We start from the raw sequence: 56,692 nt of genomic DNA, 5'->3' as shown, positions 1-56,692 counted from the left end.
CGCGCACTTCCAGGTCGGCATGAAGGTGGGCTTCCGCCTGGAGGACGCCTGAGGCCGGCTGAAGACGCCTGGCTGGGGCGGGCTGAAGACGCCCGGGGCCGCATGAGGACGCCCCGGGTCCCGTGAACGGCCGTCCCGGGGCGGGGCCGAGCGGCTAGATTGGCTGTGACCCACGGGAGGGCAGACGATGGCCATTCCTCCCGCCGCGAGCGGCCCAGGGAGCGGTGCGGCGAGCGGCCCAGCAAGTGGCCCAGCGCGCGGTGCGGGCTCCGGGCGGGGCGAGTTCCGCATCCTGCTCGTGTGCACCGCCAACATCTGCCGCTCCGCTATGGCCGAGGTGATCGCGCAGGCGATGCTCCATTCCGCGGCCCTGCCCGTCGTCACGGGGAGCGCGGGGGTGCGGGCGCTGGTCGGTCACCCCATGGCCCCGCACGCGATCAGCGCCCTCGACCGGCTGGGCCTGAACGGCAGGGCCCACCGCGCCCGCCTCCTCGACCGCGACCTGATCGCCTCCGCCGACCTGCTGCTCACGATGGAGGACGCGCACCGCGCCGTCGCCGTCGCCCTGGACCCGCGGGCGGCGGGCCGGACGTTCACGCTGCCCGAGTTCGCCGAGCTGGCGGCGGGTGCGGGGCAGCGCCGCTACCGCTCCGACACAGTCGAACGGGCGCGGGCGATCGTCCAGTCGGCGGCGGAGCGGCGCGCGCGGCGGCGTCCGGCCGAGGTGCACGACCCGTACGGCGGCCCGCCGGAAGGCTACGAGGCGTGCGCCAAGACGCTCGGCGCCTCGCTCAGCCACGCCCTCGCCGCCCTCCTCGGCCCCCGCTGACCCCACCGAGCCCACCGCGCCCCGAGCCCGCCGCCCCCCGAGCCCGCCGCACACGAACAGGCCCCGGCCGCGCACGTCGCGCGCCCGGGGCCCGTCGGTCAAGCAGGAGACCCTGCCAGGGTCAGCTGGCCTGGCTGACCGTGGACATGTTGAAGTCCGGCACCCGCACCGGCGGCATGATCGTCCGCTGGAAGTAGTCGTTCCACTCGCGCGGCAGCGTCTGCGCGCTGGCCCCCACCTCGGTCAGCCGCCCGAGCAGGTCGACGGGGCTCTCGTTGAACCGGAAGTTGTTCACCTCGCCGACGACCTCCCCGTGCTCGACCAGGTAGACCCCGTCGCGGGTGAGCCCGGTCAGCAGCAGCGTCTGCGGGTCGACCTCGCGGATGTACCACAGGCAGGTGACGAGGAGCCCGCGCCGGGTGGAGGCGATCATCTCCTCCAGGGACGGCGAGGGCCCGCCGGCCGGCCCGGACATGATGAGGTTGTCGATGCCGGGCGTCACCGGCAGCCCGCTCAGCTCGGCCGAGTAGCGGGTCTGCAGCAGCGCCTCCAGCCGCCCGTCCTTGATCCAGTCGGTGCGCCCCAGCGGCAGCCCGTTGTCGAACACGGAGCTCTCCCGCCCGGAGGCGTGGGCCGTCACGAACGGCGCGCACGCGATGCCCGCCGCCCCCGGGTCGCTCGACAGCGACACGGGCAGGGTGGCGAGCTGCTCGCCCACGCGGGTGCCCCCGCCGGGCTTGGCGAACACCGAGCGCCCGTCGAGCGCGTCGCGCGCCCCGGACGACCAGAACATATAGATCATCAGGTCGGCCACCGCGCTCGGCGGCAGCAGCGTCTCGTAGCGGCCGGCGGGCAGGTCGACCCGCGTCTTGGCCCACTCCAGCCGCTGCGCGAGCGAGTTGCCGAGCGCCGCCACGTCGACGTCCGTGAAGTCCTGCGTGGACACGCCCGTCCACGCCGAGCGCTTCAGGTCGCCGGACTTGGCGTTCAGCTCCAGCCGCCCGGTCGGCTGGTCGTGCCGCAGCCGCACGCCGGTGGACGTGCCGAGGAACGTCGAGGTCAGCGAGTGCTCCGCGAACCCGTACAGCTTCCTGCCGCCCGCCTCCGCGGCCGAGAACGCCTCGCCGAGCGCCGGCGCGAACCCCTCGAACACGCCGATGTCGGTCGGCCGCACGTCCTCGCCCCAGTGCGGCGAGGCGGGGCCGGCCTCGACGAGCGGGCGGGCGTCCTCGGCGGGCTGCGCGTCACGCGCCGCCGCGTCGGCCGCCGCCACCACGTCGGCCAGCTGCTCGTCGCGTACGGCCGCCCGCGACACCACGCCCACGCCCTGCCCCGCGATCGAGATCACGGTCAGGCGGGCAGAGCGGGCGACGCCGTTCGTGGTCAGGGTGTTGCCCGCGAAGCGCAGGTTGGCCGTGGAGCCCTCGTCCACGAGCACCACGCAGCCGTCGTTGCGGGAGAGCTCCAGAGCCCTCTCCACCATCTCCTGAGGAGTCACTTCCCACCCTCCTGCACGGTGTTGAGGATCCGCACGCCCCTGAACAGCGCCGCCGGGCAGCCGTGGCTGACCGGCGCGACCTGGCCCGGCTGGCCCTTGCCGCAGTTGAAGGCGCCGCCCAGCACGTACGTCTGTGGCCCGCCGACCGCCTCCATCGACTGCCAGAAGTCGGTGGTGGTCGCCTGGTAGGCGAAGTCTCTGACCTGGCCGTCCAGCTTCCCGTGGGAGATCTTGTACGCCCGCTGGCCGGTGAACTGGAAGTTGTAGCGCTGCATGTCGATCGACCAGCTCTTGTCGCCGACGATGTAGATGCCGCGCTCGACGCCCGCGATCAGCTCCTCCGTGGAGGGGCCGCCGGGCGCCGCCGCCAGCGACACGTTCGCCATGCGCTGGATCGGCATGTGGCCGGGCGAGTCGGCGAACGCGCACCCGTTGGAGCGGCCGAGCCCCTTCATCAGCGCCATCCGCCGGTCGAGCTGGTAGCCCACCAGGATGCCGTCCTTGACGATGTCGAAGCTCTGGCCCTGCACGCCCTCGTCGTCGAAGCCGACCGTGGCCAGGCCGTGCTCGACGGTGCGGTCACCGGTCACGTTCATCACCGGCGAGCCGTAGACCAGCTCGCCGAGCTGGTCGAACGTGGCGAAGCTGGTGCCCGCGTAGGCCGCCTCGTAGCCCAGCGCCCGGTCGAGCTCGGTGGCGTGGCCGATCGACTCGTGGATCGTCAGCCACAGGTTGGACGGGTCGATCACCAGGTCGTAGTCGCCCGCCTCGACCGACGGCGCCGCCAGCTTCTCCGCCAGCAGCTCCGGCAGCCGGGCCAGCTCGCCCTGCCAGTCCCAGCCGGTGCCGGTCAGGTACTCGTAGCCGCGGCCCACCGGCGGCGCGATCGTCGACATGTCGTCGAAGCCGCTCTCGGTCGCCTTCATCGCGTTGAGCTTCGGATGCACCCGCACCCGCTGCTGCGTGGTCACCGTGCCGGCCGTGTCGGCGTAGAACTTCTGCTCCTTGACCTGCAGCAGCCGCGCCGACACGTGGTCGGCGCCCTTCAGCAGGCCCGCCGACCACTCCGCCAGCAGGCCGACCTTGTCGGCGGCCGGCACCTCGAACGGGTCCACGTCGTACGCCGACACCCACACGGCGTCGGCGTGCACCGGCTCGGCGGCCAGCTCGATGGGCTCCCTGTTGATGGGGGCGCTCACCTCCGCCACCCGCACCGCCTGCTCCGCCACCACGGCGGCGGCCTCGGGCGTCAGGTGGATGCCGGCGGCGAACCCCCAGGTGCCGTCCTTGACGACGCGGACGGCGTAGCCCAGATCGTCGGCGTCCATGGCGCCTTCGAGCCGGGTGTCGTAGAGGCTCAGCGTCTCGGCTCTGACGCGTTCGAGCCGGAAGTCGGCATGCTGCGCGCCGAGCTCGCGAGCGCGTTGCAGGGCGGCGTCCGCCAGCTGCCGCAGCGGCAGCTCCAGGAAATCGGGGTCGATCTGGCGCATGTCCACGATCCTAACCCCGTGATCTTGTGCCACCCGGACAAGCCGAAACTCGCCCGTACGAGATAGCGTCAGGTCTCATGGCACGCTCTGTACTCGTCACCGGGGGCAATCGCGGCATAGGCCTCGCGATCGCCCGTGAACTCGCCGCGGCCGGCGACGCCGTCGCGGTCACCTACCGATCGGGGGAGCCGCCCGAGGGCCTGTTCGGCGTGCGCTGCGACGTCACCAGCACCGCCGACGTCGAGGCCGCCTTCGACAAGGTGGAGGCCGAGCACGGCCCCGTCGAGGTTCTGGTCTCCAACGCCGGCATCACCAAAGACACGCTGCTGGCCATGATGAAGGAAGAGACCTTCACCGACGTCATCGACGCCAACCTCACCGGCGCCTACCGCGTCGCCAAGCGGGCCATCCGGCCCATGATGCGGCTCAAGCGCGGCCGCATCATCCTCATCTCCTCCGTCGTCGGCCTGTCCGGCCAGGCCGGCCAGGCCAACTACGCCGCCTCCAAGGCCGGCCTCGTCGGCTTCGCCCGCTCCCTGGCCCGCGAGTACGGCTCCCGCAACATCACCGTCAACGTCGTCTCGCCCGGCTTCGTCGCCACCGACATGACCGCCGACCTCGACCACGAGGCGATCGTGGCCAACATCCCCCTCGGACGGCAGGCCGCCCCCGAGGAGATCGCGCGCGTCGTCCGCTTCCTGTCGAGCGACGACGCCTCCTACATCACCGGAGCCGTGATCCCGGTCGACGGCGGACTCGGAATGGGGCACTGACCATGGGCATTCTCGAAGGCAAGCGGATCCTCGTCACCGGCGTGCTCACCGACGCCTCCATCGCGTTCGCGGTGGCCAAGCTGGCCCAGGAAGAGGGCGCCACGGTCGTCCTGACCGGGTTCGGCCGGCTCAGCCTCGTCGAACGCATCGCCAAGCGCCTGCCCACGCCGGCGCCGGTGCTCGAGCTCGACGTCCAGAACACCGAGCACCTCGACACCCTCGCCGCCCGCGTCGGCGAGCACGTCGACGGCCTCGACGGCGTCGTCCACTCCATCGGCTTCGCCCCGCAGACCGCGCTCGGCGGCAACTTCCTCAACACCTCCTGGGAGGACGTCGCCACGGCGCTGCAGGTCTCCACGTACTCGTACAAGTCGCTCGCGGTGGCCTGCCTGCCCCTCATGAAGGAGGGCGGCGCCGTCGTCGGCCTCGACTTCGACGCCTCCAAGGCGTGGCCCGTCTACGACTGGATGGGCGTCGCCAAGGCCGGCCTCGAGTCCTGCAACCGCTACCTGGCCCGCGACCTCGGCAAGCACAACATCCGCGTCAACCTGGTGGCGGCCGGCCCGCTGCGCACGATGGCGGCCAAGTCGATCCCCGGCTTCAAGGAGTTCGAGGACAGCTGGCCGGAAAAGGCCCCGCTGGGCTGGGACCTCGCCGACACGCTGCCGACGGCCCGGGCGTGCGTGGCCCTGATGTCCGACTGGTTCCCGGCCACCACGGGCGAGATCGTCCACGTGGACGGCGGCGTCCACGCCATCGGCGCCTGACCGCGTCTCTCAAGAGCGGACAAGCATCTGACCCGAAAATCGGGTGAGTCAGGGGCAGGCGACAGCGAAGCCCGAGGTGTGGGATCGGGCTTGGACTGTGGCCGGGGCTGACTTAGGTGGAGTAGTCGGGGCCGATAGCGGTGATCTTGCCGTCTTCGATGGTGATCTTTTGGCCGGTCAGTGCCTCGAGGTGACGGGCCAGTTGCCGGGTCTTCCGGTCGGTGTTGATGCGGCTGTCGTAGTGGTCTGGCCCCAGGTCCTGGTAGTGGGCCTCGGGGTCGGATAACAGGTGCCAGATGATGATCAGTACCGAGTGGGCGGTGGCGACCAGGGCTCTCTTGGCGCCGCGGCGGCGGGCGAGGCGACGGTAGCGGGCGCCGAGGAAGGTGGGGGTGCGCCGGGCGCTGCTGGCGATCTCGCCGAGGGCGGCGCCCAGCCAGGGATTTCCTTTGCCGGTCGCCCCGCCGCGGGGTTGCTTGCCTCCGGATTGGGTGGTCTGTGGGCAGAACCTGGCCCAGGACACCAGGTGGCTGGCGGTGGCGAAGCGGCTCATGTCCACTCCGATCTCGGCGACGATGTCCTGGGCCGCGATCGGTCCGATGCCGGTGACCTCGTCCAACTGCTCCACCTGTGGCTGGTAGGGGGCGATGGCCTGCTCGATCTGGCGGGTGAGCGCGTCGATTTGGACGGAGAGCCGGTCGATGTTGTCCAGCATCATCCGGCAGATGAAGGCGTGATGGTCGCTGAAATGACCCCGCAGCGCCTCGATCAGCACGTCCTTCTTGCCGCGCATGCTGCCTCGGGCCAGCTGAGCCAGCTCGCGCGGGTTGCGCTGGCCGGCGATCATGGCCTCCAGCATTGCCCGGCCGGAGGCGCCGTGGATGTCGCTGATCACCGAGCTGAGCTTGACCTGGGCGTCTTCGAGTACTCCCTGGACGCGCTGCTTCTCGCGGGTGCGCTCCTGCGTCAGACTGCGCCGGTAGCGGGTCAGGTCGCGAAGATGCCGGATCGGCCTGGGCGGCACGAAGCTGGGCCGGGCCATCCCGCGTTCGGCCACCTTGGCCAGCCAGATGGCATCCTCGCGGTCGGTCTTGGGCCGACCGGGCAGGTGCTTGACCTGCTTGGCGTTCAGCAGCCAGCACTCGAAGTCGTCTTCCAGGGCGTAGAAGACCGGCTTCCAGTACGTGCCGGTGGCCTCCATCACCACCAGTTGCACCTGTTCGATCCGCAGCCAGTCGCCCAGCGCGAGCAACTCAGCCGTCACCGCCGGGAAGGTACGTACTTCCTGACGCCGATAGCCGACCCTGCTGCCCGGCACCCGTACACAGACTTTGACCTCGCTCTTGGCGATGTCGATGCCCGCCACCCGCTCGAACAACCGCTCGTGCTCTTCCACCTCGTCCATCCGCGCTCGCCTCCCGCGCACTTTGGTTCGACCTCAAGATGGCCGCCCGCGGGAGTTCACGGGGAAGCGGAGAGTCTGACCCGCGTGCTCAAGGCAACAATGCAGGACCCCTGACACGAACTCCCAGCGTCTGACTTTTACACGGGCTCCTGCGGCGCCATGAAACGATCGACGTCGGCGGGCAACCACACCCCGATTTTCACCCCAGCAGGGCAAGCGCGCAGCGCTAGGAAAGACTTTTACGGCAAAGCCCACGGCACGCCACCCGCCGCACGTGGCCGGCCCCCGTCCAGGGGCACGCTCCTCCGGCTCCCGGGCCGGCCACCGCAACGCGCGCAACGTGGGCCGTCCGCGTGGCAGCTCGGGTCCCCGGGCGCGATCAGTCGTGGTCCAGCGCGAGCATGGCCTCGGCGACGGAGGTGAACAGGGGCGGCAGGTCCGGAAGGCCGGCGCGGCCCAGGGCCTCGCGGATGGAGCCGCGGCGGTCGGTCAGCGCCATCAGGCCGCCCTGCCGCCGCATGTGGTGGGCCAGGAGCACGAGGACGTCCACGCCGTGGTCGTCGAGGAAGTGCAGCTCGCTGACGTCGACGATGAGCCGGGCCCCCTCGCCGTAGAGCTGGGCGATCTCCCGCTCGACCTGGTCCACGGTGGCATCGTCAAGACTGCCACTGAGGGCGATGATCGCCCATGTGCGCTGAAAGTCCGGAACTTCCCTGGGTTCCGCCACGATCCCTGATCGTCCCACCGGTTCGGCATGGTCGGGCGGACTTCACCTGCCCTCAGTGCGGCGATCCATCCGGCGCGGTGGTGGCGGATCCGGGGCGGACGGAGGAGGTGGCCCAGGCGATCTTGGCGAGGCGGGCCTGTTCGGCGGCGCGATCGTGCCAGGCGGCGCGTTCGAGGTGGCGGGCGGCGTCCCCGTGGCCGCGTTCTGCGCGGCCGCGGAAGTGGCGGGCGGCCTGCTCGTGGACGCCGATGAGCACCTGGTAGGCGAGGGCCTGGTCGAAGGTGGCGCGCAGCGGCACGGGAACGGGCCGGGAGGCGTCGGTGGGCGGGCGGCCCCGGCGCAGGGCCTCTAATCGCAGGCGGGCCCTGCTGGCGCGTTCGGCGGCGCGGGCGGCGCGTTCGCCGGCGGCCTTGGCCAGCCGCCGGAACCCGTCGTTCAGGCGGGGATCCGCCCCGAACGGGCCCGGGACCTCCAGGGGAGAACGCTCCCGTGCGGACATGGCGACTCCTCGAACCGCGAGCGTCACCCCGCCACTGCGGCGGCCTCATCGTCCGCCCTCGGCAATGGAGGTGGGCTCATCTTTAAGATAAGCCGCTTCGTGTCCGTTGCAACACACCGTGTCACGCGAGGCGGTGCCGGCCGTTGCCGGCCCTGGCGGGCTCGAAGGGGATCGAGTCGGCGGGCTCGTTGCGCTGCCGGCGTTGCTGGACGATGCGGGTGGCCAGCACCGCCGAGCCGAGCAGCGCGATCGTCAGCACCGTGCCGAGCACGTCGGAGGCGGGCGGGGTGGGCCGCACGACGCGCTGGTCCTGCATGGGGACGGCCAGCTCGTGCGCGAACGGGTTGGGCCACAGCAGGTCGACCCGCGGCTCCTCGGCGTGGGCGGTCTTCTTCTCCTCGACGGGCGCGCCGGTGTCGACGGTCTGCGGGCGGCTTTCCGGCTGCGTGGTGCGGGGCACGGCGGGGACCGTGGCGGTGCTCTCCCAGCCCCGTCCGGTGCGGACGGCGCCCGGCGTGGCCGACGGCGGCGTGGGCCGGGGGGTGATCTTGCCGACGACGCCCTGGTCCTCGCAGGCGAGCACCGGCAGGCACACGTTCCCGAGCGTCTCCGGCACCAGGCCGGTGCCGGTGGGCCTGGGGGAGGAGGAGGTGGTGGACGGCCTGGGGGAGGAGGTGGTGGTGGCGGCGGTGGAGGGGGTGGCCTTGGTGGTGGGCACGGCCTCGCCGACGCGGCCGAGCACCTCGTCGGTGGCCTTGTCGACGCCGTCGGTCACGGGGTCGGTGACGCCGCCGGTCAGGGTGTCGACGGTGCCGGTGACGGCGTCGACGACGTCGCACAGCGTGTTGGTCACCCCTGAGAGCAGGCCCCCGTCGCGCGTGCAGTCTCGGACGGCGGCCGAGGCGGCAGGGGCCCCCACCGGGACGGCCGCCAGCGCCACCGCGAGAACTCCAGCCGAGATCGCGGTCCTGCTCCCCATCCGTCCCCTCCTGCGTCGCTTCCGGGGGAAATCTTTATGGACATCGCGCGTCAGACGCAGGCGTTTGCCGGGTAAAGTTGCGATTCGGTATCGAGTAGTGATACGCGAGAACGTCTCTCGTTCGCTCGCGTGCCGCCCGGGCGGCCGGTCAGTCGAGCGAGGAGACGTCATCGAGGGCCTCGCGGATCTCTATGGGCAGCACGACGTCCTCGGCGGGCAGCACTCCCTTGAGCTGCGCGTGCGTGCGCGCCCCGACGATGGCGGAGGCCACGCACGGCTGGTCGCGCACCCACGACAGGGCCACGGCCAGGGGCGAGACGCCGAGCCCGTCTGCCGCGGTCATGACCGACTCCACCACCCGGCGGCTGCGCTCGTCGAGGTAGGGGCGGACGAAGTCGGCGAAGTGCGGCGTGGCGGCGCGCGAGTCGGCCGGGATGCCGGTGCGGTACTTGCCGGTCAGCACCCCGCGCCCCAGCGGCGACCAGGCCAGCACGCCCACCCCCAGGTGGGCCGCGGCGGGCAGCAGCTCCCGCTCCGGCTCGCGGGCCAGCAGGGAGTATTCGGCCTGGGCGGAGGTGATCGGGATGCGGCCGGGGATCATCTTCTGGGTCACGGCGGCGGCGGCGAGCTGCCAGCCGGTGTAGTCGCAGACGCCGGCGTAGACGGCGCGGCCGGAGGAGACGATGGCGTCGAGCGCGGCCAGGGTCTCCTCCAGGGGCACCTCGGCGTCGTAGGTGTGCAGCTGCCACAGGTCGACGTAGTCGAGGCCGAGGCGGTTGAGCGAGTCGTCGACGGCGGCGATCAGGTGGCGCCTGGAGGCGTCGCGGGGGCGGCGGCCGGCCGGTGTCACCACGGCCTTGGTGGAGATGACCAGCTCGGAGCGCGGCACCGCGTCGCGCAGCATCCGCCCCAGCAGCCGCTCGGCGTCGCCGCCGGTGTAGACGTCGGCGGTGTCGACCAGGGTGCCGCCCGCGTCCATGAACGTGCGGAGCTGGGCGGCGGCCTCGTCCGCGTCGGTGTCACGACCCCAGGTCATCGTGCCGAGCCCCAGGCGGGACACCGACAGGCCGCTGTGGCCGACATAGCGCTGCTCCATGATCCCGCCAGGTTACCGTCCAGGCCGATGAAACGTTGTGATCGACGCCTGCGACACTTGCTGGATGACCACGCTGCTTCTGGTCCGGCACGGGCTGACGGACCTCACCGGGCCGGTGCTGGCCGGCCGCACCCCAGGGGTGCATCTGAGCGAGGCGGGAAGAGCGCAGGCCGCCGCGCTCGCCGGGCGCGTCGCGGGCGTCAGGCTCGACGCCATTGTCTCCAGTCCGCTGGAGCGCTGCCGGGAAACGGCACAAGCGGTCGCACAAGGACGGGGCTTGGACGTCCAGGTCGACGACCGGCTGATCGAGTGCGGCTACGGCGAGTGGACGGGCCGGCCGCTCAAGGAGCTCGCCAAGGACCCGCTGTGGCAGGTCGTGCAGGCGCACCCGAGCGCGGCGGCGTTTCCGGACGGGGAGTCGCTGGCCGACATGCAGCACCGGGCGGTCGCGGCGATCCGTGCATGGAACCGTACTCTCGGTAGTAAGGGTGTCTACCTGGCGTGCAGCCACGGCGACGTGATCAAGGCGATCGTCGCGGACGCCCTGGGCCTGCATCTCGATCAGTTTCAGCGGATAACGGCTGATCCGGCGGCTGTCACCGTCATTCGCTATGCCCCCTTGCGTCCCTTTGTTCTCAGGCTCAACGATATGGGGGAATTGCGGCTTCCTGAGGATTCGGAGGAGAAAGACGGGGGAGAAAACCTCACCGGGAGCGATGCCGCCGTCGGCGGCGGGTCCGGAACCACGTAAGGTCAGGCTATGCCGGTCTTCGACTACGACCCACCAGAGAGGTTCGTCGCCGGTGCCTTGGGGCAGCCGGGCGCACGGGTCTTTTTTCTGCAGGCCAGGGCCGAGGGCAGACTGACCACGGTGGCGCTGGAGAAATTGCAGGTCGCCGCGCTCGCGGGCAGGCTCGACGAGCTGCTCGACGAGGTGCTGCGGCTCAGCGGGGGCACCGCGCAGGTGCCCGCACTGGCCCCGGCCGACCTGGCCGACGACGCTCCGCTCGACGCGCCGGTCGCGGAGGACTTCCGCGTCGGCACCATGGCGCTGACCTGGGATGCCGAGAAGTCGCAGGTGGTGATAGAGGCGCAGGAGGTCATCGACGAGGACGATCTCGACAGGCCCGATCCGGCGGTGCTGCGCGTGCGCATCAGCGCCGGGGCCGCGCGCGCCTTCACCCAGCGAGCTCTCCAGATCGTCGCGGCGGGCCGACCGCCGTGCCCCCTGTGCGGGCAGCCCCTCGACGCCGCCGGTCACGTCTGTGTCCGTCTCAACGGCTACCGCGGGGGTGAGGCGGCTTCATGACCGCTCCCGAGAGCGAACCGGCCATCAAGCCTCCCTCCCCACCGCCGTCCATGCATGACGAGGAGGCGCTCGCGCTGCTGCGCGACGGCACGCTCGAGGTCGCCGGCCGCCTCGTCGAGGCGACCAACATGACGCTGTACTGCTCGGTCAAGCTGGGCGACAGGTCGGCCGCCTGCGTCTACAAGCCCGTACGCGGCGAGCGCCCCCTGTGGGACTTCCCCGACGGCACCCTCGCGGCCCGCGAGGTGGCGGCGTTCGAGGTCTCCCAGGCCACCGGCTGGCGCATCGTCCCGCCCACGGTCTACCGCGACGGGCCGTTCGGCCCCGGCATGTGCCAGCTGTGGATCGACACCGAGCGCGAGATCGACCTCATGCGGCTGGTCAAGAGCCGCAACCCGGTCGTGCGGCGGATGGCGGTGTTCGACGCGGTGGTCAACAACGCCGACCGCAAGGGCGGCCACCTGCTGCCGCTGCCCACGGGCCACGTGTACGGCGTCGACCACGGCGTCTGCTTCTCGGTGGAGGACAAACTCCGCACCGTCCTGTGGCAGTGGCGCGGCAAGCCCCTGGCCCGCGAGGCGGTGGCGGTGCTGGCCAAGCTCGAGCGCGACATCGAGTCGGGCTCGCTCGGGCGGCGGCTGCGCGAGCTGCTGACGGCCGCCGAGGTGGAGGCCACCTGGCAGCGGGTCAGGCGGCTGCTCGACACCGGCGTGCATCCGTACCCGTCGGAGGGCTGGCCGGCCATACCCTGGCCCCCCATCTGAAGGATCGAGGGCCCGTTTAATACCCTTTGCCCATGTGCACGCTGATCGTGAGAACCGGGCGGCGGCTGAGCCTCATGGGCGTCCGCGACGAGTACGCCGACCGGCCCTGGGAAGGGCCGGGAGAGCACTGGCCGGAGTACCCGGGCGTGATCGGCGGGCGCGACCTCAAGGCGGGCGGCACCTGGCTGGCCGTCCACCCGGCGGCCCGCCGCGCCGCGGCGCTGCTCAACGGCCCCGGCAAGCCCGCCGACGAGCGCACGAAGGTCTCGCGGGGCGACCTCGCGCTGCGGGCGGCCTTCACCGGGGAGCTGCCCGCCGAGCCGGGGCTGACCGTCTACGACCCCTTCCACCTCGTGCTGGCCGGCCTCACCCGGATCCAGGTGCTGAGCTGGGACGGCGCGCGCGCGACCGTCCAGGACCTGCCCCAGGGCACCAGCATGGTCGTCAACACCGGCCTGGACGCCGCCAGCCCCCGCGTGATCACGCACCTGCCGCGCTTCCGGGACTCCGAACGGTGGCACGAGCTGATCACCGCCGAGCCGTCCGGCGACCCCGGGGCGCTCATCGTCCGGCACGAACTGCCGGACGGCCGCGTCTTCGCCTCCCTGTCGGTGATGGAGGTCACGATCAGTCAGGACGACGTGACCTACGATTTCACCGACCTGACCGCTGAACGGGACGGATAGGCTCAAAGGCATGAGATCGTGGTCTGCCCCGAACGTTCCCGGACTCCCAGGTGAGAGCGTCCCGCTCAGTCTCTACGACACCTCGGCCAAGCAGGTGCGGCAGACCGATCCCGGTCCCACCGCCCGCATGTACGTCTGCGGCATCACCCCTTACGACGCCACCCACCTCGGCCACGCCAACACCTACCACGCCTTCGACCTCGTCGGCCGGATGTGGCGCGACGCGGGCCACGAGGTGCACTACACCCAGAACGCCACCGACGTGGACGATCCGCTGCTGGAGCGGGCCGCCCAGACCGGCGTCGACTGGCAGCGGCTCGCCGAGCGGGAGATCGAGCTGTTCCGGGGCGACATGGAGGCGCTGCGCATCCTGCCGCCCCGCGAGTACGTCGGCGTGACCGAGGTCGTCGGCGGCGTGGCCGACCTGATCGCCAGGCTGGGCGCCAAGGGCGTCACCTACGAGCTCGACGGCGACGTCTACTTCAGCGTGGCCGACGCCCCCAAGTTCGGCCAGGTGTCCGGCTACGGCGAGCAGGAGATGCTGGCGCTGTTCGCCGAGCGCGGCGGCGACCCCGAGCGGCCGGGCAAGCGCCACCCGCTCGACTGGCTGCTGTGGCGGGCCGAGCGGCCCGGCGAGCCGGCGTGGGACTCCCCGCTGGGCCGGGGCCGTCCGGGCTGGCACATCGAGTGCACCGCGATCGCCCTCGACCACCTGGGTGCCGGCTACGACGTGGCGGGCGGCGGCTCCGACCTGATCTTCCCGCACCACGAGTGCGGCGCCTCCGAGGGGCACGCCGCGACCGGCGAGTGGCCGTTCGCGAAGTTCTACACGCACGCCGGCATGGTGGCGCTCGACGGCGAGAAGATGTCGAAGTCGAAGGGCAACCTGGTCTTCGTCTCCAAGCTGCGCCAGGAGCACGACCCGATGGCGATCAGGCTCGTGCTGCTCGCCCACCACTACCGCGCCGACTGGGAGTACGTGCCGGAGATGCTGGCCGCCGCCGAGCGCAGGCTGGAGCTGTGGCGCTCGGCCACCGCGCTGGCCGAGGCCCCGCCGGCGGAGGAGCTGCTGGCGCGGGTGCGCGAGCGGCTGGCCGACGACCTCGACTCGCCGGGCGCGCTGGCCGCCGTGGACGCCTGGGCCGAGCAGGCCCTGGCGGGCGGCGGCCACGACGCCTCGGCCCCCGGCCTCGTCCGCGACCTCGCCGACGCCCTCATGGGGGTCTCCCTCCGCTGACCCCGCCTGCTCGCTGAGCGGCCGCCCTGCCTGGGCGGCCGCTTTTTTGCTTTCCGGTGGCTTGTGCGCCCGGAAAGAGGGGATCTCGTCCCGCACTACCGCTCCCGAGGCAAGCTGGGTTAGGCTGATAATCAGCAACACTGATTATCAGGGAGCATTCACGATGATTCTGATCACCGGCGGACTGGGCTTCATCGGCACGCACACCACCCGCGCCCTGCTCGACCTGGGCGAGTCCTGCGTGCTCGTGCAGCGCCGGCCCGCCGACGTGCCCGCCGCCTTCGCCGCCGAGGCCGGCGAGCGGCTCTTCGTCGAGCAGGCCGACATCGCCGACGAGCGGGCCGTGCTCGCGATCGGCGAGCGGCACGACATCACGGGCATCCTGCACCTGGCCGGCTCCATGCCCTGGCCGGTCGGCGCGTACGAGCCGATCGAGCACACCGAGCGGGCGCTGGGCAGCCTGCTCACCCTGTTCCGCGCGGCCCGCGACTGGCGGGTGCGGCGGCTCGGCCTGGCCAGCACCATCGGCGTGTACGCCGGCGTCACCGCCGACGGGCCGCTGCGCGAGGACCTGCCGCTGACGATGAGCGCCCCGCACGTCATCCCGCGCTTCAAGAAGATCGGCGAGCTGCTGGCCGGCCACCTCGAAGGGGTTCTCGGCATCGAGGCGGTGAATTACCGCATCGGCGGCATCTGGGGGCCGCTCGGGCACAACCCCGACCCGTTCTTCCCGGCGCCGCAGCTCGTGCACGCCGCCGCCCGCGGCACCGAGCCCGACCTGTCCGGGATGATGGGGGAGACGCGGCGGGAGAACGGCATCGACGTGTGCTACGTCAAGGACTGCGCGCGGGCGCTCGCGCTGCTGCAGACGGCCGGCGCGCTGCGGCACCGCACGTACAACGTGGCCTCGGGGCGCGTCACCACCAACGGGGAGCTGATCGAGGCGATCAGGAAGCACGTGCCCGACGCGCGGCTCGACGGCGTCGAGCCGGGCCGCGTCGCCGCCCGCGTCGACAACCCCCTCGACATCACGCGGCTGCGCGAGGACACCGGGTTCGAGCCCGCCTACGACACCGTGCGGGCGGTCGGCGAGTACCTGGAGTGGCTGCGCGCGGGCAACGAGCGCTGAACGACAGCCTGCCCCCGCCGCGACTCCGGCGGGGGCAGCGCTCTGGCCGTCAGACCTGGAGGCGTTCGAGCTGCTCGATCGCGGCCAGCTCCGCCGAGAACCACTCGATCGTGCGGCGCAGCCCCTCCTCGGCGGGCACCTGAGCCCGCCAGCCCAGCCGCTCGGCGGCCAGCGAGGTGTCAGGCCGGCGCACCTTCGGGTCGTCGGCGGGCCGGTCGATGAAGCGGATCTCCGACGACGACCCGGTCAGCTTCTTCACCAGCGTGGCCAGCTCCAGCATGGTCAGCTCGTCGGGGTTGCCGATGTTGACGGGCCCGGCGAAGTCGCTGCGGGCCATGGCCAGGATGCCCGACACGGTGTCGTCGACGTAGCAGATGGAGCGGGTCTGCGAGCCGTCGCCGGTGATCGTGATCGGCTCGCCGGTCAGCGCCTGGCGGATGAACGTCGGGATCGCGCGGCCGTCGAACGGCCGCATCCGCGGGCCGTAGGTGTTGAAGATCCGCACGATCCCGGTGTCGGTGCCGCGCGAGTGCCGGTACGCGGTGGTCAGCGACTCGGCGAAGCGCTTGGCCTCGTCGTACACGCTGCGCGGCCCGACCGGGTTGACGTTGCCCCAGTACGTCTCCTTCTGCGGGTGCTCCAGCGGGTCGCCGTACACCTCGCTCGTGGAGGCCAGCACGAACCGGGCGCCCTTCTCCCTGGCCAGCCCCAGCGCGTGCAGCGTGCCGACGCTGCCCACCCGCAGCGTCTCGATCGGGTAGCGCAGGTAGTCGGCCGGAGAGGCGGCCGAGGCGAAGTGCAGCACCAGGTCCAGCCGGTCCGGGACGTGCACGTACCCGGTCAGGTCGCACTCGATGAGCCGGAACTCGGGGCGTTCGAGAAGGTGCTCGACGTTGCGCGGACCGCCGGTGAGGAAGCTGTCCATGCAGACGACCTCCGCACCCTCCTCCAGCAGCCGCTCGCAGAGATAGGAGCCGAGGAACCCGGCGCCTCCGGTGACCAGAGCCCTCATGAGATGACCTCCATGGCGGCGTCGACGACTTCGGATACCTCGATCTTCAGCAGGCCCGGGTCGGGCCGCTGGCCGTGCGGGTCGCCGTTCTGCCCGGCCCACAACGCCACGTGCCGCCAGCCGGGCGGCGGGCCCCACAGCTTGGGCGAGACCGGCCCGAACAGCACCACCGACGGCACGCAGAACGCCGTCGCCAGATGGGCCACGCCGGTGTCGCCGCACACCACCAGCTTCGCCTTGCTGACCAGATCGATCAGGTCGGCCAGGCGGGTGCGCCCGGCCAGCATCCGCTCCGGAGGCAGCCCCGCCAGCTCGGCGACCCGGGAGGCGATGGGCACCTCCTCCGCGTTGCCCGTGATGACCACGTCGTCCAGCGCGGCGGCCACCTCGGCGAACCGCTCGGGCGGCCAGCGGCGCGCGGGGTAGGCGGCGCCTGGATGCACGATCGCCGGACCCGTCCGGTCGGAGATCCCGAGCGTCAGGTCACTGGGATCGGCGGGGATGCCGTGCCACTCCAGCAGCTCGCACCACCGCCGCACCTCGTGCACGCCGTCCTGCCAGGGCGGGCCGGTGCCGAAGCTGATCAGCCGCCCCGGATCCGTGGCGCGCAGCGCCTCGATGGACTGCGGCCCCCGCCCGTGCAGGTTGACCGCGACGTCGGGGCGCTCGAACGGCAGCGCCTCCATCGGGATGGGGCCCGGCCCGGCCACGTCCACCTGGTCGTCCACCGCGCCGATCAGCGGCAGCAGGGCCTCCAGGTAGCGCGGCGCGGCCAGGGTGATCCGGTGCGCCGGAAACGCCTGGCGCAGGGACCGCAGGGCGGGCACGGCCGTGAGCAGGTCGCCCAGGCCGAGCCCGCGCAGGGCGAGAAGTTCTAGGGCCATGACGTCTCCGTGGACGGGCAGACGACGAGCTCTCTCACCTCACATCCGGCCGGCTGCCGCAGTGCGAAGACGATGGTTTGCGCCACGTCGGCCGGATCGTTCAGCCCGGCCTCGGGGCCCGGCTTGTACTGGTCGGGGCGTCCGTCGAAGAAGCCCGTGCGCATGCCGCCGGGGATCAGCAGCGTCACGCCGATCTCCCCGCGCGTCTCGATCGCCAGGCCCCTGGTGAAGCCGACGACGCCGAACTTCGACGCCGAGTACGCCGACGCGTCGCTGAGCGGCCGCAGCCCCAGCGTCGAGGCACAGGTGACGACCTTGCCGCGGGTGTGCTTCAGGTACGGCAGCGCCGCCCGCACGACCGAGGCCGTGCCGAGCAGGTTCACCCGGATGACCCGCTCCCAGTCGTCGGCCGGCACGTCCTCCAGCCGGCCGCACGCGTCGATGCCGGCGGCCGTCACGACGGCGTCCAGGCCGCCGGCCCGCTCGGCCAGCTCGCGCACCGCCCGCTCGGCCTCGCCGCGGTCGGCCAGATCCGCGGTCACGTGCTCGAAGCGCTGGTCGGGCTCGCGCACGTCCACGACGAGCGCCTTCCAGCCCTCCTTCTCCACGGCCTCGGCCGTGGCCAGGCCGAGCCCGGACGCGCCCCCGGTGATCAATACATTCACTGGATCTCCCTGATCAGATTGGTTGTCGAACGCCCCGGCAGCGTGCTCAGCACGACGATCTCCGCGCCGAGCCTGCCGAGGACCTCGGATTCGGGCAGCACTTCCCCCTCGTAGTCGCCGCCCTTCACCCACACGTCGGGGCGCAGCTGCTCGATGGCGGCGGCCGGGGTGTCCTCGTCGAACACCAGCACCGCGTCCACGCAGCCCAGCGCCCGCAGCACCTCGACCCGGTCGCGCACGTCCACGATGGGCCTGGACGGGCCCTTCAGCCGGCGTACCGAGTCGTCGGAGTTGACGCAGACGACCAGCGCGTCGCCGAGCGCCCTGGCCCGCCGCAGCAGGCTCACGTGGCCCGCGTGCAGCAGGTCGAAGCAGCCGCCGGTGGCGATCAGCCGGCCGCCGTTCGCGCGGGTGAGCCTGGCCACCTCCAGCGCGGTGCGCGGCCGGTCGCCGAGCCGCTGCTCCTGCACCCTCACGGAGGCGGCCCCGCCGCGCTCGACGAAGCGGGACGCCTCGCCCACGCCGATCGTGACCGCCTCCTCGGCGCCGGCGCCGTCGCGCAGCGCCAGCGCCGCGGCGCCGGCGAGCCGGTCGCCCGCGCCGCACGCGTCCTGGCCGCCCGCCCGCACCGGCGGCGGCACCGTGGTCAGCGGGCCGCCCGCCACGGCGAGCGCGGCCCCGCGCGCGCCGGTCGTGACGGCCACCGCCCCGGCCCGCAGCGTCCGCACCAGGCGGCGGGCCGCCTGGTCGGGGCCGTGGTAGCCGGACGGGCAGAGCATCCGCGCCTCCGCCTCGCTGGGCGTCAGCAGCGCGCAGCCGGGCATCGGCTGCTCGCCCCGCGGATGCGGGTCCCACACCACCGGCACGTCGAGATCGCGCAGCAGCTCGCGGGCCATCCTGGCCACGCCCCTGCCGTAGTCGGAGACCAGCACCGCGCCGGCCCGCCTGATCGCCTCGACCGCTTCCGTGGTGGGGGAGTACGTGGCCGTGCCGTCGCCGCTGTCGAGCCTGACCAGCGTCTGGCCGCGCGCCCTGACCCTGGTCTTGCGGACGGTGCCGCCACGCAGCGGCAGCCGTACCAGGTCGAGCTCCTCCGACAGCAGCCCGCACAGGCGGTGCCCGTCGGGGTCGTCGCCCACGGCGGTGATCAGCACGACGTCGGCGCCGTCGCGGGCGGCCAGCAGCGCCGCCAGCCCGGCCCCGCCGGGACGGGCCTGCTCGGTGGCGACGTCCACCACCGGCACGGGCGCGTCCGGGCAGAGCCGGTCGGCCTCGCCCTCGACGTCCACGTCGAGCAGCGTGTCCCCGATGACGACCAGCGGTCCGTCCGTCACAGCGCCTCCTCTACGGCGTCGCACAGCAGGTGGATGAGCGCCAGGTGCACCTCTTGCACGGTGGCGGTCTCGCCCGGGATGGTGACGGCCTCGTCGCACAGGTCGGCGAGCGGGTTCGGGGCCGGGCCCGTCATGGCCCAGGCCGCGAGCCCGGCCTCCTGCGCCGCCCTGGCGGCGGCCAGCACGTTCGGGCTGCCGCCGCTGGTGGACAGGCACAGCAGCACGTCCCCGGTACGGCCGTGCGCGCGCACCTGGCGGGCGTAGACCTGCTCGGCGCCGAAGTCGTTGGCGATCGCCGTCAGCGACGAGCTGTCGGCGTGCAGCGGGATCGCCGCGTACGGCTGCCGGTCGTCCCTGAACCGGCCCACCAGCTCGGCCGTCAGATGCTGCGCCTCCGCCGCGGAGCCGCCGTTGCCGCAGGCCAGCAGCCTGCCCCCGGCGGCCAGCACGGCGGCCAGCCGGCCTCCCCAGCCCCGGACGGTGACCGCGTGGTCATCGACCTTCTCCAGGGTGTTCCAGAGCTTCTCCAGATGGGCATCCATGATCAACCCCCCAGGGCCGCCAGCCGGCAGACCTTTCCGTCGATGACCTGCGTGTACACGGCCTCGGTCAGCTCGGCCACGCGCGGCCAGCCGTACCGCTCCCTGGCCCGGGCCGCGCCGGCGGCGCCGAGTGCGGCCCGCCGCTCGTCGTCGCCGAGCACGTCCTTGAGCGCCCTGGCCAGGGCGCGCGGGCGGCGCGGCGGCACGAGCACGCCGCAGCCCGCGACCGAGTCGAGGTGGCCGCCGACCGCCGAGGCGACGACCGGCACGCCGCACGCCATGGCCTCCACGGGCACCATGCCGAACGGCTCGTACCAGGGCACCGTCACCACGACGTCGGCCGAGCGCATCAGGGCCGGCACGTGCCGGCGCGGCACCGAGCCGATGACGTGCACGCGGTCGCCGATCCCGTACCCCTCGGCCAGCTCGCGCAGCCGGACCGCCTCCTCGTCGTCCGGGGTGCCGCCGGCGATCACCAGGTTGACGTCCGGGAGCTGGCGCAGCGCCGCGATCACGGTGTCCACGCCCTTGCGCGGCACCATCCGGCCGATGCTGAGCACGAGCGGCCCGTCCGTACGCGGCGCCACCGGCCCCTCCGGGCAGAACCTCGACAGGTCCACCCCGCACGGCACGACCCCGATGCGGTGCTCGGGGATGCCCATCGCGCACAGCTCGTTCACCTCGTCGCTGCACGTCGCCAGCACCATGTCGGCCCGCAGGCCGATCTCGCGCTCGGTCTCGATGCGGTGCGCGGGGCTGGTGTCGGCCGCGCCCTGCCAGCGCCGCTTGACGGTGCCCAGCGCGTGGAACGTCTGCACCACGGGCACCCCCAGGGACGCCGCGGCCCGCAGCGCCGCCTGCCCGCTCATCCAGAAGTGCGCGTGCGCGACGTCCGGCGGGTCGGCGGACCAGCGCGCGGCCAGCCACTCGGTGAACTCCGGCATGAACGGCGGCAGCTCGTCCTTCGGAACGGGAGCCGCGGGCCCGGCGGGGACGTACTCGACCGTGACGCCCGGCGCGAGGCTCACCGAGTCCGGTTGCGACTCGGAGGAGCGACGGGTGTGGACGACGACGCTGTGCCCGCGCTCGGCCAGGGCCATGGCCAGCGCGGCGACGTGAACGTTCTGGCCGCCGGAGTCGACGCCGCCGACCGCCGCCAGCGGGTCCGCGTGCTCCGAGATGAGATCGACCTTCACTGCGTCAGCTCCCTCACTGCCTTGACCACCTGCTCACTCGTCACTTGGGACAGGCACGGGTGCCCGGCCACCGGGCAGGTCCGCGCCCTGCTTCCACGGCAGGGCGCTTCCTGGTCGCCCAGCAGCACCACCGGCACGCCGTACGGGGCCCACCGCACCGCAGGGACCACGGGGGCGAACAGGCTCACGACCGGTGTTCCGACCGCCGCGGCCAGGTGCGCGGGGCCGGTGTTGCCCGCCACGAGCACGCCGGCACGCTCGATCACGGCAGCCAGTTCTGCGAATGTGGTCACGCCGCCCAGATCGACCGCGACGTCGCTGGCCACGTAGGCGGTGAGGTCACGTTCCGTGCCGGTCACGACGACCTGGTGCCCGTCCTCGACCAGCTCCCGCACCGCCTGCCGGTGCCTTTCCGCAGGCCAGGTACGGGCGGGGGCCGAGGTCCCTGGGTGCACCACGACATACGCGCCTTTGTCGGCTACGCCGCCGACGCCTACCCATTGCCCCGTAAATTTCGCTATATCCGGCAACGGGCGCTGAACAGCGAGTTTCCCGTCATCGCCCTCCGGCAGCTCGAACCCGGCCGCCCGCGCGACCGCCAGCATGCGCTCCGCCTCCGGCACGTCCACGCTCTCGTCCACCACGTGCCGCACGTCGAGCAACGAACCCGGGTAGTCGTTGCTGATCGCGGTGATCCGCTTCACCCCGGCCAGCCTCAGCAGCAACGCCAGCGGCAGCGCCGACTGGTGGAACGACGTCAGCAGCACCGCCTCGTCGATCCCGCCGGCCTGCGCGACCAGCTCCCGCACACCCTCCGCCGTCACGGGCGGCGGCGTGTGGTCGATCCACGGGGCCCGCCACACGATCACGCGGTCCACGCCGGGCAGCAGCTCGGCCGCCGCCCTGCCGTTCGGGCCGGCCAGGAAGACCACCTCGCGGGCCCCCGCCCGGACGGCCCGCACGGCCGGCCCGGCCAGCAGCACGTCACCGGCGTCGTCGAGGCGCGCCACGAGCACGCGCCCCCGGTCCCGCACACTCTCGCTCCTGGCGGCCCTGTCCGGGGTGGCCTTGTCTTGAGCGGTCCTGTCTTGAGCGGTCCTGTCTTGAGCGGTCCTGTCTTGAGCGGTCCTGTCTTCAGCGGTCCTGTCCCTCGTGGCACGGCCCTTGCTGGAACGTTCCTGCGCACTCCTGCTCATCGCCGGACCCTCCATTCCCCCCGAAGCCGGTGCACGCATGCGACCGGCGGGATCAGCACGCTGGTGACGGCCATCCGCAGCACCTCCTCCGGGCTGCGCGGGCCCGGCGCGATCCGCCGCCAGGCGAACTCGGCGGTCAGCGCCGCCCACACCGCCGCGGCACCCCACGCCGCCACGGCCGGCCCCCGCCCCGCCTTAAGCCGTCCCGCCGCCGCTCCCAGGAGCAGGGCCGACAGGCCCGCGGCGGTCGTGGCCGCGTGCAGGCGCAGCCGCCCCGGCCCGCCGCCGATCCTGGAACGCCAGGACGGCCCGTGCAGGCGCCGCATGAGCGCGTCGTCCGCGTTCCCCCGCTGGAACCGCACGCTCGCCCAGAACCCGTCGTCCCGCACCGGATGCTCGGTCACCCGCTCGCCCATGACCAGCCGGTGCCCGGCCTCCATCACCCGCAGCGCCAGATCGGCGTCCTCCCGGTACGCCCGGGGGAACCGCTCGTCGAACCCGCCGGCGCCCTCCAGCGCCGCCCGCCGGTAGGCCATGTCGGCCGTCACCCACAGCGCCCCCGACAGCCCGGCCGTGTGCCGCTCGCCGTCGGTGGGCCTGCGGCCGGGCGGCAGCGGCACCACGATGCGCCCCTGGCTGCCGGCCACGTCGTCGGGCAGGTCCACCAGGTCCTTCCAGACCGCCTCGGCCCACCCCGGCGCGGGGATCACGTCGTCGTCGAGGAACACCACCCACGGCGTGTCCGCGGCCCGCCATCCGGCGTTCCGCGCGGCGGCGGGGCCCCGCCCGCCCGACCGGACGACCCGGACGTTGGCGGGCAAAGGCTCCAGTGCCGGGGTCGGATCGGCTCGGTCGTCCACCACGACCACCGGCACGCCCGGCCCCACGGCCGCCAGCGTGTCGCACAGGGTGGGCCGCCCGATGGTGGGGATCACCACGGTGATCACGAGGCGAACACCTCCCCTCGCCGCACCACGTACGGACCGAGGACCAGCACGTCCACCGGCGAGGACCCGAAGCACTCCAGCGCGTCACGCGGGTCGTCCACCATGGGGCGCCCGGCCGTGTTCAGGCTCGTGTTGACCACCACCGGCAGCCCCGTGCGTGCCTCGAACTCGCTCAGCACCCGCGCCATCAGCGGCTGCTCGCGCGGCGAGATCGTCTGGATCCGCGCCGTCCCGTCCACGTGCACGACCGCCGGGATCCGCGCCGCCCAGTCCGGGTGCACGTCGTGGACGAACAGCATGTACGGCGACGGCACCGGGCCCCGCCCGAAGATCTCGCGGGCCCGCGACTCCAGCACCATCGGCGCGATCGGCCGGAACTGCTCGCGCCCCTTGACGTCGTTCAGCCGCTCGGTGTTGCGGGCGTGCCCCGGATGGGCCAGCAGCGAGCGCTGCCCCAGCGCGCGCGGCCCGTACTCGGCCCGCCCCTGGAACCAGGCCACGATCCGGTCGGCCGCCAGCTCCGCGGCCACCGCGGCGGCCAGGTCGGCCGGGCGGGTGTGCGGGACGCGGGCGACGTCCAGCCACGCCCCGAGCTCCTCGTCGGTGAAGCCGCGCCCGAGCGCCGCGTCCGGCATGGGGCCGGCCGGCTCGCCGTACGACTGCGCCAGGTGCAGCGCCCCGCCCAGCGCGGTGCCCGAGTCGCCCGCCGCCGGCTGGACCCAGATCTCGTCGAACGGGCCCTCGTCCAGCAGCCGCGTGTTGGCCACGCAGTTCAGCGCGACCCCGCCGGCCAGCGCCAGCCGCCGCTCACCGGTGCGCTCGTGCAGCCAGCGCACCAGCTCCAGCAGCACCTCCTCCAGCCTCGCCTGCACGCTGGCGGCCAGATCGGCGTGGTCGGAGGTCCACGGGGCGCCCTTCTTCAGCGCCTTGGCGTACACGCTCCAGTCGACCGGCTCGACGCGGAAGCCGCCGTCGCCGGTCGTGTAGATCACCTCGCGCAGCGCCTCCAGGTGGCGGGGCCGGCCGTAGGAGGCCATCGCCATCACCTTGTACTCGTCGCTGGAGCGCAGGAAACCCAGATGCTCGGTGACGTCCTCGTACATGAGGCCCAGGGAGTGCGGCAGCTTCTGCGCCGCCAGCACCTCCAGCTCGCCGCCGCGATAGCGGCCCGCCAGGTGCGAGACGTTCTCGCCGCGCCCGTCGGCCACCAGCACCGCGCAGTCGCGCCACGGCGCCGCCAGGCCCGCCGAGGCGGCGTGCGCCACGTGGTGCGGCACGTAGCTCACCTGGCCGGGGTCCAGGCCGGGCAGCGCCGTGGCGAGGAAGGCCGGGGCGCGCACCGCGTACTTGGTGCGCAGGTCCTCCCAGTCGCCCTCCGGCTTCTGCACGACCAGCGACGGATCGTAGGAGTAGGCCACCGCGTCGATGTCCTCAGGGGACAGGCCCGCCTCGCGCAGGCACCACGCGGCGGCCAGCTCCGGCAGCTCCCACGCCGAGAACGCCAGCGGCCTCTTGCCGTGCTTGCGGCGGCTGAAGCGCTCCTCCTCAGCCGCGGCGACGATCCTCCCGTCGACCACCAGGGCGGCGGCCGGGTCGTGGAAGATCGCGTTGATGCCGAGAAACTTCATGCTTCCTCCCCCTAAGGATGTCGAGAACCGCTACCGAGAGAAGCGGTTCTCAAACATCGAGCGACGTCGGGAGATGCGAAAACAGGCGGAAGCTCCTGCACTTGGTCACTTTAAGTAGTTGTTTGCCAGGGCAGGCGCCGGGTAGCTGCCGGACACGCGACGGAGGTGAAAGGTGTTCGAAAAGCGACGTCCCGGCGCCGTGCTCTTCGACCGGGACGGGACCTTGATCAGGGACGTGCCGTACAACGGCGATCCGGACCTCGTCGAGCCCATGCCGGGCGCGATCGAGGCCCTGCACAGGCTCAGGCACGCCGACGTCCCGGTGGCCGTGGTCACCAACCAGTCGGGCGTCGCCAAGGGCCTGCTGACGCCCGACGAGATGGACCAGGTGAACGCCAAGGTGGAGGAGCTGCTCGGCCCGTTCGACGCGTGGGCGATCTGCGTGCACGACGACGCCGACGGCTGCACCTGCCGCAAACCCGCGCCCGGCCTGGTCATCAGAGCCGCTGCCGTGCTCGACGTCAGCCCCCGCGACTGCGTCGTCGTCGGCGACATCGGCCGCGACATGGAGGCCGCCCGCGCCGCCGGGGCCAGGGGCATCCTCGTCCCGACCCAGGAGACGCTGCGCGAGGAGATCACGCAGGCCGCCGAGGTCGCCGACGACCTGATCGACGTCGTGGACCGCGTCCTGAGCGACGCCGAGAGCCCCGTGCCCGCCGCGGCGGCGCCTTGGGCCCGCGCCATGGGCTGGAGCCGCTGGTGAGGATCCTCATCTGGCACGTGCACGGCTCGTGGACCAGCGCGTTCATCCGGGGGTCCCACGAGTACCTGCTGCCGCTCGTTCCCGGCCGTGGTCCCGATGGCCGGGGGCGGGCGGCCACCTACGACTGGCCGGACAGCGCCCGCGAGGTGCCCTGGGAGCGGCTGCGCGACGAGCACGTGGACGTCGTCGTCTACCAGCGCCCCCACGAGATCGACCTGGCCCGCGAATGGCTCGGCCGCGATGTGCCCGGCGTGTACGTCGAGCACAACACGCCCGCCGGCGACGTGCCCCGCACCCGCCACCCCCTCGCCGACCGCACCGACATCCCGATCGTGCACGTCACCTACTTCAACGAGCTGTACTGGGACAACGGCCGCGCTCCCACCCGCGTCATCGAGCACGGCATCCCCGACCCCGGCCACCTCTACACCGGCGAGCTGCCCCGGGCCGGCGTCGTCGTCAACGAGCCCGTCCGCCGCACCAGGGTCGCCGGCACCGACCTGCTGCCCCGCTTCGCCGAGCGGGTGCCGCTCGACGTGTTCGGCATGAAGGTGAACGGGCTCCCGTACGGCACGTACGAGGACCTGCCCCAGCACGTCATGCACGCCGAGCTGGCCCGCAGGCGCGTCTACCTGCACCCCTACCGGTGGACCTCGCTCGGCCTGGCCCTCATCGAGGCCATGACGCTCGGCATGCCCGTCGTCGCGCTGGCCGCCACCGAGGCGATCGAGGCGGTGCCGCCCGAGGCCGGGGTCCTGTCGACCAAGGTGCACGTGCTGGCCGACGCCCTGCACGCCTACGCCGAGGATCCCGAGGTCGCGAGCCAGGCCGGCAAGGCCGCCAGAGCCGCCGCCCTGTCACGGTACGGGCTCGGAAGATTCCTCTCCGATTGGGATGCCCTGCTCAGCGAGGTATGACCCGCGGGGCGATGGGTAGGCGCGAAGAGCATGATGATGATGCTCGACTGGACCCGCAGGGCCGCCTGCCTCGACCTGGACCCGGAACTGTTCTTCCCGATCTCCATGGAAGGTCCGAGCCAGTCGCAGGTCGAGCGGGCCAAACACGTGTGTGACGGCTGTCCCGTGCGCCGGCCGTGCCTGGAGTACGCGCTGAGCACGGGGCAGGCGTACGGCGTCTGGGGCGGCACCGACCCGGAACAGCGGCGCGAGGAGCTCAGCCTGCGCGCGGAAGCCGCCGCCCGCCACTGACTGCCCCATTGGTTCAGGTGCTCGCCGGACGGCCGAGCGCCGACAGGACGGTGCCCAGGTACGCCCGGGCGCGGTCGAGCCGCGCCTGATACCGCCCGGCGGCGCCTGCCTCCTTCAAGCCTGTCTCCTTCAAGCCCGCCTCCTGCAAGCCCGCCTCCTGCAAGCCCGCCTCCTTCAGAACCGGCCCCTTCAGAAGCGTGACCGCCTCCACGACCAGCGGCAGCGCCTCGACGGGCAGCCCGCGCTCGTGCAGGGTCATTCCGACCTCGGCCAGCACCTCCGCCAGATCGGCGAGGTACCGTCCGGGATCGTCCGCCGCCAGCCGCCGGTACGCCGAGACGGCCTCCCGCTCGGCCCGCAGCGCCTCGTCCGGCCGGCCCAGCTCGGCCAGCGTCGCCCCCAGGTTGATCAGGGCGTCGGCGAGATCGGCCAGGTGCCGGCCGGGATCGGCCGCGGCCAGCCGCCGCAGGACGGCCACCGCCTCCCGCTCGGCGTCCAGCGCCTCCCCGTGCCGCCCGAGCTCGCCCAGCGTCACCCCGAGACTGCTCAGGCAGCCGGCCAGCTCCGGCAGGTAGCGCTCGGGACCGGCGCCGGCCAGCCGCCGGTAGACGGCCAGAGCCTCCCTTTCGGCGTCCAGCGCCTCGGCCGCGCTGCCGCACTCCCCGAGGTGCACCCGCTCCATGAGGCGCCGGGCCCGCCTGCCGTCCTCCCCCTCGGCGGGGACACTCCCACGCACACATCTCCTTCGTCCGCCGGACGCGGGCAACGGCCCGGCCGGTTGCCACTGAGGCTTCCCCGGCACCAGGATCGGGGCGGCAGGATTGTTCGGCACCCCTCATCAGGCAGGAAAACAATGCACTTCACGGCGTACGGCTCCGCCCCGGGAGCCCCGTAGCGGTGGCGGGCCGTCGTGAGAGCCCGGTGGACCCGGCGGCGGGGCCGGTGCAGCGCTTCGCGTACGAGCTGCGCAAGCTGCGCCAAGAGGCGGGCGGGCTCACCTACCGGGCCATGGCCGGGCGGGCCGGCTACTCGGTCACCACGCTGTCGCAGGCGGCGGCGGGGGAGAAGCTGGCGTCGCTGCCCGTCGTCCTCGCCTTCGTGCGCGCCTGCGGCGGGGACCCCGCCGAGTGGGAGCGGCGCTGGCGGCGGGCCGCCGCCGAGCTGGCCCGCGAGCGGGCGGACGACGACGGCGCCGCCGGGCCGTACCCGGGGCTGGCCTCCTACGACACCCGCGACGCCGGCCGCTTCTTCGGCCGTGACGGGCTGGTGGCGGAGCTGCGGGAGCTGCTGGGGCGGCACGGGTTCGCGGCGGTGTTCGGCTCGTCGGGCAGCGGCAAGTCGTCCCTGTTACGGGCCGGGCTCGTGCCCGCCGTCAGCGCGCGGGCCGTGGTGATCACGCCGGGGGAGCACCCGATGCGGCACGCCGGCGCCTTCCGCCCCGCCGGCGGCGCGCTGGTCGTCGTGGACCAGTTCGAGGAGGTGTTCACGCTCTGTCACGACCCGCGCGAGCGCGAGGAGTTCATCGACCTGCTGCTCACCGCGCGCCGCCCTGACGGCGGGCCAGGCGGGCCAGGCGGGCCAGGCGGGCCAGGCGGGTCGGGCGGGCCGGGCGGGCCGGGCGGGCCGGGCGATGGGGCAGGGGTCGTCATCGCGGTGCGCGCCGACTTCTACGGCCGCTGCGCCGAGCACCGCGGCCTCACCGAGGCCCTGCGCGCGGCCGGCCTGCTGGTCGGGCCGATGCACCAGGACGAGCTGCGGGAGGCCATCGTCCGGCCGGCCATGGCCGAGGGGCTGACCGTGGAGCGGGCGCTGACGTCCGCGATCATCGAGGACGTCGCCGGCGAGCCCCAGGCACTGCCGCTGATGTCGCACGCCCTGCGGGAGGTGTGGCGCCGCCGTACGGGAAAGACGCTGACCCTGGACGCCTACGAGAGCGTCGGCCGGGTCCACGGGGCGATCAGCCACACGGCGGAGGAGGTCTACGCGGGCCTGTCGCCGGCGCAGGCGCGGATCGCCCGGCGGATCCTGCTGCGGCTGATCGATCCGGGCGAGCAGGCCCAGGCGACCCGCCGCCCGGCCGCGCGGGCGGAGCTGGACCCGAGCGGCGACCCGGACACGGCGCTGGTCATCGAGCGGCTGGCCGGGGCCCGGCTGCTGACGCTCCACCAGGACACCGTGGAGCTGGCGCACGAGGCGCTGATCGAGTCGTGGCCGCGCCTGCGCGGCTGGGTGGACGACGGGCGCGACCGCCTGCGCGCGCACCGGCAGCTCACGGACGCGGCCAGGGCGTGGGAGGCGCACGGCCGCGACGCCGGGCTCCTCTACCGGGGCGCCCGCCTGGCCGCCGCCGGGAAGCTGCTGGCCGAGCCGGGGGACCGGGACGAGCTGACGCCGTCCGAGCGGAGCTTCGCCGACGCGAGCCTGGCGCTGGCCCGCCGCACCTCGCGGACGCGGGTGGCGGTCTCGGCCGTGCTGGCGGTCCTGCTGGTCGCCTCCCTGGTCGCGGCGGGGGTCGCCATCCGGCAGGCGGGCCTGGCCGACGGCCGCCTGGAGGAGGCGACGGCCCGGCTGGCCGCCAGGCGCGCGGCCGTCCTGCGGCCGAGCGACCCGCGGCTGGCCCGCCGGCTGAGCGCCGCCGCCTGGCGGATCGCGCACGTCCCGGAGGCGAGGAGCGAGCTGATCGACTCCATGGCGCTGCCGCTGGTGGACGTCGTCACCGCCCCCTACGATCCGGCGGACCTGGTGCAGGGCCTCAGCGCGGACGGCGGCAGGCTCGCCCTCTTCACGCCCGGCACGGCGCCCGCGCCGGGCGCGCTGCGCGTGCTCGACGTGACCACGAGGAAGGAGGTCGCGAGCGCCCGGTGGACCGGCCCGCGGGTCCACAAGCTGGTGTGGAGCCCCGACGGCCGCACCCTGGCCGTCCACGACGGCACCAACGCCCAGCTGTGGGCCGTCGGCGCCGGCGGCCTCACCGACCTCGGCGCGGCCTTGCCCCGCTTCGACCCCGTACGGTTCAGCCCCGACGGGCGCCGGCTCATCGGCGTGCGCGACGGGACGAACGTCGCCATGGACCTCGCCGACCGTACCCCCGTCCTCGACGAGCCGGTCGCCGCCATCAGCCCGGACGGCCGGCTCGCCCTGATCGTCCCGCCGGCCTCCGCGAGCGGCGGGAAGCGGGCCGCGCTCTGGGACCTCTCCAAGCGTGCGCCGCTGCGCGCCCCCTCGCTGCCGGCCGGTGTGAAGGGCGGCGTGTTCAGCCCGGACGGGCGGCGCCTGGCCGTCACGACACCCTACGGCGTCCGGCTGTGGGACCTGCCCTCGGGCAAGGAGCTCGGGAGCCCGATGGTCCCGCCCGCGGACAGGGTGGCGTTCAGCCCCGACGGGCGGTTCCTGGCGGGGGTCTGGCGTGACGGGTGGGTGCTCCTGCGGCGGGTGGACGGCGAGACGCTCGTGCTGAACACGTCCGTGACCGCGGACGCGAAGGCCGAGCCCCGGTTCTCGCCGGACGGCATGCTGCTCCGGGTGGCCGGCCCGTACGGGACGGTGCACGTCCTGGACATCTCCCCCTACACCAGGCCCGCGCTGCTCGCGCCGGGCGGCGGCGAGCGGCTGTTCAGCCCGGACGGGCGCTTCCTCGTGACGTCCGGGCACCGGGACGGCAGGCCGGAGGTGCGCGTGTGGGACGTCGCCGCGCGCGCACCCGTCGGCGGCCCCCTCCCCGTCGCCGACCTCCCGGGCAAGAGCCGTTACTTCCCGGTGTTCAGCCCCGACGGGCGCACGCTCGCGCTCACCCACACCGCCTCGCCCGTGGGCACGCTGTGGGACGCCACGACCGGCCGCGCCGCCGGCGCGTTGCGGGTGCGCGGGCCCGCGGCCGTCGGCGTCCTGTCCGTGGCCTTCTCTCCCGACGGGCGCACGCTCGCGGTCGCACCCCTCGGCGGCGGGGCCGGCGGCCCGTACATCGGGGACCTGGAGCTGTGGGACGTCCGGGCCGGCAGGTGGCTGCGGACCGTCGCCCACGCGGGCGCCCAGACCTTGATCTTCGAGCCGGACGGGCGCCGCCTGCTCGTGGACAAATCCACCAAGGGACGCGTCCTGGTCGACCTGGCCACCGGCGCGTTACGCCCCACCACAGCGACGGCCGCGCCCAGGGGCGGATCCTCTTCATGGGGGACAAGGCCGCGATCGGCGACCCGGACGGGCGCCTGACGTTCTGGGACCGGGACCTGCGCACGCTCCTCGCCCCGCCCCAGGCCCTCTACACCGGCTCGGTCGCCGCGCTCGTCCCCTACCCGCGAGGGGAACTGCTCGCCACCGTCGGCAGCGAGGGCGACACCGGCATCCAGCTGTGGGACTGGCGCGAACACCAGCGGATCGGGACGCCGATGAGCTACTACACCGACTCCGTGCCGGCCGTGGCGTTCGACCGGACGGCGCTGCTCATCTCCTCCTCGGACGGCGCCCTGCGCAGGATCATCGTCGATCCGGGCGCGGCCGCCGCCGCGATCTGCCGCCAGGACGGCGGCCTGTCGCCGGCCGAGTGGCGCCGGCACATCCCGGAGCTCCCCTACCGCCGAACCTGCCCCTGACGCGTTTCGCCCGCCTCGAGAAGCGCCGGAACCGCCGGCTCAGGCGGCGCCGGGAACCGCCGGCTCAGGGCGCGGCGGGAACCGCTGGCTCAGGGCGCGGCGGGCAGCGCTGGCTCAGGGCGCGGCGGGCAGCGCCTCCGCCAGGAAGCGCTCGCGCTCGGCCGCCTCGAGATGGTCGCTGAACAGCACCCCGTCGAGATGATCGACCTCGTGCTGCAGCACCCGGGCCAGCACGCCGAGCGCCCGCACCGTGACGGGCTTGCCGAACATGTCCCGGCCGCGCGCCGTGACCATGTAGGAGCGTTCCAGCGGCCACCACACGCCCGGCGCCGACAGGCACGCCTCGTCGGCGGTCACCTTGCGCTCCGACAGCTCCAGCCGCGGGTTCACCAGGTGACCCGACCTGCCGTCGTAGGAATAGACCACCACCCGCACCGGCTCCCCGATCTGCGGAGCCGCCAGCCCGGCCCGCCCCGACGCCGCCCGCATCGTCGCCGTCAGCGCCTTGACCAGCCGTCTCAGCTCCCGATCGAAATCCTGGATCGGCGCCGCGACCGAGCGGAGCACCGGATCATCGAACATGCGAATAGGCCGGACCGTCACCCGCAACTCCCCGATAGGCCGCGATCGTCACCAAGAACGTTTCCCAACCGTGCGCCCCGCCAATCGCGAAGGTCATGCCTTGTAGCACAGCGGTAACAGAAGAGACCCAGTGGCGAAACCACCCGAAAGCAGTATCGGAGGGTGATCTCACTTGCGTCACACGCGCGTGTGATGCCTGGCCGGGTGCTCGGGGCCCGGCCAGGCATCTTCGACTACCTGGAGGTGCAGTCATGAGCGCGCTTCCCGAAGAGGGCGGCTCTTCCCCGGAGACGGCGCCCGACGCCCTGGCGGGCTTCACCATCGGCGTCACCGCGACGCGACGGCGCGAGGAGTTCGGGGCGCTCCTGGAGCGCCGCGGGGCACGCGTGGTCAGCGCCCCCGCCATCCGGCTCGTCCCGCTCGCCGAGGACGCCGACCTGCTCGCCGCCACCCGCCAGAGCCTTGAGGCGCCGCTCGACGACGTCGTGGTCACCACCGGCGTCGGCTTCCGCGGCTGGATGGCCGCCGCCGAAGGCTGGGGGCTGTCCGCCGACCTGGGCGAGCACCTGTCCAAGGCCCGCCTGCTCACCCGCGGCCCCAAAGCCAGGGGAGCGGTGCGCGCCGCCGGCCTCAACGACCACTGGACGCCCTCCTCCGAATCCTGCAACGAGGTCAAGGACTACCTCCTCGCTCAGGACCTGCGCGGGCGGCGCATCGCGGTGCAGCAGCACGGCGAGCCGCTCAGCGACTTCGTGGCCGCCCTGCGCGAGGCCGGGCCGAGGTGATCGAGATCCCCGTCTACCGGTGGCTGCCGTACCGCGACATCTCGCCGCTGCGCCGCCTGATCAGCCAGACGATCTCCGGCTCCGTCGACGCCGTCGCCTTCACCAGCGCGCCCGCCGTGCACGCCATGCTCGGCGCCGCCAGGGCGGAAGGGCTGGAAGAAGCGCTGCTGGCCGCGTTCGGCGGGGCCGTCGTCGCCGCCTGCGTCGGGCCCGTCACCGCCGAGCCGCTCACCTCGCGCGGCGTCCCCACCCTCCAGCCGGACCGCTCCCGCCTCGGCGCCCTCGCCCGCGCCCTCGCGCGCCACCTGCCCGAGCACGGCGTCACCCGCCTCACGGCCGGCGACCACCGGCTCGAGATCCGCGGCCACGCCGTCGTCGTGAACGGCGAACTGCGCCCCCTGCCGCCCGCCCCCATGGCGGTGCTCAAACGCCTGGCCGACAAGCCGGGGCACGTGGTGTCGCGCGCCGACCTCCGTACGGTGCTGCCCGGCAGCGTGGCCCGCGAATCGGCCGAGCACGCCGTCGAAATGGCCATCACCCGGCTCCGCCGCGCCCTCGGGCCCAGCGGGATCGTCGAGACGGTGGTCAAGCGCGGCTACCGCCTCGCCTGCCAGTACGAGGCAGGCCCGTGACCCCACCACCCCGTCCCTCACCCCAGCACTTTCGGCACCCGCGCGGGGACCAGCACCTAGGGCATCCGCACCATAACCCCCACCAGCACCATCGCCCCCAGCGGCACCATCGCCCCCAGCGGCACCATCGCCACCACCCGCACCGTCACCATGACCACCCGCATCACCAGGAGGAGATCGCCATGCCTTGGGGCACCACCACCCTCACCGGCCGCGACAGGCGTGCCGGGGGGAGCCGGTGAGGCCCGCACTCGTCCTGGCCGCACACGGGACCCGCAGCGCCGAGGGCGAGCGCACCCTGTCCTCCCTGGCGGAAACGGTCGGCCGGGCCCGCCCCGGGCAGCGCGTCGAGCTCAGCTACCTGGAGATCAGCGCCCCCCTGCTGGCGGACGTCCTGCCCACGATCCCCGGCCCGGTGGTCGTGGTGCCGCTGCTGCTGGCGGGCGGCTACCACGTCCACATCGACCTGCCCGAGGTCATCGCCGAGCACCGCCCGGACGCGATCGTGGCCGGCTGGCTCGGCCCGCACCGGCTCCTCACCTCGGCTCTGACCCGCAAGCTGGCCAGAGCGGGCCTGCGCGCCACGGACGCCGTCCTGCTCGGCGCCGCCGGCTCCTCCGACCCGTCGGCGCTGGCCGACGTGCGCGCCGCCGCCCACCAGCTAGCCGTCCGCCTGGCCCGCCCGGTCACCGCCGCGTTCGCCTCGGCCGGCACCCCGTCGCTGGAGGAGGCCATGGAACGGCTGCGCTCGACCCCGGCCGCGCGCGTCGCCATCGCCTCGTACGTCCTGGCCCCCGGCTTCTTCCACGACCGCCTCGCCGCGGCCGGAGCCGGCCTGGTCAGCGACCCGCTGGGCGCCGACCCGGACGTGGCGGCCCTGATCTGGCACCGCTACGACCAGGCCCTGCACCGCCACCGCAGCACAGCCGAACCCCAGCCGCTGCGCCGCGCCTGACCCTCCCGGCAACCGGCGGCCGCGCGACATGGCCGCCGTCCGCCTTCACCTGCCCGCGATCAGCGGCCGGCGGGCTGAGGGGCCGGCTCCAGGCGCAGCTCCCGTACGATCTCGCGGGCGCTGACGTCCCGAGCCGGGCAGGCGTCCGCGCCGACGAACATCTCGATGTAGGCCCGATGGAAGCACCCCGCGACCAGCAGCCGCGCGCTCGCGTCCGGGTCGGCGTCGGCGCGCACCCGCCCGAGCCGCTGCTCGGCGGCCAGGTACGCGGCCAGCGGCGCGATCTCGGTCTGCGGCCCGAGGCCCGTGTCGCGCAGGGCCTGGCGGAAGCGGACGGTCACGTTCGGGGAGGTGAACGCGGGCAGCGCCGCGCTCTGCACGTCTATGTAGTGATCGATCCCCGCCCGGGCCACCGGAAGAAGGTTGCCGGAGACGGACCCCTTCCCGGCGCGGTGCGACAGATCGTGCAGGATGCTCAGCCAGAGGGGGAGCCGGTCCTGCAGCAGGGCGAGGAAGTAGTCCACCGGGCCGCCGGGGCGGTCTTCCCTGAGCGAGACGGCCATCTGGAGCACCCGCTGCCGGGTGTCCTGGCTTCTCTGGTGCGGGTCTACGTGCGGTGGTGTCGCCATGGCATGCCTAACGTGCGCGGTCAGTTGTGCAGGCATCACGTGCGAAGCCGATATGCCGGGTGGTACCGGGTTTGTGAATGCTCGAATCCAGGGGCGCTGCTTGGTGCAAACCTATACGAGTCTCCGATTATTACCCGAAGGTGCGGGAAAAAGTCGGCCCTGGCCCCTGAGGATCAGCTGTCAGTGTCGCGGTCTCTGCGCCGCAGGTAACGCTCGAACTCCGCCGCGATCGCATCGCCGCTCGCCTCCGGCAGCTCGGCCGCGTCCTTGCGCTCCTCCAGCTCCTTGACGTACTCCGCCACCTCGCTGTCCTGCGAGGCCAGCTCGTCCACGCCCCGCTCCCACGCCCTGGCCTCCTCGTCGAGGTCGCCCAGCGGCATCGGGATCTCCAGAACGTCCTCCAGCCGGCGCAGCAGCGCCAGCGTGGCCTTCGGGTTCGGCGGCTGCGCCACGTAGTGCGGCACCGACGCCCACAAGGAGATCGCGTCGAGCCCCGCCTTGCCGAACGCGTGCTGCAACACCCCCACGATGCCCGTCGGGCCCTCGTACCGGCTCAGCTCCAGGTTCGTCGAGCGGGCCAGGCCCGCGTTCGTCGCCCCGCCCAGGATCGGCACCGGACGCGTGTGCGGCGAGTCGTTGAGCAGCGCGCCCAGCATCACCGCCAGCTCGATGCCCAGCTCCCGGCAGATGTAGATGATGTCGTCGCAGAACGAGCGCCAGCGCATGTTGGGCTCGATGCCGCGCAACAGCACCACGTCACGCTCCAGCCCCGGCGGACGGGCACGCAGCAGCCGCGTGGTCGGCCACACGATCGACTGCGTCAGCCCGTCGTTCATCTCCACGACGGGCCGGGTGACCTGGAAGTCGTAGTAGTCGTCGGGGTCGAGCGCGATGAGCGGCTCGGCCTTCCACGCCGACTCGAGGTGGGCGATCACACCGCTGGAAGCCTCACCCGCGTCGTTCCACCCCTCGAACGCGGCAATGAGCACCGGGTCGACGAGCTCGGGGAGCCCTTCGAGCTCTATCACGTGTCGCCTCCTCTCTCCATCGTCCCGCTAAGCCTATGCGGTAAGGAGGCGTCACCGTCACCGATCTCCCCCCGAACAACCACCACCAACGGGCCTCCGGCGGCGCTCGGAGGTTTGGGCTCGGGGCCGGCGAGCGTTACGTGGCGGCGGGGCGGGCGGCGCGTTCAGGGCTTGAACGCCGCATCATGGCTGGTGAACGGCCTTGTACGGACGGGGCCGGGGCGGTGGTGCCACCGTGCGCGGGCACGTCGCGCGGGTCCCCGGTGAGCCGCCCGTCTGCTCTGGGACGGGTGCGGACGGCCGCGAGCGTTCGCGGCGCGCGAACTCCGCCACGCCGATCACCCACCCATCGCACCCTCACCACCGCGCACCATCGCGCCGTTGTCCGCCGCACCCTCACCATCGCGTCGTCGTCCGCCGCGTTGTCGTCCGCCGTGCCGCTCGCTACCGCCGCTCGCCCCCGCGCCGCTACCCGCCGCGCCGTTGCCACCATGCCGCTGTCTGCCGTGCCGCTGTCCGCCGTGCGACTCCCCGCCGTGCCGCTCTCCGCCGTGCCGCTCGCCCCTGCGTCTCGCGCTTCTGCGCCCCGCGTCGTGCGCCTCGTGCTCGTGCCCCTGTGCTGTCCTCCGCTCCTGCACCACCCTGCACCCTGCACCGTCCCGGGCCCCTCGCCTCATCCCGATGCGCCACCCTGGGCGCCGTGCGCGTTGCGCCGAGCCGCGCCGTCCACCGTCCCGCCGACCCGGCGCTGGGTGGGCGCGGGCGTAGGGGCGTGGCCGCAGCGGCGGGCAGGAGGCGCCCGTGTTCCGCCCCGCCGCTCGCCCTGCGCCGCTCGCCTCCGCGTCGTGCGCCCTGCGCCGCTCGTCCCGGCGTCGTGCGCCCCGCGTTCTGCGCCCTGTGCCGTCCTCCGCTCCTGCGCTGCTCCGCCCCCTGCATCGTTCCGGGCCCTCGCCTCATCCCACGCCGCTCGCCCCTGCGTCTCGCGCTCCCGCGCCCCGCGTCGTGCGCCTCGTGCTCTCGCGTCCTGTGCTGTCCTCCGCTCCTGCGCCGCTCCGCTCCTGCACCACCCTGCACCGCCTCGGGCCCCTCACCTCGTCCCGGTGCGCCACGCTGGGCGCCGTGCGCATTGCGCCGAGTTGCGCCGTTCACCGTCCCGCCGACCCGGCACCGTGAGGGCGGCGGTGGGCGCAGCGGCAGGGGGCGACTGTGCAGAGGCCGCGTGTTCGGCGGCGGCGGCCTGTGAAGGGGTCCGAGCCGAGGGGAGGGTCAGTGGCCGGAGGTGGTGTGGACGATGAGGACGTCGCAGGGTGCCCGATGCGTCACCCCCGACGGTACCGAGCCCAGCAGCCGGCCGGCCAGGCTGTTGAGTCCGCGGTTGCCGACCACGAGCAGGTCGGCGGCGTGTCGTTCAGCCAGGGTGATGAGGACGTCCACCGCCTCCCCCTGCTCGGCCGCCAGCACCACGTCCGAGGCGCCCGCCGCCACGGCGTGCTCGCGGGCGGCGCGCAGGGCGTCGTCGGCGGGGGTGGAGCCGTTCACCTTGTACGCCAGTTCTCCCAGGCGGTCGGCGGCGGCGGCCCGCGCGCTCTCCCGCATGGGCAGGTAGGCGCAGGCCAGCACGAGCGTGGCCCGGGTGGCGGCGGCGAGGGAGGCGGCGGTGGTGACGGCGCGGAAGGAGGAGGCGGAGCCGTCGGTGCCGACGAGGACGGTGCGGTAGGTCATGCGAGCCCCTAATTGGACGCCGCGTACAATGACGAACCGTACGATAGCGTCTGCCGCGGGATGTGGGGGAAGGCGGTCGCCAGAAGGAAGCCGATCGCTACAAGCGAAGGTGATCGCCAGAAGCGAAGGTGATCGCTACAAGCGAAGGTGATCGTCAGAAGGAAGGTGCCGCGCGTGTCCCCGCGTACGCGAGGAGGGCAGGCGTGCGGCCGCGCCCGAGCATCGCTCGAGGCGCACCCGATAAGCTTCACTCCATGAGCATCTCCCCGACCTTCCGAGAAGTGTTGGCCCAGCGTGTCATAGTCGCCGACGGAGCGATGGGCACGATGCTCCAGGCCCAGGACCCGACGATCGACGACTTCCACGGTCACGAGGGCTGCAACGAGGTGCTCAACGTCACCCGCCCCGACATCGTGCGGGGCGTGCACGACGCCTACTTCGCCGTCGGGGTCGACTGCGTGGAGACCAACACCTTCGGCGCCAACCTCGCCGCGCTGGGCGAGTACGACATCGCCGACCGCGTCTTCGAGTACTCCGAGGCCGGGGCGCGGATCGCGCGGGAGGCCGCCGACCACTGGGCCACGCCCGACCAGCCGCGTTTCGTGCTGGGCTCGATGGGCCCCGGCACGAAGCTGCCCACGCTCGGCCACCTGCCGTACGCGAGCCTGCGCGACGCCTACCGCGACAACGCGGCGGGCCTGATCGCGGGCGGCGCCGACGCGCTGATCATCGAGACGTGCCAGGACCTGCTGCAGGTCAAGGCGGCCGTCGTCGGCGCGAAGCGGGCCATCGAGGACGCGGGCCGCGACGTCCCGATCATCGCGCAGGTGACGATCGAGACCAACGGCGCGATGCTGCTGGGCTCGGAGATCGGCGCCGCGCTGACCGCGATCGAGCCGCTCGGCGTCGACATCATCGGCCTCAACTGCGCCACGGGCCCCGCCGAGATGAGCGAGCACCTGCGTTACCTGGCCCGCCACTCGCGGCTGCGGCTGTCGTGCATGCCGAACGCGGGCCTGCCGGTGCTGACCGCCGACGGCGCCTACTACCCGCTGTCGGCGCAGGAGCTGGCCGACGCGCACCAGACGTTCACCCGCGACTACGGCCTGTCCCTGGTGGGCGGCTGCTGCGGCACCACGCCCGAGCACCTGCGCCAGGTGGTCGAGCGCGTGCGGGGCAGGGAGGTCGCGGCGCGCCGCCCGCACCCCGAGCCGGGCGCCTCCTCGCTCTACCAGACGGTCCCGTTCCGGCAGGACACCTCCTACCTGGCGATCGGTGAGCGCTGCAACACCAACGGCTCCAAGGCCTTCCGCGAGGCGATGCTGGAGGGCCGCTGGGACGACTGCGTCGAGATGGCCCGCGACCAGGCCCGCGACGGCGCCCACATGCTCGACCTGTGCGTCGACTACGTCGGGCGTGACGGCGTGGCCGACATGAAGGAGCTGGCCTTCCGCTTCGCCACCGCCTCCACCCTGCCGATCATGCTCGACTCGACCGAGCCGGCGGTGCTGCAGGCCGGTCTCGAGATGCTGGGCGGGCGCGCCGCGGTCAACTCCGTCAACTACGAGGACGGCGCCGGCCCCGACTCCCGCTTCCAGAAGATCATGCGGCTGGTCCGCGAGCACGGCTCGGCCGTGGTCGCCCTGACCATCGACGAGGAGGGCCAGGCCCGCACCGCCGAGCACAAGATCCGCGTGGCGACCCGCCTGGTGGAGGACCTGACGACCAACTGGGGCATGCGGGTCGAGGACATCATCGTCGACTGCCTGACCTTCCCGATCGCCACCGGCCAGGAGGAGACCAGGCGCGACGGCCTGGAGACCATCGAGGCCATCCGCGAGCTCAAGCGCCGCTATCCGGGCGTGCAGACCACGCTGGGCCTGTCCAACATCAGCTTCGGCCTCAACCCGGCCGCCCGCATGGTGCTCAACTCGGTGTTCCTCAACGAGTGCGTCAACGCGGGCCTCGACTCCGCCATCGTGCACGCCTCCAAGATCCTGCCGATGGCCCGCATCCCCGACGAGCAGCGCCAGGTCGCGCTCGACATGGTCTACGACCGCCGCCGCGAGGGCTACGACCCGCTGCAGCGGTTCATGGAGCTGTTCGAGGGCGTCGACGCCGCCGCGATGCGCGCCGGCAAGGCCGAGGAGCTGGCCGCGCTGCCGCTGTGGGAGCGGCTCAAGCGGCGCATCATCGACGGCGAGAAGAAGGGCCTGGAGGCCGACCTCGACACCGCGCTGGAGCAGCGCCCCGCCCTTGAGATCATCAACGACGTGCTGCTCGACGGCATGAAGACGGTGGGCGAGCTGTTCGGCTCGGGCCAGATGCAGCTGCCGTTCGTGCTGCAGTCGGCCGAGGTGATGAAGACGGCCGTCGCCTACCTCGAGCCCCACATGGAGCGCGTCGAGGGCGAGACGAAGGGCCGCATCGTGCTGGCCACCGTCAAGGGCGACGTGCACGACATCGGCAAGAACCTCGTGGACATCATCCTGTCCAACAACGGCTACCAGGTCGTCAACCTCGGCATCAAGCAGCCCGTCTCGGCCATCCTGGAGGCAGCCGACGAGCAGAAGGCCGACGTCATCGGCATGTCGGGGCTGCTGGTGAAGTCGACGGTCATCATGAAGGAGAACCTGGAGGAGATGAACTCCAGGGGCCTGGCCGGCAAGTACCCGGTGCTGCTCGGCGGCGCCGCCCTGACCCGCGCCTACGTGGAGCAGGACCTCGCGGAGCTGTTCGAGGGCGAGGTGCGTTACGCCCGCGACGCGTTCGAGGGCCTGCGGCTGATGGACGCGTTCATGGCGGTCAAGCGCGGCGTGGAGGGGGCGAAGCTGCCGCCGCTGCGCGAGCGGCGGGTCAAGACCGGCGCGGCGCTCGTGCGCACGCCCGTCGAGGAGCTGCCGGCCCGCTCCGACGTGGCGGCCGACAACCCCGTCCCGCGCGCGCCGTTCCACGGCGACCGCGTCGTCAAGGGCATCTCTTTGAACGAGTACGCGGCCTTCCTCGACGAGCGGGCCCTGTTCCTCGGCCAGTGGGGGCTCAAGCCCACCAGAGGCGGCGACGGGCCCGGCTACGAGGAGCTGGTCGAGACCGAGGGCCGGCCGCGGCTGCGCATGTGGCTGGAGCGCATGCAGACCGAGGGCCTGCTGGAGGCGGCCGTCGTCTACGGCTACTTCCCGTGCGTCTCCGACGGCGACTCGCTGATCATCCTCGACGACGACGGCCGCGAGCGCACCCGCTTCACCTTCCCGCGCCAGCGGCGCGACCGGCACCTGTGCCTGTCCGACTTCTTCCGCGCCAAGGACTCCGGCGAGGTCGACGTGATCGCCTTCCAGGTGGCCACGATGGGCTCCAAGATCTCCGAGGCGACGGCCGAGCTGTTCGCGAAGGACGCCTACCGCGACTACCTGGAGCTGCACGGCCTGTCGGTGCAGCTCACCGAGGCGCTGGCCGAATACTGGCACGCGCGGGTCCGCTCGGAGTGGGGCATCGGCGGCGAGGAGTCGCTCGACGACATGCTGAAGGTCAACATCCAGGGCTGCCGCTACTCCTTCGGCTACCCGGCCTGCCCGAACCTGGAGGACCAGAAGCAGCTGTTCGAGCTGCTCGCGCCCGAGCGCATCGGGGTGACGCTGTCGGAGGAGTTCCAGCTCCACCCCGAGCAGGCCACCTCGGCGCTGGTCGCGCACCACCCGGAGGCCAAGTACTTCAACGTCTGACGGCGACGTCCGCCCGCCCGCCGTTCACGTGCGGGCGGGCTTCACCACGCCCGCCGTTCAGCCGGAACGTCCACCATGGCGGGCGGACACCGAATCGGGGGCAAGGGATGCAAGCGGTCTTCTTCGATATGGACGGCCTGCTGGTCGACAGCGAGCGCGTCTGGCTGAGGATCGAGACCGGGGTGATGGCCAGGCTCGGCGCCGAGTGGACGCCGGAGCACCAGGTCCACCTCGTCGGCGGCTCCATGGAGCGCACCGTCGGCTACATGCTGTCCGTCTCCGGCGCCGACGTGCCGCCCGAGACGGTGCGGGCGTGGATGGTGGACGGGATGGTCGCCGAGCTGTCGGCCGGGGTGGAGGTCATGCCGGGCGCCTCGGAGCTGCTCGACGCCCTGCGCGCGGAGGGCGTGCCGGTGGGGCTGGTCACCTCCTCGCTGAAGGACATCGCCGACGCGGTGCTCAAGAGCGTCGGCCGGGACCGCTTCGACGTCGTGGTCACCGCCGACGACGTCACCCGTACGAAGCCGGACCCCGAGCCGTACCTGACCGCCGCCCGGCTGCTCGGCGTGGAGCCCGTGCGGTGCGTGGTGCTGGAGGACTCCCCGAACGGCGTGGCCGCCGCGACCGCCGCCGGGTGCGCCGTCGTGGCCGTGCCGAGCCTGCTGCCCGTCGAGCCCGCTCCGGGCCGGCTGGTGGTCTCGTCCCTGACGGAGGTCGGGGTTTCCGATCTCAGGGATCTTCTGCCGTCCTGAAGCGTTACCCCTAAGGGACATGTGGTTCTCGCGGAGGAGGCGGAAAAGCCTCAGCGTGCCAGGATGGAGGGCACGAGCGATGACGAGGGGGCGGCGACATGGGTAACTTCGAGCAGATCGCCTGGCTGCCGCTGTGCGCGGGCGTGACGATCGCCGGGCTGGCCCTGGCGTTCCTGGCGTTCCGCCGCAGGGGAGCGGCGGCCGGCATGCGGGTGACGGCGTGGGCGCTGCTGCCGGTGGCGGCCTATCTCACGGGCGCGTTGCAGGCCCTGTGGACCATCGGCACCACCGTGGTGGGCTTCGTGACCAGCCTGGTGTTCAACCCGGCCGTGTGGGCCGGTGTCGCGGTGGCGGGCCTGTCGGTGGTGCTGTTCGTGGTGTCGGGCGTGATGCGCGGCCGGAAGCTGTCACTCGGCCGCAGGAAGAAGAGCAAGGACGACGCCGCGCCGCCCGCGCAGGGCGCCGCCGCCCGTCCGACCGCCGCCCGTCCGGCCGCCGCTGGCAAGCCGCAGAAGCCCGCCGTCGCGCCGAAGCCGGCGGCCAAGAGCGACGACGACTTCTCCGACATCGAGGAGCTGCTCAAGCGCCGCGGCATCAGCTGACACCACAGGTCACGGCGGCCCCAGGGGTTGTGTCACAGATCCGAGACGTAACCGGGACGACTCGTAGACATTCCCTTCAAGATCAATACGAATCCGTTTCGCGTCAATCACAGTTGAGCCACAGCAAGCTCTGAGGGACTGGTCATACCAGCTCAGGCCATAGATTCTGCCTCCTGAGACCGCGACACGCGGTCCCAGCACATTGGGGCGCCTACCCTGATCGGGTCGCGGCGCCGACACGGACGACGTCGTCTGGAATCCAGGGGGCTACTGGCATGACCGCACCGCTCGATGTTCCGGGATCGGCCATCGAAGCCGGGCCGGAGACCGTTCTTGAGGGGGCGGAGACTTCGGTCATCCGGGGGCGTTCCCTGGGGCAGATCGCCTGGATGCGCCTCAGGCGCGACCGCATCGCGATGATCGGCGGCATCGTCATCCTGCTGCTCATCCTCGTCGCGATCTTCGCGCCGCTGCTGGTGTCGTGGTTCGGGCACCCGCCGGCCGAGTGGCACCGGGAGAAGCTCGACCCCTCCATCGGAGCGCCGCTGGGCACCTTCGGAGGCATCAGCAGCGACTTCCTGTTCGGCGTGGAGCCGGACTCCGGCCGCGACCTGTTCAGCCGCGTCCTGTACGGAGCACGCATCTCGCTGCTCATCGCGTTCTTCGCGACGCTGCTGTGTGTCGTGCTCGGCACGGTCCTCGGGATGATCGCCGGCTTCTTCGGCGGCTGGGTCGACACCATCATCAGCCGGCTCATGGACATCTTCCTGGCGTTCCCGCTGCTGGTGTTCGCGCTGGCGCTGGCCGGGGTCATCCCCGACAAGGCTTTCGGCATGTCGGGTGACACGCTCAGGATCAGCCTGCTGGTGTTCATCATCGGGTTTTTCAACTGGCCCTACATCGGACGTATCATCCGAGGTCAGACGTTGTCTCTCCGCGAGCGGGAGTTCGTCGACGCGTCCAGGAGCCTGGGCGCGCGCAACCACACCATCCTGTTCAAGGAGATCCTGCCCAACCTCCTGGCGCCGATCCTCGTCTACTCGACGTTGCTGATCCCCTCGAACATCCTGTTCGAGGCCGCGCTGTCCTTCCTCGGCGTGGGCGTGCGGCCGCCGACTCCCACGTGGGGAGGCATGCTGTCGGACGCCGTCCACAACTACCAGGTGGCGCCCAACTTCATGATCTTCCCCGGTCTCGCGATCTTCATCACCGTGCTGGCGTTCAACCTGCTCGGTGACGGCCTCAGGGACGCCTTCGATCCCAAGGCCCGATAGCCCTCGTGAGTTTTCAGCAAGTTCTCAACTCCTAGAAACAAGGGGTGTGTCAGGTCGATGAAGATACGATCCAAGGCGTCGGCAGTGGCGATGACCGCCGCTCTCGCCGTGGTCGTCTCCGCGTGTGGCGGTGGCGGCGGCAGCAAGAGCACCGGTGGCAGCGGCAGTGACGAGAAGCCCGCCAGCCAGTACAACGCGGGCGTCACGCAGGTCGTCAACCCGTCGGACAAGACCGGCGGCACCCTCCACATGGGCATGCCGGGCGACTTCGACTCGGTCGACCCGGGCGACATGTACTACGGCTACGCCTGGAACTTCGCCCGCCTCTACACGCGCGCGCTGACCATGTTCAAGCCGGTGCCGGGCGAGGAGGGTCTGCAGCTGGTCGGTGACCTGGCCGAGGACCTCGGCAAGCCCACCGACGGCGGCAAGACGTGGACGTACAAGCTGCGCAAGGGCATCAAGTACGAGGACGGCACCCCGGTGACGTCGAAGGACGTCAAGTACGCCGTGGCCCGCTCCCTGGACAAGGACATCCTGCCCAGCGGCCCGACCTACTTCAATGACTGGCTTGACCTGCAGGGCTACACCGGCCCGTACAAGATGAAGGGCAAGCTCGACGACCTCAAGGCCATCGAGACGCCCGACGACTACACCATCGTCTTCCACCTGAAGAAGGCCTACGGCGGTTTCGACTACTTCGCCATGCTCCCGCAGACGGCCCCCGTGCCGGAGGCCAAGGACACCGGCTCGAAGTACAAGGAGCACCCGGTCTCGACCGGCCCCTACATGTTCAAGGCGCACGAGCTCACCAAGCGCATCGAGCTCGTCAAGAACCCCAACTGGGACCCGGCCACCGACCCCAACCGCAAGCAGCTCAACGACTCCATCGAGGTGCTGCTCGGCCAGAACGAGGACGACCTCGACCAGCGACTGCTGTCCGGCAAGATCGACGTCAAGGTCAACAGCACCGGTGTCGCGGCCAACGCCCGCAAGACGGTCCTGACCGACCCCAAGGTCAAGCAGTACGCCGACTCGGCCCCGATCGACCGGACCTGGTTCACCAACATCAACGGTGACGTCAAGCCGTTCGACAACATCCACTGCCGCAAGGCCGTGATGTACGCGGCCGACCGCTCCGCGCTCCAGGGCGCCTACGGCGGCCCCGACGCCGGCGGCGACATCGCGCTGAGCCTCATGCCGTCGAAGATGACCGGCTACCAGAAGATCGACCCGTACGGCGTCGAGGCCAACCCGACCGGCAACGTCGAGAAGGCCAAGGAAGAGCTGGCGGCCTGCGGCCAGCCCAACGGCTTCAGCACCACCATCTCCTACCGCAACGAGCGTGCCGCCGAAAAGCTGACCGCCGAGTCGCTGCAGCAGTCGCTCGGCCGCGTCGGCATCAAGCTGGAGATCAAGGGCTACCCGCAGGGCGACTACTTCAAGCTGTACGCCGGCAAGCCCGACTTCGCCAAGAAGAACAACCTCGGCCTCATGGTTTACGGCTGGGGCGCCGACTACCCCGAGGGCTTCGGCTTCTTCCAGCAGATCGTCGACAGCCGTGTCATCCGCGACGCCGGTAACACCAACCTCAGCGTCAAGGACCCGAAGATCGACGAGCTCATCGACCAGGCTGCCGCGGAGACCGACGCCGCCAAGCGCAACGCCATCTGGGCGCAGGTCGACAAGCAGGTCATGGACTCGGCATACATCCTCCCCTACGTCTGGGCGCACGGCCTGTTCTACCGGCCGCCGACGCTGAAGAACGTCTTCGTCAGCCAGAACTGGGGCATGTACGAGTACCTCACGCTGAGCACCCAGTAACAGGTCAGGCGACCCCGCCGGATACGTACGTCGAAAGCAGGTGAAGGTTTCGGCGGCCGGGCTCACGAGGCCCGGCCGCCATGGCCGAGATCAGTGTTCACATACATTCTCAGACGGTTGATAGCGGCCGTCATGCTGCTCTTCGTGGTGAGCATCGCGACGTTCGCCATCTTCTTCCTCGTGCCTCGGCTCGCTGGGATGTCCGCTGACGACCTGGCCTCTCGATACGTCGGCAAGGCCGCCAATGAGCAGGTCATCCACGACACGGCGATCCGGCTGGGGTTCTACGACCCGCTCCTGGTCCAGTACGGGCGGTTCGTGAAGGGCATCTTCGTCGGCGTGGAGCGCAACTACGGTCCCGGCGTCGAGCTGTGCCCGGCGCCCTGCCTCGGCTACTCGTACGTCACGCAGAACCCGGTCCTGCCCGACCTGCTCGACCGCATACCGATCACGCTTTCCCTGGCGCTCGGCGCGGCCGTGGTGTGGGTCGTCTTCGGCGTGGCCACCGGCGTGGTGTCCGCGCTGCGGCGCGGCAGCTTCTTCGACCGCTTCTCCATGGGCATCGCTCTGGCCGGCGTGTCGCTGCCCATCTTCTTCACCGGCATCGTGTCGCTGGCCATCTTCCGCGACCAGCTCGGCCTCGTCGGCGACGTCGCCGACTGGGTGCCGTTCAGCGAGGACCCGCTCACCTGGGCCAACAACCTGATGCTGCCCTGGATCACGCTCGCCTTCCTGTACGCCGCCGGCTACGCTCGGCTCACCAGGGCGGGCATGCTCGAGACCATGGGCGAGGACTACATCCGAACAGCCAGGGCCAAGGGCCTGCCCGAGCGGGCCGTGGTGGTCAAACACGGGCTGAGAGCCACGCTCACCCCGGTGCTGACCATGTTCGGCCTCGACCTGGGCCTGCTGCTCGGCGGCGCGGTGCTGACCGAGAGCACGTTCTCGCTGCCCGGCATCGGCAAGTACGCCAGGGACGCCATCGAGCGCAACGACCTGCCCCAGGTCATGGGCGTCACCCTGGTGGCGGCGGCCTTCATCATCGTGGCCAATCTGATCGTCGACCTGCTCTACGCGGTCGTGGACCCGAGGGTGAGGCTGACGTGAGCAGCTTTCTGGAGGTCAAGGACCTCAAGATCCACTTCCCGACCGACGACGGCCTCGTCAAGTCCGTCGACGGCCTGACGTTCAGCCTCGAACGCGGCAAGACGCTCGGCATCGTCGGCGAGTCCGGGTCCGGCAAGTCCGTCACCAGCCTCGGCATCCTCGGCCTGCACAAAGGCAGGGGAGCCAACATCTCCGGCGAGATCTGGCTCGACGGCGAAGAGCTCGTCGGCGCCTCCCAGGAGCACGTGCGCGGGCTGCGCGGCAAGAAGATGGCGATGATCTTCCAGGATCCGCTGTCGTCGATGCACCCCTTCTACACCGTCGGCGACCAGATCATCGAGGCGTACCGCATCCACCACAAGGTCTCCAAGGCCGTGGCCAAGAAGCACGCCATCGACATGCTCGGCCGCGTCGGCATCCCCGAGCCGCAGCGCCGCGTCGACTCCTACCCGCACGAGTTCTCCGGCGGCATGCGCCAGCGCGCCATGATCGCCATGGCGCTGTCGTGCGACCCCGAGCTGCTCATCGCCGACGAGCCCACCACCGCGCTCGACGTCACCGTGCAGGCCCAGATCCTCGACCTCATGCGCGACCTGCAGCGCGAGTTCAACTCCGCGCTCATCATCATCACCCACGACCTCGGCGTGGTCGCCGAGCTGTCCGACGACATCCTCGTCATGTACGGCGGCAAGTGCGTCGAGTACGGCACCGCCGACGACATCTTCTACCGCCCCGAACACCCCTACACCTGGGGACTGCTGGGCTCGATGCCGCGCCTCGACCGCGAGCCCACCGAGCGCCTCCTGCCGATCAAGGGCTCCCCGCCGTCACTGATCAACGTGCCGCCGGGCTGCGCCTTCCACCCCCGCTGCCCGTACGCCGACAAGACCGGCGGCAAGGACAGGACCGAGGTGCCCGCCCTGCTCGAGACCGAGGGCGGCCACCTGGTGCGCTGCCACCTCGACCGGGCCGAACGGCGAGCCCTCTGGGACAACGAGATCAAGCCAGCGCTGGAGACGCAGTGAGCGAGAACGAGCCGCTTCTTTCCGTCCAGAACATGGAGAAGCACTTCCCCGTCACCAAAGGCCTGTTCAAGAGGCAGGTCGGCGCCGTCAAGGCGGTCGACGGGATCAGTTTCGACGTGTTCAAGGGCGAGACGCTCGGCCTGGTGGGGGAGTCCGGCTGCGGCAAGTCCACCACCGGCCGCCTGGTCACCCGCCTCCTCGAGCCCACCGCCGGCAAGGTGGTCTTCGAGGGTCAGGACATCACCCACATGGCGCAGGGCAAGCTCAGGCCGCTCCGCCGCGACATGCAGATGATCTTCCAGGACCCGTACTCGTCGCTCAACCCCCGCCACACCGTCGGCACCATCGTCGGCGCCCCCTTCCGCATCCAGGGCGTGGAGACCGAGCACGGCATCAAGAAAGCCGTCCAGGACCTGCTCGGCCTCGTCGGGCTCAACCCCGAGCACTACAACCGCTACCCGCACGAGTTCTCCGGCGGCCAGCGGCAGCGCATCGGCATCGCCCGCACCCTCGCGCTCAAACCCAAGCTGATCATCGCCGACGAGCCCGTCTCCGCGCTCGACGTCTCCATCCAGGCCCAGGTCGTCAACCTGCTCGAAGACCTGCAGAACGAGCTGGACCTCACCTACGTCGTCATCGCCCACGACCTGTCGGTGGTGCGGCACATCAGCGACCGGGTCGCCGTCATGTACCTCGGCAAGATCGTCGAGATCGCCGACCGCAAACGGCTGTACGACTCGCCCATGCACCCGTACACCAACGCGCTGCTGTCGGCCGTGCCCGTGCCCGACCCCAAGAGCCGCAAGGAACGCGAGCGCATCCGCCTGACCGGCGACGTGCCCAGCCCGCTCAACCCGCCGCCCGCCTGCCGCTTCCACACCCGCTGCTGGAAGGCGCAGGAGATCTGCAAGCAGGTCGAGCCACCGCTGGAGGAGCTCGCCTCCGGCCACCGGGTGGCCTGCCACTTCCCGGAGAACGCCCCGCAACAGGCGGTGCAGACGCCCGCCACCGCCGGCTGACTCCCGGACCGGATCGCCGCCGGGCGCCCGCAGACGGCGCCCGGCGGATGTCAGGAGATGGCGCCCGGCGTGATCAGGCCCGTCTCGTACGCCAGCACCACGGCCTGCACCCGGTCCCGCAGCCCCAGCTTCGTCAGCACGTTGCCGACGTGCGTCTTCACCGTCGTCTCGCTCACCACGAGCTTGGCCGCGATCTCCGCGTTCGACATGCCCTTCGCGATGAGCCGCAGCACCTCCAGCTCCCGCTCCGTCAACCGGTCGAGCCGCGCCGGCGCCGCCTGCTCGTACGCCGACGGCAGCCGCGTCGCGAACCGGTCGAGCAGCCGCCGCGTCACGCTCGGCGCCACGATCGCGTCGCCCGCCGCCACCACCCGGATCGCCTGCACCAGCTCGTCCGGCGGCACGTCCTTCAGCAGGAACCCCGACGCGCCCGAACGCAACGCCTCCACGATGTACTCGTCGAGGTCGAACGTCGTCAGCACCAGCACCTTCGGCACGTGCGCCGACGGCGCCGCCTCCCGCACGATCCGGCGGGTCGCCTCGATGCCGTCGACCCCCGGCATGCGGATGTCCATCAGCACCACGTCCGGCAGCAGCGCCCGCGTCTGCTCCTGAGCGCCCTTGCCGTCGCCGGCCTGCCCCACCACCGTGATGTCGGGCTCGGCCTCGAGGATCAGTCGGAAACCGGTACGCAGCAGCGGCTGGTCGTCCACCAGCAGCACTCTGATCGTCATTGGCCGTCCTTCAACGGGAGCCTCGCCCGCACTTCGAAACCGCCCCCCGGTAGCGGACCGATGTTCAGGATTCCACCATAGAGGGCCACCCGCTCGCGAATGCCCACCAATCCATGCCCAGCCGTCGCCGGCGGCCCGTCCTGCGCCGCCCCGCCCTTCCCGTCCTGCGGCCCCGCACCCTTCCCGGCCTGCGCAGCGGCACCCTTCCCGCCCTGGGTGACGGCACCCTTCCCGTCGTCACGCACCCGCACATCCAGCTCGTACGGCTCGTACCGGACCGTCACCACCGCCTCCGCCCCCGCGCCCGCGTGCCGCAGGCTGTTCGTCAGCCCCTCCTGCACCAGCCGGTACGCCGCCAGATCCACGCCCGCCGGCAACGGCACCGGAGCACCCTCCACCCGCAGGCGCGTCGGCAGGCCCGCCTCCCGCATCTGCTCCACCAGCGCCGGCAGATCCCGCACCCCCGGCTGCGGGCCCAGCTCCGCCCGCGTGTCGGTCCGCAGCACGCCCACGATGTTGCGCATCTCCGTCATCGCCAGCCGCCCCGTGTGCTCGATCGCCGACAACGCCTCCCTGGCCAGGTCCGGATCGGCGGCCAGCACCCGCCGCGCCGCCGCCGCCTGCACCGTCATCACGCTCACATGGTGCGCCACCACGTCGTGCAGCTCCCGCGCGATCCTCGACCGCTCCTCCGCCCGCGCCGCCCGCGTGTCCGCCGCGTGCGCCCGCTCCAGCCGCGCCGCCCGGTCCTTCAGCTCCTCCAGGTACGCCCGGCGCAGCCGCAGGCTCCGGCCCGCCCCCCACACGGCCACCAGCACCACCGCGGTCACGACGTACTCGCTGACCGTGCCCGCCCTGATCGGGCTCGACACGATGCCCGCCACGTACGTCACCAGCGACAGCACCAGCCCCGCCAGCGCCACCGCCAGCCCCCGATAGGACGCCACCGAGAACAGCAGCACCAGCCCCGCCAGCCCCGACATGCCCAAGCCGTAACCCAGCACGGTCAGCAGCGTCTCCGGCACCATCCCCGCACACAACCCCGCCAGCGGCCAGCGCCGCCGCACCACCACCGGCACCGACGCCACCACCAGCAGCAACGCCCCCAGCAGGTCCGGCGGCCTGACCCCCTCGACCGGGATGCCCTCCGCCTGGAGACGATCGGGCCCGTAGAGCGCGAACAGCGCCACGGACGCCGCCGCCACCACTCCGGCGAGCACCGTGTCGTGGAGGCTGCTCCGGTCTATGCGCACCGCTTCACTGTAAGACCAGGTGAGAGCCCGGAACCTCCTCCCGTGGGAGGATTAGCGCCCCCCACCCCACCCTCAAGAACGAGAGGCCACCGGAAGCAGCCCGTGGACCACCGCCCGGCCTCCCACACCACGCGAAGCGCCCGTCCACCTGCGGCACGCGAAGCGCGCGCACGTCTGCGGCACGCGAAGCGCGCGCACGTCTGCGGCACGCGGGGCATCGTTCGACCTTCTCGGGACGCAGACCGCCGCCCTGGCCTCCCGCGCCCAGCAGGCGGCCCGTCCACCTGCGGAGCGCGGAAATTGCCCGCCCGCATGCGGCGCGCGGAGCGTTGTCTGGCCTTCCCGGCGGGCTCAGCGCAGCCCAGCCTCCTACGCCGCGCGAAGCGCCCGCCCGCCTGTGGCGCGCGGAGCGACCGCACGTCCGCCGCGCGGGGAGTGCGCCTGCCCGCAGGGGCGCGGTCCGTGGCCGGCGGCCGTGGCCGGAACGAGGCGGCGTGCCGAAGCCTCTCGTGCCGCAGCCTCAACGCGGCGCAACCTCAATGCGGCGCCCGGCCCTCGGCGGCACCCTGAGGGGCGGCCGGTGGCTGCGGCCGGAGCGAGGCCGCGCCCGAGTGCCCGTGCGGCCCGGGGTGTTACAGCTCGTCGGTGGCCGCGCGGCGGTTGCTGCGGATCGTGTCGCCCGGCTGGCGGTCGGGGACCGGCGGGGGCGTGCCGCCGAACTCCGGGCACAGCGCCTGGTGGTCGCACCAGTCGCACAGCCGGCTGCGCCGGGCCCGCCACTCGCCCGTCTCCAGCGACCGCTCGATCGCCGCCCACAACGCCATCACCTTGCGCTCGGTGGCGAGCAGGTCGGCCTCGTCGGGCGCGTACCGCAGCACCTCGCCCTGACCGCCCAGGTAGACGAGCTGCAGCAGCCGGGGCACGCTGCCGCGCAGCCGCCACAGCACCAGCGCGTAGAACTTCATCTGGAACAGCGCCTTGGCCTCGAAGTCGGGCCCCGGCGCGCTGCCCGTCTTGTAGTCGACGACCCGCACCTCGCCGGTGGGCGCCACGTCGAGCCGGTCGACGTAGCCCCGCAGCATCAGCCCGCCGTCGAGGACCGCCTCGACGTACAGCTCCCGCTCGGCGGGCTCCAGTCGCGTCGGGTCCTCCAGGGTGAAGTAGCGGCGCAGCATCTCCTGCGCCTGCCCGAGCCACTGCGCCTGCTCCGCCTCGTCGGCGAACATCTGCGCGTACTGGGGATCGTCGGCCAGCAGCCGCTCCCATTGGGGGCCCAGCAGCTCCAGCGCCGCCTCCACCGACCGGCGCGGCGCCGGCAGGTCGTAGAGGCGCTCCAGCACCGCGTGCACCACCGTGCCCCGCACCGCCGCAGGGGACGGCTTCTCGGGGAGCTGGTCGATCACGCGAAAGCGGTAGAGCAGCGGACACGTCATGAAATCGCCCGCCCGGGACGGGGAGAGAGCTCCGATGATCACCGGCTCGGTCAATGTCATGCACCGCACTCTAGGTCAAGACCCCGACAGAATAACCTCCGCGCGACGAGGCAGAGGTGATCCGGCGCGTAGCATCAAGGCAGCAACAGCACGTAATGGACGTTCAAGGAGTGCGGTGAGCGAGCAGAGCCCGCGGCAGGGGTCCTCCGGCATCCGGATGGGGAAGCCGTTCGGCATTCCGGTGTACGTGTCGTGGACGTGGTTCCTGGTGGCGGCGTTCATCACCGTCATGTTCGGCCCCCAGATGCGGCAGATGCTGCCCCACCTCGACGACTTCGCCGCCTACGGGGTGGCGTTCCTGTTCGCGGTGCTGCTGTACGTCTCGGTGCTGCTGCACGAGCTGGCCCACAGCGTCCTGGCCAAGGCGTACGGGCTGCCGGTGCGCAGGATCACCCTCTACCTGCTCGGCGGCGTGTCGGAGATCGAGAAGGAGCCGCCCACGCCGGGCAAGGAGTTCATGGTCGCCGCCGCGGGGCCCGCGCTCTCGCTCGGCCTGGCCGGGCTCGGGCTCGCCGCCGACGTCTACCTGATCGACGACGGCGGCATCCTGGAGGTGCTCACCTGGCAGCTGTGGGTCGCCAACCTGATCGTCGGCGTGTTCAACCTGCTGCCTGGGCTGCCGCTCGACGGCGGCCGGATGCTGCGCGCCGGCGTGTGGAAGATCACCCGCAACCCCGGCTCCGGCACCGTCGTGGCGGCGTGGGGCGGCCGGGTGCTGGCCGCGCTGCTGGTGATCTTCCCGATCGCCAGCGCCTTCTCCAGCGGTCAGGACGTCGATCCCACCAGCCTGGTGTGGCCGCTGGTGCTGGCCTCGTTCATCTGGATGGGCGCCGGCCAGTCGCTGCGCGCCGCCAAGATCAGGGCCAGGATCCCGCAGGTGAACGCGCGCGCCCTGGCGCGCAGGGCGATCCCCGTGACCGCCGAGACGCCCCTGTCGGAGGCGCTGCGGCAGGCCGCCGAGCAGCACGCCGGCGCGCTCGTCGTCGTCGACCACGAGGGCAGGCCCGTGGCCATCGTCAGCGAGGCCGCCGTCCAGGCCACCCCCGAGCACCGCCGCCCCTGGGTGAACACCGGCTCCCTCGCCAAGACCATCGAGCCCCGCATGGTGCTCGACGCCGGCCTGTCGGGAGAGCCACTCATCGAGGCCATGCGGGAGGCGCCCGGCAGCGAGTACCTGCTGGTCGAGCCCGGTGGGGAGATCTACGGCGTGCTCTCCACGGCCGATGTGAACCGGGTTTTCATCGGCGTCTGATTTGTCCCACTCGTTTAACCGGCGACCCCTCGATAGGGTCGTGTCCAGCAGTTTCGGGTGGCCCGGAGCCAACCCCCGCGATTTCTGCGATGCCACGACTGGCCGATAGTGTTCTGTTTGGCCAAACTTGCACAGTTGAGGGGTCTGTTGCGGTCCACCGGTTCACCGAATCGAGACGACGGGGCCGCGACACGGCCTCGCCGTCTGGGTATGCGTATGGCTGGTGGCCAGCACGGCAGTGCGGGTGCCGTAACAACGCCGGCTTCCGGGGAGGAGAGTTGAGTGACCGAGCGCAGCGAGGGCACCAATGAGCGCAGCACGGTCGTCATGAGGGAGGACGCATGACCGACCAAGGCTTCGGAGTGGTGCGTCCGCTTCCTGGAAACGGTCTCGTCGCCTACGAAGGCGGGCTGCTGCTCGTGTGCGACTCGGCCGAGTCGGCCGCCGACGCCCTGATCGAGGCGCTGCGCGAGACCGCCGCCTCCGGCGGCGACGGCCGGGCGCTGGCCCGCCGCGCCGCGCAGGTGCTCGCCGCCAACATGGCCTCCGACCCCGCCACCTGCGCGGTCGCCGGGCCCGTCGGCGGCGGCGTCGCCGTCCTCGTCAGCGGCTCCGCCTCCGCCACCATCGCCACCGCCGGCGGCGAGACCCGGCTGGCCGGCAGCGACTCCCTGACCTGGGCCGACCGGCTCGTCAACGGCCCCGTCGAGCGCGTCGAGCTCAGCCTGCCCGGCGCCGGCAGCCCCCACCCCGCCGTCCGCTTCGACGGCGGCATCGTGCACGGCGGCGGCCTCGTCAGCGACCTCACCGGCGAGTTCCCCGCCCGGCCCGCCGCCCCCGCCCAGGCCCGGCTCCTGACCAGCGAGCTGCCCGCCACCGGCTTCCACCACGAGCCCGACCTCGTCCAGCAGCCCCAGCAGCAGCCCCCGTCCCAGCCGCAGCCGCAGCCACAGTCGCAGCCCGTCGAGCGGCCGCCGTACCCGATGGCCGACCAGCCGCCCATCGCGCCCGGCCCGCCCTCCGGCCCCCAGCCCGCCCCCATGGAGCCCCGGCCTACCACACGCCGCAGGAGCCCCCCTACCTGCCGCCGCAGGAGCCGCCCTACCAGCCCGCGCAGGAGCCGCAGCCGCTGCCCGAGCAGCAGCAGTTCCCCTCCTACGACGACCTGCCCGCCGCCGGCAACGGCGCCGGCGAGCCGATGCCGCAGCACATGGGCCCGCCCGACCACTACGACCAGCCCGCGCCGCCCGTGCTCGGCCCGCCCGACCAGTACGACCACCCCGGGCCGCCCCCGCAGGAGCAGCAGGGCGAGCACGGCGACCGGCCGCTCGTCTACGGCGTCGACTGCAAGAACGACCACTTCAACGACCCCCGCGTGCCCTACTGCGCCGTCTGCGGCATCGCCCTCGTGCAGCGCACCCTCGTCCCCTACAAGGGGCCGCGGCCCTCGCTCGGCGTCCTCATCCTCGACGACGGCACCGCGCTGCCCCTCGAAACCGACTACCTCCTCGGCCGCGACCCCGAGCGGGCGCCCGAGGTCGCCGGCGGCACCGCCCGACCCGCCAAGGTCACCAGCCCCGACGGCTCGGTCTCGCGCCGCCACCTGCGGGTGGCGCTCGACGGGTGGGACGTCAACCTGGTCGACCTCGGCTCGGTCAACGGCACCCAGATCCAGCCGCCCGGCGACCCCAACTTCTACGACATCCCCCGAACGAGCCCGTCACGATCGCCCCAGGCACGACGGTCCGCGTCGGCGTCTCCCGCACCCTCCGCTTCGAGGCACACCGGGGGTAACGGACCTTCCCAGCCGCCCCGCGCCGCCCCTTGCGGGGCGGTTGCGGGGGCGCGTCTGTCTCCTGAGGTGGCCGCCTGTTTCCTGGCGCGAACGGCGTCCAGATGCGGACGGTCCAAGACGCGGTCGCGCCCGTACACGGCCGGGCGCAACAAGGCTGGGCGGCGGTCGCAGGCATGCTGCGCCCGCCGTCGCCTCGACTGCGGCGGCATGCCCCGCTGTGCACGTGGGGGCGCGGCGCCGCCGGCGGGGTCGTGGTCGTTGACGTGCCGCGCCCGCTGCCGCCTGGGCCGCGGCGGACCCGGCGGTATGCATTGCTATGTGCGCGATGGACGGTGACGGGGCGGCGGTCGTCGGCGTGCCGCGCCCGCTGATGCGCCGGATGCGGCGGCATGTGTCGTTGGACGCGCGGGGACGGCGGCGCCGACGGGCGGCGATCGTTGGCGTGCCGTTGCGGCGCTCCGCTCGCGGGCGCCTGCCGGTTCAGGCGCGGTCGTCGGGCGGCGGTCGGCCGCGTGGGGGAGGGGCGCGGCGTGTTGGCGGAGCGGCGCCTCACCTGCCTGGCCGCACCCGCGCCCTCGCTCCTGCCTGACCGGGGGGCGGTGGCATCAGCGCCGCTCTCGTGTGGGCCGCCGGCGTTCAGGGCGGCGCTCAAGCCGCGTGCCAGGGCGGGTGGCTCAAGCCGGCGGGCCGGGGTGGCGTTCAGGCGGCGTTGTGAGGAACGGCGGAGGGGGCCAGGAACTCGTGGGCGCCCCGAAGCCGCGTGGACAGCCGGCGTTGCGTCGCCGTGCAGTCCAGCCGCACCTCCAGCGGCCCTGGCACGCCTGAGTCGGCCCGGCGGCCGGTGCGGAGGCGGGAGGGGTTGAGGCCGTCGCGGCGGGCGATGAGTACGCCGAGCTCGTGGCGGCTCACCGCGTCCGCCCCCGCCACGTGCTGGACTCCCGTCAGGCCGCGCGCCGCCACCTCCAGCAGCGCCGCCGCGAGGTCTGTGACGTGGACGGGGCAGCGGATGTCGTCGGTGAACAGCACTCCCTCGCGCGTCCCCGCCGCCAGCGCGTGCACCAGCGTCTCGTGGACCGAGCGGCCGTGGCCGACGATGAGGGAGGTTCTGGCGATGGCGGCGGCGGGGAGCACGACGCGCACGGCTGTCTCCGCCGCCGCCTTGGCCGCCCCGTACGGGGTGATGGGGTCGGGCGGGCACGTCTCGTCGTAGCTCCAGCCGGTCCCAGAGTCGGCCCCAGAGTCGGCCCCAGAGGTGGCCTCAGAGGTGGCCTCAGGGGAGGCGTCCGGGGAGATGCCGGAGGAGGCGCCAGGGGAGGTGCCGGAGAAGATCGCGTCGCTGGAGACGTGCACCAGGCGCC

Annotated in this window: 52 protein-coding genes and 1 pseudogene (1 of these 53 cut by a window edge); 27 read left to right on the top strand and 26 right to left on the bottom strand. The window is 72.5% G+C overall.

What is annotated here, in order from left to right; all coding sequences use genetic code 11:
- Window positions 1–52 carry the 3' end of a dodecin gene (locus KIS93_RS00775; protein ID WP_080046529.1) on the top strand. Its footprint begins 161 nt before the window's first position, so only the last 52 of its 213 coding nucleotides appear in the window; its start codon lies off the left edge, out of view; it ends in the stop codon at window positions 50–52.
- Window positions 53–187: 135 nt separating this feature from the next.
- Window positions 188–829, top strand: a complete 642-nt coding sequence (locus tag KIS93_RS00770) for an arsenate reductase/protein-tyrosine-phosphatase family protein (protein WP_080037197.1) — start codon at window positions 188–190, stop codon at window positions 827–829.
- A 121-nt stretch (window positions 830–950) separates the two neighbouring features.
- On the opposite strand, the gene KIS93_RS00765 is transcribed toward KIS93_RS00770, so the two are convergent.
- Together KIS93_RS00765 and KIS93_RS00760 are read right to left on the bottom strand one after the other, a co-directional pair.
- Complete coding sequence (locus KIS93_RS00765; RefSeq protein ID WP_080037198.1) at window positions 951–2,327, bottom strand: metallopeptidase TldD-related protein; 1,377 nt, start codon at window positions 2,325–2,327, stop codon at window positions 951–953.
- A complete protein-coding gene (locus KIS93_RS00760; RefSeq protein ID WP_080037199.1) occupies window positions 2,324–3,817 on the bottom strand; it encodes a TldD/PmbA family protein in 1,494 nt (497 codons plus the stop codon). The genes KIS93_RS00765 and KIS93_RS00760 overlap by 4 nt, the downstream gene beginning before the upstream one ends.
- A gap of 77 nt (window positions 3,818–3,894) precedes the next feature.
- Between KIS93_RS00760 and KIS93_RS00755 the strand changes: the two genes are divergently transcribed.
- Both KIS93_RS00755 and fabI read left to right on the top strand, forming a co-directional pair.
- Window positions 3,895–4,590, top strand: coding sequence for a beta-ketoacyl-ACP reductase (locus tag KIS93_RS00755; RefSeq protein ID WP_080037200.1), 696 nt, complete (start codon window positions 3,895–3,897; stop codon window positions 4,588–4,590).
- A gap of 2 nt (window positions 4,591–4,592) precedes the next feature.
- Entirely contained in the window at window positions 4,593–5,357 is a 765-nt protein-coding gene (gene fabI / locus KIS93_RS00750; protein ID WP_080037201.1) for an enoyl-ACP reductase FabI, read from the top strand.
- Between the two features lie 112 nt (window positions 5,358–5,469).
- Here fabI and KIS93_RS00745 read toward each other — a convergent pair whose 3' ends face one another.
- From KIS93_RS00745 to KIS93_RS00725, 5 genes are all read right to left on the bottom strand, one after another.
- Window positions 5,470–6,723: an IS110 family RNA-guided transposase gene (locus KIS93_RS00745; protein ID WP_222107155.1), complete on the bottom strand. Its 1,254-nt coding sequence runs from the start codon at window positions 6,721–6,723 to the stop codon at window positions 5,470–5,472.
- Window positions 6,724–7,141: 418 nt separating this feature from the next.
- Window positions 7,142–7,489, bottom strand: a complete 348-nt coding sequence (locus tag KIS93_RS00740; RefSeq protein WP_268966940.1) for an STAS domain-containing protein — start codon at window positions 7,487–7,489, stop codon at window positions 7,142–7,144.
- 52 nt (window positions 7,490–7,541) lie between these two features.
- Window positions 7,542–7,988: a hypothetical protein gene (locus KIS93_RS00735; RefSeq protein WP_080037204.1), complete on the bottom strand. Its 447-nt coding sequence runs from the start codon at window positions 7,986–7,988 to the stop codon at window positions 7,542–7,544.
- A gap of 121 nt (window positions 7,989–8,109) precedes the next feature.
- Entirely contained in the window at window positions 8,110–8,967 is an 858-nt protein-coding gene (locus KIS93_RS00730; protein ID WP_186403505.1) for a hypothetical protein, read from the bottom strand.
- A 148-nt stretch (window positions 8,968–9,115) separates the two neighbouring features.
- Window positions 9,116–10,063 carry an aldo/keto reductase gene (locus tag KIS93_RS00725; protein ID WP_080037206.1) on the bottom strand — a complete coding sequence of 316 codons (948 nt, stop codon included), beginning with the start codon at window positions 10,061–10,063 and terminating at the stop codon, window positions 9,116–9,118.
- A 64-nt stretch (window positions 10,064–10,127) separates the two neighbouring features.
- On the opposite strand from KIS93_RS00725, the gene KIS93_RS00720 reads away from it, so the two are divergent.
- The 6 genes from KIS93_RS00720 to KIS93_RS00695 all read left to right on the top strand — a co-directional run bounded on the left by KIS93_RS00720 (window position 10,128) and on the right by KIS93_RS00695 (window position 15,188).
- Window positions 10,128–10,814, top strand: a complete 687-nt coding sequence (locus tag KIS93_RS00720) for an MSMEG_4193 family putative phosphomutase (protein ID WP_080046530.1) — start codon at window positions 10,128–10,130, stop codon at window positions 10,812–10,814.
- 9 nt (window positions 10,815–10,823) lie between these two features.
- The gene (locus KIS93_RS00715; protein WP_080037207.1) at window positions 10,824–11,372 is read left to right on the top strand and encodes a DUF3090 domain-containing protein; all 549 of its coding nucleotides are present in this window, start codon (window positions 10,824–10,826) and stop codon (window positions 11,370–11,372) included.
- Complete coding sequence (locus KIS93_RS00710; protein ID WP_168010744.1) at window positions 11,369–12,136, top strand: SCO1664 family protein; 768 nt, start codon at window positions 11,369–11,371, stop codon at window positions 12,134–12,136. Before KIS93_RS00715 ends, KIS93_RS00710 begins: the two co-directional genes overlap by 4 nt.
- 32 nt (window positions 12,137–12,168) lie before the next feature.
- The gene (locus KIS93_RS00705; RefSeq protein ID WP_080037208.1) at window positions 12,169–12,822 is read left to right on the top strand and encodes an NRDE family protein; all 654 of its coding nucleotides are present in this window, start codon (window positions 12,169–12,171) and stop codon (window positions 12,820–12,822) included.
- 10 nt (window positions 12,823–12,832) lie between these two features.
- Window positions 12,833–14,059, top strand: coding sequence for a cysteine--1-D-myo-inosityl 2-amino-2-deoxy-alpha-D-glucopyranoside ligase (gene mshC, locus KIS93_RS00700; RefSeq protein WP_080037209.1), 1,227 nt, complete (start codon window positions 12,833–12,835; stop codon window positions 14,057–14,059).
- Window positions 14,060–14,222: 163 nt separating this feature from the next.
- Window positions 14,223–15,188 carry an NAD-dependent epimerase/dehydratase family protein gene (locus tag KIS93_RS00695; protein WP_080037210.1) on the top strand — a complete coding sequence of 322 codons (966 nt, stop codon included), beginning with the start codon at window positions 14,223–14,225 and terminating at the stop codon, window positions 15,186–15,188.
- Between the two features lie 49 nt (window positions 15,189–15,237).
- On the opposite strand, the gene KIS93_RS00690 is transcribed toward KIS93_RS00695, so the two are convergent.
- The 9 genes from KIS93_RS00690 to KIS93_RS00650 form a co-directional block, all read right to left on the bottom strand.
- On the bottom strand, window positions 15,238–16,200 hold the full coding sequence (locus KIS93_RS00690) for a UDP-glucuronic acid decarboxylase family protein (RefSeq protein ID WP_080037211.1): 963 nt from the start codon (window positions 16,198–16,200) through the stop codon (window positions 15,238–15,240).
- Complete coding sequence (locus KIS93_RS00685) at window positions 16,197–17,084, bottom strand: glycosyltransferase family 9 protein (protein WP_080037212.1); 888 nt, start codon at window positions 17,082–17,084, stop codon at window positions 16,197–16,199. The genes KIS93_RS00690 and KIS93_RS00685 overlap by 4 nt, the downstream gene beginning before the upstream one ends.
- A complete protein-coding gene (locus tag KIS93_RS00680; protein ID WP_080037213.1) occupies window positions 17,075–17,749 on the bottom strand; it encodes an SDR family oxidoreductase in 675 nt (224 codons plus the stop codon). Before KIS93_RS00680 ends, KIS93_RS00685 begins: the two co-directional genes overlap by 10 nt.
- Complete coding sequence (locus tag KIS93_RS00675) at window positions 17,746–19,083, bottom strand: PfkB family carbohydrate kinase (RefSeq protein WP_080037214.1); 1,338 nt, start codon at window positions 19,081–19,083, stop codon at window positions 17,746–17,748. Before KIS93_RS00675 ends, KIS93_RS00680 begins: the two co-directional genes overlap by 4 nt.
- The gene (locus KIS93_RS00670) at window positions 19,080–19,625 is read right to left on the bottom strand and encodes a D-sedoheptulose-7-phosphate isomerase (protein ID WP_080037215.1); all 546 of its coding nucleotides are present in this window, start codon (window positions 19,623–19,625) and stop codon (window positions 19,080–19,082) included. The genes KIS93_RS00675 and KIS93_RS00670 overlap by 4 nt, the downstream gene beginning before the upstream one ends.
- 2 nt (window positions 19,626–19,627) lie before the next feature.
- On the bottom strand, window positions 19,628–20,821 hold the full coding sequence (locus KIS93_RS00665; protein ID WP_080037216.1) for a glycosyltransferase: 1,194 nt from the start codon (window positions 20,819–20,821) through the stop codon (window positions 19,628–19,630).
- Complete coding sequence (locus KIS93_RS00660; RefSeq protein ID WP_246005148.1) at window positions 20,818–21,855, bottom strand: glycosyltransferase family 9 protein; 1,038 nt, start codon at window positions 21,853–21,855, stop codon at window positions 20,818–20,820. The genes KIS93_RS00665 and KIS93_RS00660 overlap by 4 nt, the downstream gene beginning before the upstream one ends.
- 158 nt (window positions 21,856–22,013) lie before the next feature.
- The gene (locus tag KIS93_RS00655; protein WP_080037217.1) at window positions 22,014–22,964 is read right to left on the bottom strand and encodes a glycosyltransferase family 2 protein; all 951 of its coding nucleotides are present in this window, start codon (window positions 22,962–22,964) and stop codon (window positions 22,014–22,016) included.
- Complete coding sequence (locus tag KIS93_RS00650) at window positions 22,961–24,592, bottom strand: carbamoyltransferase family protein (protein WP_080037218.1); 1,632 nt, start codon at window positions 24,590–24,592, stop codon at window positions 22,961–22,963. Before KIS93_RS00650 ends, KIS93_RS00655 begins: the two co-directional genes overlap by 4 nt.
- Window positions 24,593–24,764: 172 nt before the next feature.
- Between KIS93_RS00650 and KIS93_RS00645 the strand changes: the two genes are divergently transcribed.
- From KIS93_RS00645 to KIS93_RS00635, 3 genes are read left to right on the top strand one after another with little or no spacing between them, the layout of a single operon-like run.
- Window positions 24,765–25,355 carry a D-glycero-alpha-D-manno-heptose-1,7-bisphosphate 7-phosphatase gene (locus KIS93_RS00645; RefSeq protein ID WP_230466020.1) on the top strand — a complete coding sequence of 197 codons (591 nt, stop codon included), beginning with the start codon at window positions 24,765–24,767 and terminating at the stop codon, window positions 25,353–25,355.
- A complete protein-coding gene (locus tag KIS93_RS00640) occupies window positions 25,352–26,272 on the top strand; it encodes a glycosyltransferase (protein WP_186403503.1) in 921 nt (306 codons plus the stop codon). Before KIS93_RS00645 ends, KIS93_RS00640 begins: the two co-directional genes overlap by 4 nt.
- A 33-nt stretch (window positions 26,273–26,305) precedes the next feature.
- A complete protein-coding gene (locus KIS93_RS00635; protein ID WP_080046532.1) occupies window positions 26,306–26,563 on the top strand; it encodes a WhiB family transcriptional regulator in 258 nt (85 codons plus the stop codon).
- A gap of 13 nt (window positions 26,564–26,576) precedes the next feature.
- Here the strand turns inward: KIS93_RS00635 and KIS93_RS00630 are convergent, their stop codons facing one another.
- On the bottom strand, window positions 26,577–27,299 hold the full coding sequence (locus tag KIS93_RS00630; protein ID WP_155126606.1) for a tetratricopeptide repeat protein: 723 nt from the start codon (window positions 27,297–27,299) through the stop codon (window positions 26,577–26,579).
- A 161-nt stretch (window positions 27,300–27,460) separates the two neighbouring features.
- Here KIS93_RS00630 and KIS93_RS00625 point away from each other — a divergent pair, with 161 nt between their 5' ends.
- Together KIS93_RS00625 and KIS93_RS00620 are read left to right on the top strand one after the other, a co-directional pair.
- Entirely contained in the window at window positions 27,461–30,772 is a 3,312-nt protein-coding gene (locus KIS93_RS00625; protein ID WP_186403502.1) for an nSTAND1 domain-containing NTPase, read from the top strand.
- A complete protein-coding gene (locus KIS93_RS00620; RefSeq protein ID WP_186403501.1) occupies window positions 30,730–31,152 on the top strand; it encodes a WD40 repeat domain-containing protein in 423 nt (140 codons plus the stop codon). Before KIS93_RS00625 ends, KIS93_RS00620 begins: the two co-directional genes overlap by 43 nt.
- A gap of 114 nt (window positions 31,153–31,266) precedes the next feature.
- Here KIS93_RS00620 and def read toward each other — a convergent pair whose 3' ends face one another.
- Window positions 31,267–31,755, bottom strand: coding sequence for a peptide deformylase (gene def / locus KIS93_RS00615; protein WP_080046533.1), 489 nt, complete (start codon window positions 31,753–31,755; stop codon window positions 31,267–31,269).
- A gap of 230 nt (window positions 31,756–31,985) precedes the next feature.
- On the opposite strand from def, the pseudogene KIS93_RS68720 reads away from it, so the two are divergent.
- Both KIS93_RS68720 and KIS93_RS00605 read left to right on the top strand, forming a co-directional pair.
- Window positions 31,986–33,151, top strand: a pseudogene (locus KIS93_RS68720) (uroporphyrinogen-III synthase).
- 238 nt (window positions 33,152–33,389) lie between these two features.
- Window positions 33,390–34,106, top strand: coding sequence for a sirohydrochlorin chelatase (locus KIS93_RS00605; RefSeq protein ID WP_080037224.1), 717 nt, complete (start codon window positions 33,390–33,392; stop codon window positions 34,104–34,106).
- 59 nt (window positions 34,107–34,165) lie between these two features.
- Here KIS93_RS00605 and KIS93_RS00600 read toward each other — a convergent pair whose 3' ends face one another.
- The 3 genes from KIS93_RS00600 to KIS93_RS00590 form a co-directional block, all read right to left on the bottom strand.
- On the bottom strand, window positions 34,166–34,735 hold the full coding sequence (locus KIS93_RS00600) for a hypothetical protein (RefSeq protein WP_155126613.1): 570 nt from the start codon (window positions 34,733–34,735) through the stop codon (window positions 34,166–34,168).
- Window positions 34,736–34,908: 173 nt separating this feature from the next.
- On the bottom strand, window positions 34,909–35,763 hold the full coding sequence (locus KIS93_RS00595) for a PAC2 family protein (protein WP_080037226.1): 855 nt from the start codon (window positions 35,761–35,763) through the stop codon (window positions 34,909–34,911).
- 1,266 nt (window positions 35,764–37,029) lie between these two features.
- On the bottom strand, window positions 37,030–37,485 hold the full coding sequence (locus tag KIS93_RS00590) for a universal stress protein (protein ID WP_080037228.1): 456 nt from the start codon (window positions 37,483–37,485) through the stop codon (window positions 37,030–37,032).
- 254 nt (window positions 37,486–37,739) lie between these two features.
- Here KIS93_RS00590 and metH point away from each other — a divergent pair, with 254 nt between their 5' ends.
- From metH to KIS93_RS00550, 8 genes are all read left to right on the top strand, one after another.
- Window positions 37,740–41,204, top strand: coding sequence for a methionine synthase (metH, locus tag KIS93_RS00585; protein WP_080037229.1), 3,465 nt, complete (start codon window positions 37,740–37,742; stop codon window positions 41,202–41,204).
- 107 nt (window positions 41,205–41,311) lie between these two features.
- A complete protein-coding gene (locus KIS93_RS00580) occupies window positions 41,312–41,956 on the top strand; it encodes an HAD family hydrolase (RefSeq protein ID WP_080037230.1) in 645 nt (214 codons plus the stop codon).
- A gap of 98 nt (window positions 41,957–42,054) precedes the next feature.
- A complete protein-coding gene (locus tag KIS93_RS00575; RefSeq protein ID WP_080037231.1) occupies window positions 42,055–42,558 on the top strand; it encodes a cellulose synthase in 504 nt (167 codons plus the stop codon).
- A gap of 275 nt (window positions 42,559–42,833) precedes the next feature.
- Window positions 42,834–43,832, top strand: a complete 999-nt coding sequence (locus KIS93_RS00570) for an ABC transporter permease (protein ID WP_080037232.1) — start codon at window positions 42,834–42,836, stop codon at window positions 43,830–43,832.
- Window positions 43,833–43,889: 57 nt separating this feature from the next.
- Entirely contained in the window at window positions 43,890–45,656 is a 1,767-nt protein-coding gene (locus tag KIS93_RS00565) for an ABC transporter substrate-binding protein (protein WP_080037233.1), read from the top strand.
- A gap of 93 nt (window positions 45,657–45,749) precedes the next feature.
- On the top strand, window positions 45,750–46,763 hold the full coding sequence (locus KIS93_RS00560; RefSeq protein ID WP_155126616.1) for an ABC transporter permease: 1,014 nt from the start codon (window positions 45,750–45,752) through the stop codon (window positions 46,761–46,763).
- Window positions 46,760–47,788 (top strand): ABC transporter ATP-binding protein, encoded by a 1,029-nt coding sequence (locus KIS93_RS00555; protein WP_080037235.1) that lies wholly within the window; start codon window positions 46,760–46,762, stop codon window positions 47,786–47,788. The genes KIS93_RS00560 and KIS93_RS00555 overlap by 4 nt, the downstream gene beginning before the upstream one ends.
- Before the next feature lie 32 nt (window positions 47,789–47,820).
- A complete protein-coding gene (locus tag KIS93_RS00550; protein ID WP_222107162.1) occupies window positions 47,821–48,807 on the top strand; it encodes an ABC transporter ATP-binding protein in 987 nt (328 codons plus the stop codon).
- 50 nt (window positions 48,808–48,857) lie between these two features.
- On the opposite strand, the gene KIS93_RS00545 is transcribed toward KIS93_RS00550, so the two are convergent.
- From KIS93_RS00545 to KIS93_RS00535, 3 genes are all read right to left on the bottom strand, one after another.
- The gene (locus tag KIS93_RS00545; protein ID WP_080037236.1) at window positions 48,858–49,541 is read right to left on the bottom strand and encodes a response regulator; all 684 of its coding nucleotides are present in this window, start codon (window positions 49,539–49,541) and stop codon (window positions 48,858–48,860) included.
- The gene (locus tag KIS93_RS00540) at window positions 49,538–50,794 is read right to left on the bottom strand and encodes a sensor histidine kinase (RefSeq protein WP_080037237.1); all 1,257 of its coding nucleotides are present in this window, start codon (window positions 50,792–50,794) and stop codon (window positions 49,538–49,540) included. The genes KIS93_RS00545 and KIS93_RS00540 overlap by 4 nt, the downstream gene beginning before the upstream one ends.
- A gap of 632 nt (window positions 50,795–51,426) precedes the next feature.
- Window positions 51,427–52,287, bottom strand: a complete 861-nt coding sequence (locus KIS93_RS00535) for a RecB family exonuclease (RefSeq protein ID WP_080037238.1) — start codon at window positions 52,285–52,287, stop codon at window positions 51,427–51,429.
- 115 nt (window positions 52,288–52,402) lie between these two features.
- Between KIS93_RS00535 and KIS93_RS00530 the strand changes: the two genes are divergently transcribed.
- Window positions 52,403–53,539, top strand: a complete 1,137-nt coding sequence (locus KIS93_RS00530) for a site-2 protease family protein (RefSeq protein ID WP_080037239.1) — start codon at window positions 52,403–52,405, stop codon at window positions 53,537–53,539.
- A 397-nt stretch (window positions 53,540–53,936) separates the two neighbouring features.
- Here KIS93_RS00530 and KIS93_RS00525 read toward each other — a convergent pair whose 3' ends face one another.
- Window positions 53,937–54,749, bottom strand: a complete 813-nt coding sequence (locus KIS93_RS00525; protein WP_186403500.1) for a hypothetical protein — start codon at window positions 54,747–54,749, stop codon at window positions 53,937–53,939.
- Here KIS93_RS00525 and KIS93_RS00520 point away from each other — a divergent pair.
- Entirely contained in the window at window positions 54,738–55,670 is a 933-nt protein-coding gene (locus KIS93_RS00520; RefSeq protein ID WP_186403499.1) for an FHA domain-containing protein, read from the top strand. The genes KIS93_RS00525 and KIS93_RS00520 overlap by 12 nt on opposite strands.
- A gap of 363 nt (window positions 55,671–56,033) precedes the next feature.
- On the opposite strand, the gene KIS93_RS00515 is transcribed toward KIS93_RS00520, so the two are convergent.
- The coding region (locus KIS93_RS00515) for a sugar nucleotide-binding protein (RefSeq protein ID WP_222107154.1) at window positions 56,034–56,692 on the bottom strand (659 nt) is incomplete at its 5' end.

It is taken from the genome of [Actinomadura] parvosata subsp. kistnae, from assembly GCF_900323885.1.
Taxonomy (GTDB): Bacteria; Actinomycetota; Actinomycetes; order Streptosporangiales; family Streptosporangiaceae; genus Nonomuraea; species Nonomuraea composti.
Note: the sequence above shows the minus strand (reverse complement) of the source record. Positions and strands in the feature narration are given on the sequence as shown.

Bases quoted from the DNA above. Each gene is read 5' to 3' on its own strand.
- KIS93_RS00770 (WP_080037197.1), top strand. From the start codon at position 188: ATGGCCATTCCTCCCGCCGCGAGCGGCCCAGGGAGCGGTGCGGCGAGC.
- KIS93_RS00760 (WP_080037199.1), bottom strand. From the start codon at position 3,817: ATGCGCCAGATCGACCCCGATTTCCTGGAGCTGCCGCTGCGGCAGCTG.
- KIS93_RS00755 (WP_080037200.1), top strand. From the start codon at position 3,895: ATGGCACGCTCTGTACTCGTCACCGGGGGCAATCGCGGCATAGGCCTC.
- fabI (WP_080037201.1), top strand. From the start codon at position 4,593: ATGGGCATTCTCGAAGGCAAGCGGATCCTCGTCACCGGCGTGCTCACC.
- KIS93_RS00735 (WP_080037204.1), bottom strand. From the start codon at position 7,988: ATGTCCGCACGGGAGCGTTCTCCCCTGGAGGTCCCGGGCCCGTTCGGG.
- KIS93_RS00730 (WP_186403505.1), bottom strand. From the start codon at position 8,967: ATGGGGAGCAGGACCGCGATCTCGGCTGGAGTTCTCGCGGTGGCGCTG.
- KIS93_RS00725 (WP_080037206.1), bottom strand. From the start codon at position 10,063: ATGGAGCAGCGCTATGTCGGCCACAGCGGCCTGTCGGTGTCCCGCCTG.
- KIS93_RS00720 (WP_080046530.1), top strand. From the start codon at position 10,128: ATGACCACGCTGCTTCTGGTCCGGCACGGGCTGACGGACCTCACCGGG.
- KIS93_RS00715 (WP_080037207.1), top strand. From the start codon at position 10,824: ATGCCGGTCTTCGACTACGACCCACCAGAGAGGTTCGTCGCCGGTGCC.
- KIS93_RS00710 (WP_168010744.1), top strand. From the start codon at position 11,369: ATGACCGCTCCCGAGAGCGAACCGGCCATCAAGCCTCCCTCCCCACCG.
- KIS93_RS00705 (WP_080037208.1), top strand. From the start codon at position 12,169: ATGTGCACGCTGATCGTGAGAACCGGGCGGCGGCTGAGCCTCATGGGC.
- mshC (WP_080037209.1), top strand. From the start codon at position 12,833: ATGAGATCGTGGTCTGCCCCGAACGTTCCCGGACTCCCAGGTGAGAGC.
- KIS93_RS00695 (WP_080037210.1), top strand. From the start codon at position 14,223: ATGATTCTGATCACCGGCGGACTGGGCTTCATCGGCACGCACACCACC.
- KIS93_RS00690 (WP_080037211.1), bottom strand. From the start codon at position 16,200: ATGAGGGCTCTGGTCACCGGAGGCGCCGGGTTCCTCGGCTCCTATCTC.
- KIS93_RS00685 (WP_080037212.1), bottom strand. From the start codon at position 17,084: ATGGCCCTAGAACTTCTCGCCCTGCGCGGGCTCGGCCTGGGCGACCTG.
- KIS93_RS00670 (WP_080037215.1), bottom strand. From the start codon at position 19,625: ATGGATGCCCATCTGGAGAAGCTCTGGAACACCCTGGAGAAGGTCGAT.
- KIS93_RS00650 (WP_080037218.1), bottom strand. From the start codon at position 24,592: ATGAAGTTTCTCGGCATCAACGCGATCTTCCACGACCCGGCCGCCGCC.
- KIS93_RS00635 (WP_080046532.1), top strand. From the start codon at position 26,306: ATGATGATGCTCGACTGGACCCGCAGGGCCGCCTGCCTCGACCTGGAC.
- KIS93_RS00620 (WP_186403501.1), top strand. From the start codon at position 30,730: ATGGGGGACAAGGCCGCGATCGGCGACCCGGACGGGCGCCTGACGTTC.
- KIS93_RS00600 (WP_155126613.1), bottom strand. From the start codon at position 34,735: ATGGCGACACCACCGCACGTAGACCCGCACCAGAGAAGCCAGGACACC.
- KIS93_RS00590 (WP_080037228.1), bottom strand. From the start codon at position 37,485: ATGACCTACCGCACCGTCCTCGTCGGCACCGACGGCTCCGCCTCCTCC.
- metH (WP_080037229.1), top strand. From the start codon at position 37,740: ATGAGCATCTCCCCGACCTTCCGAGAAGTGTTGGCCCAGCGTGTCATA.
- KIS93_RS00580 (WP_080037230.1), top strand. From the start codon at position 41,312: ATGCAAGCGGTCTTCTTCGATATGGACGGCCTGCTGGTCGACAGCGAG.
- KIS93_RS00575 (WP_080037231.1), top strand. From the start codon at position 42,055: ATGGGTAACTTCGAGCAGATCGCCTGGCTGCCGCTGTGCGCGGGCGTG.
- KIS93_RS00570 (WP_080037232.1), top strand. From the start codon at position 42,834: ATGACCGCACCGCTCGATGTTCCGGGATCGGCCATCGAAGCCGGGCCG.
- KIS93_RS00565 (WP_080037233.1), top strand. From the start codon at position 43,890: ATGAAGATACGATCCAAGGCGTCGGCAGTGGCGATGACCGCCGCTCTC.
- KIS93_RS00550 (WP_222107162.1), top strand. From the start codon at position 47,821: ATGGAGAAGCACTTCCCCGTCACCAAAGGCCTGTTCAAGAGGCAGGTC.
- KIS93_RS00545 (WP_080037236.1), bottom strand. From the start codon at position 49,541: ATGACGATCAGAGTGCTGCTGGTGGACGACCAGCCGCTGCTGCGTACC.
- KIS93_RS00535 (WP_080037238.1), bottom strand. From the start codon at position 52,287: ATGACATTGACCGAGCCGGTGATCATCGGAGCTCTCTCCCCGTCCCGG.
- KIS93_RS00520 (WP_186403499.1), top strand. From the start codon at position 54,738: ATGCCGCAGCACATGGGCCCGCCCGACCACTACGACCAGCCCGCGCCG.